Annotated in this window: 50 protein-coding genes and 2 tRNA genes (1 of these 52 running past the window's edge); 42 read left to right on the forward strand and 10 right to left on the reverse strand. The window is 65.3% G+C overall.

The features are described 5' to 3' along the window. The first annotated feature begins 39 nt into the window (after window positions 1–39). A complete protein-coding gene (orn, locus tag J5M67_RS00690; protein WP_207882292.1) occupies window positions 40–582 on the forward strand; it encodes an oligoribonuclease in 543 nt (180 codons plus the stop codon). An 87-nt stretch (window positions 583–669) separates the two neighbouring features. On the opposite strand, the gene queG is transcribed toward orn, so the two are convergent. Beyond that, window positions 670–1731, reverse strand: coding sequence for a tRNA epoxyqueuosine(34) reductase QueG (gene queG, locus J5M67_RS00695; RefSeq protein WP_207882294.1), 1062 nt, complete (start codon window positions 1729–1731; stop codon window positions 670–672). Between the two features lie 103 nt (window positions 1732–1834). On the opposite strand from queG, the gene J5M67_RS00700 reads away from it, so the two are divergent. The 13 genes from J5M67_RS00700 (at window position 1835) to J5M67_RS00760 (ending at window position 17148) form a co-directional block, all read left to right on the forward strand. Continuing rightward, window positions 1835–3334 carry an NAD(P)H-hydrate dehydratase gene (locus J5M67_RS00700; RefSeq protein ID WP_207882296.1) on the forward strand — a complete coding sequence of 500 codons (1500 nt, stop codon included), beginning with the start codon at window positions 1835–1837 and terminating at the stop codon, window positions 3332–3334. Next, window positions 3322–3789 carry a tRNA (adenosine(37)-N6)-threonylcarbamoyltransferase complex ATPase subunit type 1 TsaE gene (gene tsaE / locus J5M67_RS00705; RefSeq protein ID WP_207882298.1) on the forward strand — a complete coding sequence of 156 codons (468 nt, stop codon included), beginning with the start codon at window positions 3322–3324 and terminating at the stop codon, window positions 3787–3789. The genes J5M67_RS00700 and tsaE overlap by 13 nt, the downstream gene beginning before the upstream one ends. An 8-nt stretch (window positions 3790–3797) precedes the next feature. Further along, window positions 3798–5228: an N-acetylmuramoyl-L-alanine amidase AmiB gene (gene amiB / locus J5M67_RS00710; protein ID WP_207882301.1), complete on the forward strand. Its 1431-nt coding sequence runs from the start codon at window positions 3798–3800 to the stop codon at window positions 5226–5228. Then, a complete protein-coding gene (gene mutL / locus J5M67_RS00715) occupies window positions 5225–7126 on the forward strand; it encodes a DNA mismatch repair endonuclease MutL (protein ID WP_207882303.1) in 1902 nt (633 codons plus the stop codon). Before amiB ends, mutL begins: the two co-directional genes overlap by 4 nt. A gap of 78 nt (window positions 7127–7204) precedes the next feature. Next, entirely contained in the window at window positions 7205–8167 is a 963-nt protein-coding gene (gene miaA, locus J5M67_RS00720) for a tRNA (adenosine(37)-N6)-dimethylallyltransferase MiaA (RefSeq protein WP_207882305.1), read from the forward strand. Between the two features lie 104 nt (window positions 8168–8271). Next, a complete protein-coding gene (gene hfq / locus J5M67_RS00725; protein WP_015479145.1) occupies window positions 8272–8520 on the forward strand; it encodes an RNA chaperone Hfq in 249 nt (82 codons plus the stop codon). A gap of 12 nt (window positions 8521–8532) precedes the next feature. Next, the gene (hflX, locus tag J5M67_RS00730) at window positions 8533–9834 is read left to right on the forward strand and encodes a ribosome rescue GTPase HflX (RefSeq protein ID WP_207882307.1); all 1302 of its coding nucleotides are present in this window, start codon (window positions 8533–8535) and stop codon (window positions 9832–9834) included. Window positions 9835–9929: 95 nt separating this feature from the next. Further along, window positions 9930–11102 carry an FtsH protease activity modulator HflK gene (gene hflK / locus J5M67_RS00735; protein ID WP_207882309.1) on the forward strand — a complete coding sequence of 391 codons (1173 nt, stop codon included), beginning with the start codon at window positions 9930–9932 and terminating at the stop codon, window positions 11100–11102. Beyond that, entirely contained in the window at window positions 11102–11971 is an 870-nt protein-coding gene (gene hflC / locus J5M67_RS00740; protein WP_207882311.1) for a protease modulator HflC, read from the forward strand. Before hflK ends, hflC begins: the two co-directional genes overlap by 1 nt. Before the next feature lie 340 nt (window positions 11972–12311). Then, the gene (locus tag J5M67_RS00745) at window positions 12312–12497 is read left to right on the forward strand and encodes a DUF2065 domain-containing protein (RefSeq protein WP_037012084.1); all 186 of its coding nucleotides are present in this window, start codon (window positions 12312–12314) and stop codon (window positions 12495–12497) included. 31 nt (window positions 12498–12528) lie between these two features. Continuing rightward, window positions 12529–13707 carry an ATP phosphoribosyltransferase regulatory subunit gene (locus J5M67_RS00750; RefSeq protein WP_207882313.1) on the forward strand — a complete coding sequence of 393 codons (1179 nt, stop codon included), beginning with the start codon at window positions 12529–12531 and terminating at the stop codon, window positions 13705–13707. A 66-nt stretch (window positions 13708–13773) separates the two neighbouring features. After that, entirely contained in the window at window positions 13774–15069 is a 1296-nt protein-coding gene (locus tag J5M67_RS00755; RefSeq protein WP_207882315.1) for an adenylosuccinate synthase, read from the forward strand. Between the two features lie 144 nt (window positions 15070–15213). Continuing rightward, on the forward strand, window positions 15214–17148 hold the full coding sequence (locus J5M67_RS00760) for a methyl-accepting chemotaxis protein (RefSeq protein ID WP_207882317.1): 1935 nt from the start codon (window positions 15214–15216) through the stop codon (window positions 17146–17148). A gap of 168 nt (window positions 17149–17316) precedes the next feature. On the opposite strand, the gene J5M67_RS00765 is transcribed toward J5M67_RS00760, so the two are convergent. Further along, window positions 17317–17403, reverse strand: a tRNA-Leu gene (locus J5M67_RS00765). A gap of 146 nt (window positions 17404–17549) precedes the next feature. Beyond that, window positions 17550–17636, reverse strand: a tRNA-Leu gene (locus J5M67_RS00770). Window positions 17637–17841: 205 nt separating this feature from the next. Between J5M67_RS00770 and rnr the strand changes: the two genes are divergently transcribed. The 8 genes from rnr to alr all read left to right on the forward strand — a co-directional run bounded on the left by rnr (window position 17842) and on the right by alr (window position 26328). Continuing rightward, window positions 17842–20607: a ribonuclease R gene (gene rnr / locus J5M67_RS00775; RefSeq protein WP_207882319.1), complete on the forward strand. Its 2766-nt coding sequence runs from the start codon at window positions 17842–17844 to the stop codon at window positions 20605–20607. Then, a complete protein-coding gene (rlmB, locus tag J5M67_RS00780) occupies window positions 20604–21356 on the forward strand; it encodes a 23S rRNA (guanosine(2251)-2'-O)-methyltransferase RlmB (protein ID WP_207882321.1) in 753 nt (250 codons plus the stop codon). Before rnr ends, rlmB begins: the two co-directional genes overlap by 4 nt. A gap of 256 nt (window positions 21357–21612) precedes the next feature. Next, the gene (rpsF, locus tag J5M67_RS00785) at window positions 21613–22029 is read left to right on the forward strand and encodes a 30S ribosomal protein S6 (protein WP_054906367.1); all 417 of its coding nucleotides are present in this window, start codon (window positions 21613–21615) and stop codon (window positions 22027–22029) included. A gap of 29 nt (window positions 22030–22058) precedes the next feature. Then, entirely contained in the window at window positions 22059–22289 is a 231-nt protein-coding gene (gene rpsR, locus J5M67_RS00790) for a 30S ribosomal protein S18 (protein ID WP_003095634.1), read from the forward strand. Between the two features lie 34 nt (window positions 22290–22323). Beyond that, the gene (locus J5M67_RS00795; RefSeq protein WP_207882323.1) at window positions 22324–23193 is read left to right on the forward strand and encodes a hypothetical protein; all 870 of its coding nucleotides are present in this window, start codon (window positions 22324–22326) and stop codon (window positions 23191–23193) included. Window positions 23194–23214: 21 nt separating this feature from the next. Then, window positions 23215–23661, forward strand: a complete 447-nt coding sequence (gene rplI, locus J5M67_RS00800) for a 50S ribosomal protein L9 (protein ID WP_015479134.1) — start codon at window positions 23215–23217, stop codon at window positions 23659–23661. 127 nt (window positions 23662–23788) lie between these two features. Continuing rightward, window positions 23789–25183, forward strand: a complete 1395-nt coding sequence (dnaB, locus tag J5M67_RS00805) for a replicative DNA helicase (protein ID WP_207882325.1) — start codon at window positions 23789–23791, stop codon at window positions 25181–25183. 68 nt (window positions 25184–25251) lie between these two features. Continuing rightward, window positions 25252–26328: an alanine racemase gene (gene alr / locus J5M67_RS00810; RefSeq protein ID WP_207882327.1), complete on the forward strand. Its 1077-nt coding sequence runs from the start codon at window positions 25252–25254 to the stop codon at window positions 26326–26328. Here alr and J5M67_RS00815 read toward each other — a convergent pair whose 3' ends face one another. Continuing rightward, window positions 26329–28200 carry a GGDEF domain-containing protein gene (locus J5M67_RS00815; protein WP_207882330.1) on the reverse strand — a complete coding sequence of 624 codons (1872 nt, stop codon included), beginning with the start codon at window positions 28198–28200 and terminating at the stop codon, window positions 26329–26331. Between the two features lie 198 nt (window positions 28201–28398). On the opposite strand from J5M67_RS00815, the gene J5M67_RS00820 reads away from it, so the two are divergent. The 9 genes from J5M67_RS00820 (at window position 28399) to J5M67_RS00860 (ending at window position 40827) form a co-directional block, all read left to right on the forward strand. After that, complete coding sequence (locus J5M67_RS00820) at window positions 28399–30654, forward strand: YgiQ family radical SAM protein (protein WP_207882332.1); 2256 nt, start codon at window positions 28399–28401, stop codon at window positions 30652–30654. Between the two features lie 187 nt (window positions 30655–30841). After that, window positions 30842–32086: a parallel beta-helix domain-containing protein gene (locus tag J5M67_RS00825; protein WP_207882334.1), complete on the forward strand. Its 1245-nt coding sequence runs from the start codon at window positions 30842–30844 to the stop codon at window positions 32084–32086. Continuing rightward, entirely contained in the window at window positions 32083–33207 is a 1125-nt protein-coding gene (locus tag J5M67_RS00830; RefSeq protein WP_207882336.1) for an SO2930 family diheme c-type cytochrome, read from the forward strand. The genes J5M67_RS00825 and J5M67_RS00830 overlap by 4 nt, the downstream gene beginning before the upstream one ends. Window positions 33208–33315: 108 nt before the next feature. Continuing rightward, on the forward strand, window positions 33316–34161 hold the full coding sequence (locus J5M67_RS00835) for a mechanosensitive ion channel family protein (protein ID WP_207882337.1): 846 nt from the start codon (window positions 33316–33318) through the stop codon (window positions 34159–34161). Between the two features lie 250 nt (window positions 34162–34411). Continuing rightward, window positions 34412–34924, forward strand: coding sequence for a type IV pilus modification protein PilV (pilV, locus tag J5M67_RS00840; RefSeq protein WP_207882339.1), 513 nt, complete (start codon window positions 34412–34414; stop codon window positions 34922–34924). 10 nt (window positions 34925–34934) lie between these two features. Further along, on the forward strand, window positions 34935–35735 hold the full coding sequence (locus tag J5M67_RS00845) for a PilW family protein (RefSeq protein ID WP_207882341.1): 801 nt from the start codon (window positions 34935–34937) through the stop codon (window positions 35733–35735). Then, window positions 35732–36265 (forward strand): PilX N-terminal domain-containing pilus assembly protein, encoded by a 534-nt coding sequence (locus J5M67_RS00850; RefSeq protein ID WP_207882343.1) that lies wholly within the window; start codon window positions 35732–35734, stop codon window positions 36263–36265. Before J5M67_RS00845 ends, J5M67_RS00850 begins: the two co-directional genes overlap by 4 nt. Window positions 36266–36280: 15 nt before the next feature. Further along, the gene (locus J5M67_RS00855; protein WP_207882345.1) at window positions 36281–40393 is read left to right on the forward strand and encodes a pilus assembly protein; all 4113 of its coding nucleotides are present in this window, start codon (window positions 36281–36283) and stop codon (window positions 40391–40393) included. Next, window positions 40390–40827 carry a type IV pilin protein gene (locus J5M67_RS00860; RefSeq protein ID WP_207882347.1) on the forward strand — a complete coding sequence of 146 codons (438 nt, stop codon included), beginning with the start codon at window positions 40390–40392 and terminating at the stop codon, window positions 40825–40827. Before J5M67_RS00855 ends, J5M67_RS00860 begins: the two co-directional genes overlap by 4 nt. 7 nt (window positions 40828–40834) lie before the next feature. Here J5M67_RS00860 and J5M67_RS00865 read toward each other — a convergent pair whose 3' ends face one another. After that, window positions 40835–41422 carry a TIGR00730 family Rossman fold protein gene (locus J5M67_RS00865; RefSeq protein ID WP_207882349.1) on the reverse strand — a complete coding sequence of 196 codons (588 nt, stop codon included), beginning with the start codon at window positions 41420–41422 and terminating at the stop codon, window positions 40835–40837. A gap of 368 nt (window positions 41423–41790) precedes the next feature. On the opposite strand from J5M67_RS00865, the gene azu reads away from it, so the two are divergent. Then, window positions 41791–42237 carry an azurin gene (azu, locus tag J5M67_RS00870; RefSeq protein WP_207882351.1) on the forward strand — a complete coding sequence of 149 codons (447 nt, stop codon included), beginning with the start codon at window positions 41791–41793 and terminating at the stop codon, window positions 42235–42237. A gap of 121 nt (window positions 42238–42358) precedes the next feature. Next, window positions 42359–42985, forward strand: a complete 627-nt coding sequence (locus J5M67_RS00875) for a hemolysin III family protein (RefSeq protein ID WP_207882354.1) — start codon at window positions 42359–42361, stop codon at window positions 42983–42985. 52 nt (window positions 42986–43037) lie between these two features. On the opposite strand, the gene nadE is transcribed toward J5M67_RS00875, so the two are convergent. Continuing rightward, a complete protein-coding gene (gene nadE, locus J5M67_RS00880) occupies window positions 43038–43865 on the reverse strand; it encodes an ammonia-dependent NAD(+) synthetase (protein WP_207882356.1) in 828 nt (275 codons plus the stop codon). 98 nt (window positions 43866–43963) lie between these two features. Continuing rightward, on the reverse strand, window positions 43964–44860 hold the full coding sequence (locus J5M67_RS00885) for a LysR family transcriptional regulator (RefSeq protein ID WP_207882358.1): 897 nt from the start codon (window positions 44858–44860) through the stop codon (window positions 43964–43966). A gap of 119 nt (window positions 44861–44979) precedes the next feature. Here J5M67_RS00885 and J5M67_RS00890 point away from each other — a divergent pair, with 119 nt between their 5' ends. The 9 genes from J5M67_RS00890 to J5M67_RS00930 all read left to right on the forward strand — a co-directional run bounded on the left by J5M67_RS00890 (window position 44980) and on the right by J5M67_RS00930 (window position 55822). After that, window positions 44980–46470 (forward strand): aldehyde dehydrogenase family protein, encoded by a 1491-nt coding sequence (locus J5M67_RS00890; protein WP_207882360.1) that lies wholly within the window; start codon window positions 44980–44982, stop codon window positions 46468–46470. 188 nt (window positions 46471–46658) lie between these two features. Then, entirely contained in the window at window positions 46659–47942 is a 1284-nt protein-coding gene (locus tag J5M67_RS00895; protein WP_207882362.1) for an FAD-binding oxidoreductase, read from the forward strand. Between the two features lie 401 nt (window positions 47943–48343). Further along, complete coding sequence (locus tag J5M67_RS00900) at window positions 48344–49477, forward strand: branched-chain amino acid ABC transporter substrate-binding protein (RefSeq protein ID WP_207882364.1); 1134 nt, start codon at window positions 48344–48346, stop codon at window positions 49475–49477. A 225-nt stretch (window positions 49478–49702) separates the two neighbouring features. Further along, a complete protein-coding gene (locus J5M67_RS00905; RefSeq protein ID WP_207882366.1) occupies window positions 49703–50617 on the forward strand; it encodes a branched-chain amino acid ABC transporter permease LivH in 915 nt (304 codons plus the stop codon). A gap of 5 nt (window positions 50618–50622) precedes the next feature. Then, window positions 50623–51924: a high-affinity branched-chain amino acid ABC transporter permease LivM gene (gene livM / locus J5M67_RS00910; RefSeq protein WP_207882367.1), complete on the forward strand. Its 1302-nt coding sequence runs from the start codon at window positions 50623–50625 to the stop codon at window positions 51922–51924. Continuing rightward, complete coding sequence (locus J5M67_RS00915) at window positions 51921–52793, forward strand: ATP-binding cassette domain-containing protein (protein WP_207882369.1); 873 nt, start codon at window positions 51921–51923, stop codon at window positions 52791–52793. The genes livM and J5M67_RS00915 overlap by 4 nt, the downstream gene beginning before the upstream one ends. Then, entirely contained in the window at window positions 52790–53506 is a 717-nt protein-coding gene (locus J5M67_RS00920; protein WP_207882371.1) for an ABC transporter ATP-binding protein, read from the forward strand. Before J5M67_RS00915 ends, J5M67_RS00920 begins: the two co-directional genes overlap by 4 nt. A 116-nt stretch (window positions 53507–53622) precedes the next feature. Continuing rightward, window positions 53623–54546, forward strand: coding sequence for an ornithine cyclodeaminase family protein (locus J5M67_RS00925; RefSeq protein WP_207882373.1), 924 nt, complete (start codon window positions 53623–53625; stop codon window positions 54544–54546). A gap of 514 nt (window positions 54547–55060) precedes the next feature. After that, a complete protein-coding gene (locus J5M67_RS00930; protein ID WP_207882374.1) occupies window positions 55061–55822 on the forward strand; it encodes an SDR family oxidoreductase in 762 nt (253 codons plus the stop codon). Between the two features lie 208 nt (window positions 55823–56030). Here the strand turns inward: J5M67_RS00930 and J5M67_RS00935 are convergent, their stop codons facing one another. The 3 genes in view from J5M67_RS00935 to J5M67_RS00945 are tightly spaced (at most 40 nt apart) and all read right to left on the reverse strand, a layout consistent with a single transcriptional unit that may run on beyond the window. Beyond that, window positions 56031–56603 carry a HupE/UreJ family protein gene (locus J5M67_RS00935; protein ID WP_207882375.1) on the reverse strand — a complete coding sequence of 191 codons (573 nt, stop codon included), beginning with the start codon at window positions 56601–56603 and terminating at the stop codon, window positions 56031–56033. A 40-nt stretch (window positions 56604–56643) separates the two neighbouring features. After that, complete coding sequence (gene ureG, locus J5M67_RS00940; RefSeq protein ID WP_207882376.1) at window positions 56644–57258, reverse strand: urease accessory protein UreG; 615 nt, start codon at window positions 57256–57258, stop codon at window positions 56644–56646. A 10-nt stretch (window positions 57259–57268) separates the two neighbouring features. Continuing rightward, window positions 57269–57310: the final stretch of an urease accessory protein UreF gene (locus J5M67_RS00945; RefSeq protein WP_207882377.1), read on the reverse strand. It continues 627 nt past the right edge of the window; 42 of the gene's 669 nt are visible here — the last part of the coding sequence; its start codon lies off the right edge, out of view; it ends in the stop codon at window positions 57269–57271.

Below are 57310 nucleotides of genomic sequence, written 5' to 3' on the forward strand. Positions count from 1 at the left end.
TTCCCGCTAAACTAGAGGGCTGAGCTGAGGAGCCCCATCATGCAGAACCCACAGAACCTGATCTGGATCGACCTGGAAATGACCGGTCTGGACCCGGACAAGGATGTCATCATCGAGATGGCGACCATCGTCACCGACAGCAACCTCAACATCCTCGAGGAAGGCCCGGTGATCGCCGTACACCAGAGCGAAGAACTGCTCGCCGGCATGGACGAATGGAATACCCGCCAGCACGGCCAGTCCGGCCTGACCCAGCGCGTGCGCGAAAGCACCATCTCCGCCGCCGAGGCCGAAGCCATGACCATCGCCTTCCTGGAGAAGTGGGTGCCCAAGCGCAGTTCGCCGATCTGCGGCAACAGCATCTGCCAGGACCGCCGCTTCCTCTACCGGTACATGCCGAAGCTGGAAGGCTACTTCCACTACCGCAACCTGGACGTCTCCACCCTCAAGGAGCTGGCCGCGCGCTGGGCCCCTTCGGTGCGCGACGGCTTCAAGAAAGGCAACACCCACCTGGCCCTGGACGACATCCGCGAGTCCATCGCCGAGCTGCGCTACTACCGCGAGCATTTCATCAAGGTCTGATCCTGTAGGAGCGAGCTTGCTCGCGAACCAACTCTGCTGCGGGGGCTGTTCGCGAGCAAGCTCGCTCCTACAAATAGCCCCCAAGCTTCAGGCGTTGTGGCGTGCCAGCGCCCACTCCACATGCTCGCGCACCAGTTCCGACGGGAACTCCCGGCGTGCCTTCAGCGCCTCGATCACCGGGATGGTGGAGGGTGCATTGCCCAGGCCCACGGCCAGGTTCCTCAGCCAGCGCTCATAGCCGGCACGCCGCAACGGCGAGCCCTCGGTGCGGCTGAGAAATTCCTCTTCCGTCCACAGGAACAGCTCCGCCAGCGCGGCGTTGTCCAGGCTGTGGCGCGGCTGGAAGTCGCCCTGGTCGGTGGCGCGGGCGAAGCGGTTCCACGGGCAGACCATCTGGCAGTCGTCGCAGCCGAACACGCGGTTGCCGATCAGTGGGCGCAGCTCCTCGGGGATCGGGCCCTTCAGCTCGATGGTCAGGTAGGAAATGCAGCGCCGCGCATCCAGTACGTAAGGCGCGACGAAGGCGGCGGTGGGGCAGATGTCCAGGCAGGCCGAGCAGCGCCCGCAATGTTCGGTGCCGTGGGGCGGGTCGACTGGCAGCGGCAGGTCGGTGAACAGCTCGCCGAGGAAGAAGTAGCTGCCGGCCTTGCGATTGAGCACCAGGGTGTTCTTGCCGATCCAGCCCAGGCCCGACTGTTCGGCGATGGCCTTCTCCAGTACCGGCGCGCTGTCGACGAAGGCGCGGAAGCCGAACGGGCCGATCTGCTGCTGAATACGCTCAGCCAGTTGCTGCAGGCGCTTGCGGATCAGCTTGTGGTAGTCGCGGCCCAGGGCGTAGCGCGATACGTAGGCTTTCTCCGGATTGCCCAGCACCTGTGCCATGCGGGTGTCGCCGGGGAGGTAGTCCATGCGCAGCGAGACCACCCGTAGCGTGCCGGGCACCAGTTCGTCCGGTCGCCAGCGCTTGCTGCCATGGGCGCCCATGTAGTCCATCTCGCCGTGGTAGCCCGCTTCCAGCCAGCGTTGCAGATGTGCGCCGTGCTCCTCGAGGTCCAGCCCGGCGATGCCGACCTGCTGGAAGCCGAGTTCGCGCCCCCAGTCCTTGATGGAGCGGGCGAGATCTTCATAGTCGAGCGTCGAATCGTGCATGGGGGCGGGAAAGCGGAGTTCGGGTAGGTATAATTCTGCCAGACCTTGCCGGCGTCGGCCTGCTCCAACGCCAAGGCGACACTTTTTGCCGCCCGGAACCACCATGACGCATCCCCACGACGATCTTCCCGTACCTCTCTACAGCGCCCAACAGGTACGCGACCTCGACGCACGCCTGATCGCCGCCGGCACCCCCGGCTTCGAACTGATGCGCCGCGCCGCCCATGCCGCCTGGCGCGCTCTGCGCCGGCACTGGCCGGACGCGGGCGAAATCACCGTTCTGGCCGGCCATGGCAACAATGCCGGCGACGGCTACCTGATCGCCGCCCTGGCCCTGCGCGCCAGCTGGCGCGTGCGGGTATTGGCGGTGGGCGACACCTCGCGCCTGACCGGCGATGCCGCGTCCGCCTACGGCGAGGCGCGGGCGGCGGGTGTGGATATCGATCTCTGGAACGACCGGGCGCACTTGCGCGGCGTGCTGGTCGACGCTCTGCTGGGCACTGGCCTCGGCGGCACGGTGCGCGAGCCCTACGCCTCGGCCATTACGGCGATCAACGCCAGAGGCCTGCCCGTGCTGGCGGTGGATATCCCGTCCGGGCTGAGCTCGGATACCGGCCAGGTGCTGGGCGTGGCCGTTCGCGCCGATCTGACCGTGACCTTTATCGGCCTCAAACTGGGGTTGTTCACCGCGAACGGGCCTGACCAGTGCGGCGAACTGGTGTTCGATGGCCTCGACGCCGATCCGGCGCTGATTCCCGATGATTGTGTTGCCCGTCGGCTGGCTCCAGCATCCCTGGCTCGCCTGGCTGCGCGCCCGAAAGCTGCGCACAAGGGCCTGTTCGGCCACGCGCTGGTAATTGGCGGCGACACCGGCATGGGCGGGGCGGTCCTGCTGGCTGCCGAAAGCGCGCTGCGCTGTGGCGCCGGCCTGGTTTCCCTGGCGACCCGCGCGGCCCATGTGCCCGCCGCGCTGGCGCGTCATCCTGAACTGATGGCGCGGGGTGTTTCCTCGTCCGCCGAGCTGCTGCGCCTGGCCGAACGGGCGGATGTGCTGGTGGTGGGACCGGGCGTGGGGCGTGAGGGCTGGGGGCGCGTGCTGGTCAGCGCGGCGGCCAGCCTGGAGCGCGCCCAGGTCTGGGACGCCGACGCGCTCAATCTGCTCGCGGAGGGCCTGGTGTCGCGTCCCTCCGGCGACTGGGTGATGACGCCGCATCCCGCCGAGGCTGCGCGATTGCTCGGTATCTCCACCGCTGAAGTTCAGGCCGACCGGCCGAAGGCGGCCCACGCGCTGGCGCAGCGCTACCAGGCGGTGGTGGTGCTCAAGGGCGTCGGTAGCCTGGTGGCCGCGCCGGACGGCCGATTGGCGCTTTGCAGCCACGGCCATCCGGCCATGGCCGGCGCCGGGCTTGGCGATGTCCTTTCCGGCATTCTCGGCGCCTTGCTGGCGCAGGGAATGTCCTCATTCGATGCGGCTGGCCTGGCCGTCTGGCTCCACGCCCGCGCTGGTGAGTCGCTCGGTCCGCAGGGCCGGGGGCTGGCTGCCAGCGATCTGATCCCTGCCGTTCGTCAGTTGCTCGAGGAGCACAGCCCATGCCTGAACTGAATCTGTTCGCCGAGGGCGAAGAGGCCATGTACGACCTCGGACGGAAGATCGCCACGGCGACCGGCGGGCGCGGCGTCATCTACCTGCACGGCGACCTGGGGGCGGGCAAGACCACGCTGTCGCGCGGCATCCTGCGGGGATTGGGGCATGGCGGGGCGGTAAAAAGTCCGACCTTCACCCTGGTGGAGCCCTACGAGATCGGCACTGTTCGCGCCTTCCACTTCGACCTGTACCGCCTGGCCGACCCGGAGGAGCTGGAGTTCCTCGGCATCCGCGATTACTTCGAAGGCGACACCCTGTGCCTGATCGAATGGGCTGAACGGGGCACAGGCATTTTGCCAAAGGCCGACATGGACATTACCATTAGTCCGCATGCGGGCGGTCGTATGCTGCGCCTGATACCGCAAGGTACGCGGGGCGAAGCCTGGTGTGCCGCCCTGGCCACGGGAGCATGAGAAAAAAGATGGGTTGGGGGTTGCGCCTGCGGGCGCTGTTCACGGGGATGACTGTTTTGCTGGCAATGATTGCCGGCGAGGCTTTTGCCGCCACGCAAATCAAGAGCGTCCGCATCTGGCGGGCTCCAGACAACACCCGGCTGGTGTTCGATCTTTCCGGTCCGGTGCAGCACAGCCTGTTCACGCTGAGCGCGCCCAACCGCATCGTCGTCGATATCAACGGCGCGCAGATGTCCACCGCGCTGGACAAGCTCAAGCTCAACAACACGCCGATCACTTCCGTGCGCGCAGCGCAGCGCTCGCCTACCGATCTGCGCCTGGTACTGGACCTGAAGAACCCGGTCACGCCCAAGAGCTTCGTGCTGGCGCCTAACCAGCAGTACGGCAACCGCCTGGTCGTCGACCTGTACGACCAGGGCGCTGATATCGCGCCGGACGTTCCAGCCACGCCGACGCCGAATGTGCCCGCCGCGCCGGTCAGTCCTGTGCAGTCGGTGACCAAGATTCCCGCGCCCAGCAGTGGCGGCAAGCGTGACATCGTCATTGCCATCGACGCCGGTCACGGCGGTGAAGACCCGGGCGCCCTCGGTCCGAATGGCCTGCACGAGAAGAACATCACACTGGCGATCGCCCGCGAGCTGCAGCGCCAGATCAACCAGATGAAAGGCTTCCGTGCAGAACTGACCCGTACCGGCGACTACTTCATTCCGCTGCGTGGGCGTACCGCCATTGCGCGCAAGAAGGGCGCCGACCTGTTCGTCTCCATCCACGCCGACGCCGCGCCCAGCCGTAGCGCCTTCGGTGCTTCGGTGTTCGCCCTGTCTGACCGTGGCGCGACCTCCGAGACCGCGCGCTGGCTGGCCGACAGCGAAAACCGTTCCGACCTGATCGGGGGGGACGGCGGCGTGAACCTGGACGACAAGGACAAGATGCTCGCCGGCGTGCTGCTCGACCTGTCGATGACCGCCACCATGTCGTCCAGTCTCGACGTCGGCCACAAGGTACTAACCAACGTCGGCCGGGTGACCTCGCTGCACAAGCGGCGCGTGGAACAGGCCGGCTTCATGGTGCTGAAGTCCCCGGACATTCCGTCTATCCTGGTGGAAACCGGCTTCATCTCCAACCCGAACGAATCGCAGAAGCTCTCCAGCAGCTCGCATCAACAGGCGCTGGCGCGTTCCATTGCCGGCGGCGTTCGCCAGTACTTCGTGCAGACGCCGCCGCCGGGTACCTATATCGCCTCGCTGCGCGATGGCGGCCAACTGCCCACCGGCCCGCGCGAGCACATCGTGCGCAGCGGCGACAGCCTGGCGATGATCGCCAGCCGCTATGACGTCAGCACGGCCTCCATCCGCAGTGCCAACTCGCTCAAGAGCGACGAGCTGAAGGTCGGTCAGGTGCTGAAGATTCCCGGCACTTCCCTGGCGTCCCAGCAATGAGCGAGGTGCGCCGCATCCAGCTGCTGACACCGCGGCTGGCCAACCAGATTGCCGCTGGCGAGGTGGTCGAACGCCCCGCCTCGGTCATCAAGGAGCTGCTGGAAAACTGCCTCGACGCCGGCGCCAGGCGCATCGACGTCGAGGTCGAGCAGGGCGGCGTAAAACTCCTGCGGGTGCGCGACGACGGCAGCGGCATTCCCGCCGAGGACCTGCCGCTGGCCCTGGCGCGCCACGCCACCAGCAAGATCCGTGAACTGGAAGACCTGGAACGGGTGATGAGCCTGGGCTTCCGTGGCGAAGCGCTGGCCTCGATCAGCTCCGTCTCGCGCCTGACCCTGACTTCGCGCACCGCCGACGCCGACCAGGCCTGGCAGGTGGAAGTCGAGGGTCGCGACATGGAGTCCACCGTGAAGCCGGCGGCTCACCCGGTGGGCACCAGCATCGAAGTGCGCGACCTGTTCTTCAATACCCCGGCGCGGCGCAAGTTCCTGCGCGCCGAGAAGACCGAATTCGATCACCTGCAGGAAGTCATCAAGCGCCTGGCCCTGGCGCGCTTCGACGTGGCTTTCCACCTGCGCCACAACGGCAAGACCATCCTCTCGCTGCATGAAGCCAAGGACGAGGCCTCCCGCGCCCGTCGCGTCGGCGCCGTGTGCAGCACCGGCTTCCTCGAGCAGGCTCTGCCCATCGAGGTGGAGCGCAACGGCCTGCACCTGTGGGGCTGGGTCGGCCTGCCGACCTTCTCCCGCAGCCAGCCGGACCTGCAGTACTTCTACGTAAATGGCCGTATGGTGCGCGACAAGCTGGTCGCCCATGCGGTACGCCAGGCCTACCGCGACGTGCTTTACAACGGTCGGCACCCGACCTTCGTGCTGTTCTTCGAGGTCGATCCGTCGGTAGTGGACGTCAACGTGCACCCGACCAAGCATGAAGTGCGCTTCCGCGACAGTCGCATGGTCCATGACTTCCTCTACGGCACCCTGCACCGGGCGCTGGCCGAGGTGCGTCCAGACGATCAACTGGCGCCGCCGGGCGCTACCACCCTGACCGTGCCGCGTCCCACTGGTGCAGAAGCCGGCGAGTTTGGCCCGCAGGGCGAGATGCGTCTGTCCGAGACCGTGCTGGAGGCTCCGGCCGCCGCACGCACCTGGCAGCCGAGCCCGTCTTCGGGCGGTTCCGGTGGTGGTGGCTACAGCTATCAACCGACGCGCCCGGAAATCCCGCCGATCCAGGAAGCCCAGGGCGCCTACAAGGCTTACTTCGCTCCGCTGCCCGACCAGGCGCCGCAAGCCCTGCCGGAAAGCAGCCAGGACGTGCCGCCGCTGGGTTACGCCCTGGCGCAGCTCAAGGGTATCTACATCCTCTCGGAGAACGCCCACGGCCTGGTGCTGGTGGATATGCACGCCGCACACGAACGCATCATGTACGAGCGCCTGAAGACCGCCATGGCCAGCGAAGGTCTGCGCGGCCAGCCGCTGCTGGTGCCGGAGTCCATCGCTGTCAGCGAGCGCGAGGCGGATTGCGCCGAGGAGCATGCGAGCTGGTTCTCCAGGCTGGGCTTCGAATTGCAGCGGCTCGGCCCGGAAACCCTGGCGATCCGCCAGATTCCGGCCCTGCTCAAGCAGGCCGAAGCGACCCAGTTGGTGCGCGACGTACTCGCCGACCTGCTGGAATACGGCACCAGCGACCGCATCCAGGCGCACCTCAACGAGCTGCTCGGTACCATGGCCTGCCACGGCGCCGTGCGCGCCAATCGCCGGTTGACGCTGCCGGAGATGAACGGCCTGCTGCGCGACATGGAAATCACCGAGCGCAGCGGCCAGTGCAATCACGGCCGGCCGACCTGGACCCAACTCGGGCTCGACGAACTGGACAAGCTGTTCCTGCGCGGACGTTGATTTTCGTAAGCCTGCGTTCAGGAAAGTGCAGTAAACTGCGCGCCAAACGATTCAGCAGTGCGCAATAACGAGCTCCCGATGTCCCTGCCTCCCGCGATTTTCCTCATGGGCCCCACCGCCGCCGGCAAGACCGACCTGGCGCTGGAGCTGGCGCGCCTGCTGCCGGTGGAGCTGATCAGCGTGGATTCGGCGCTGATCTACCGCGACATGGACATCGGCACCGCCAAGCCGCCCCGCGATGTGCTGGCCGAGTTCCCGCACCGCCTGATCGATATCCGTGACCCCAGCGAAGCCTATTCGGCGGCGGAGTTCCGCGCCGACGCCCTGGCGGCCATGGCCGAGATCACTGCGGCCGGGAAGATCCCGCTGCTGGTTGGCGGCACCATGTTGTATTTCAAGGCATTGCTGGAAGGCCTGGCCGACATGCCCAGCGCCGACCCGGCGGTGCGCGCCGAACTGGAAGCCTGGGCCGAGGCCGAAGGTTGGGGCGCCCTGCATGCGGAGCTGGCGCGGGTTGACCCGGAGTCGGCCGCGCGCATCCATCCGAACGATCCACAACGCCTCACTCGAGCGCTGGAGGTATACCGCGTAAGCGGTATGTCCATGACTGCACATCGCCAGCGCCAGGCGAGTGAAAATGCGGGTTTCAGCGCGCAAGGCGGCGGGCAATTGCCGTATACTGTCGCCCATCTGGCAATTGCGCCTCTGCAGCGCCAGGTACTGCACGCGCGTATCGCGCAACGTTTTGACCAGATGCTGGAACAGGGCTTCATCGCCGAGGTCGAACGGCTTCGCGCAAGAGGTGACTTGCACGCGGGGCTGCCGTCCATACGAGCGGTGGGTTACCGACAGGTATGGGATTACCTCGAGGGCAAACTGTCCTACGCTGAGATGGTGGAGCGCGGCGTCATCGCCACGCGGCAACTGGCCAAGCGCCAGTTCACCTGGCTGCGTAGCTGGAGCCATCTACACTGGTTGGACAGCCAGGCAAGCGACAATTTGCCGCGTGCCTTGAAATACCTTGAGGCGGTCTCCATATAGGCTCGAGACCTTAATTCCGGCCGTCTATCCTTGGGGTTCAGGACGGCGCTAAGCCAAATTCACTACTACTAAATCAGTTTTTACCCTTACAAGGAGTGCGGCATATGTCAAAAGGGCATTCGCTACAAGACCCTTACCTCAATACCCTGCGCAAAGAACGCGTCCCGGTTTCCATCTACCTCGTCAACGGCATCAAGCTGCAGGGCCAGATCGAATCCTTCGACCAGTTCGTGATTCTGCTGAAAAACACTGTCAGCCAGATGGTCTACAAGCACGCCATTTCCACTGTTGTTCCCAGCCGTCCGGTGCGTCTGCCCAGCGGTGACCAGCCGGCCGAGCCGGGCAACGTTTGACGGGAGTCCGCCTTGTTCTTTGAGCGCCCGGGTGGTGGGGAACGGGCCATTCTGGTCCATCTGGAAGGTCAGGACCCCGAGGCGCGCGAAGACCCGCAGGAGTTCCAGGAGCTGGCACGTTCGGCGGGTGCGGAATCGGTTGCCTTCGTCAACATTTCGCGCCACCAGCCTTCAGCCAAGTACCTGATCGGCAGCGGCAAGGTCGAAGAGTTGCACGACCTCGTCCATGCCGAGAAGGTCGAGCTGATCATCTTCAACCACACCCTTACGCCGAGCCAGGAGCGCAACCTCGAGCGAGCGCTCGAATGTCGCGTGCTCGACCGGACGGGGTTGATCCTCGATATCTTCGCCCAACGTGCACGTACCCATGAGGGTAAGTTGCAGGTGGAGCTCGCCCAGCTCGAGCACATGAGCACGCGCCTGGTGCGCGGCTGGACTCACCTTGAGCGCCAGAAGGGCGGTATCGGCCTGCGCGGCCCGGGTGAAACCCAGCTGGAAACCGACCGCCGTTTGCTGCGTGGGCGTATCCGCCAGATCAAGTCGCGCCTGGAAAAGGTCCGCAGCCAGCGCGAGCAGGCCCGTCGCGGCCGTCGTCGCGCGGAGATTCCCGCGGTGTCCCTGGTGGGTTACACCAACGCCGGCAAGTCCACGCTGTTCAACGCATTGACCACCTCCGAGGTCTATGCCGCCAACCAGTTGTTCGCCACCCTCGATCCGACCCTGCGCCGCCTGGAGCTGGATGACGTCGGGCCGATCGTGCTGGCCGACACCGTGGGCTTCATTCGCCACCTGCCGCACAAGCTGGTGGAGGCGTTTCGGGCTACCTTGGAAGAATCCAGCAACTCTGACCTGCTGCTGCATGTGATCGACTCCCACGAGCCCGAACGCGATGCGCAGATCGAGCAGGTGCTGGCGGTGCTGCAGGAAATCGGCGCCAATGAGCTGCCGATGCTCGAGGTATACAACAAGATCGACCTGCTGCCGGACATGCAGCCGATGATTCAGCGCGACGAACTCGGCAAGCCCGTCCGGGTCTGGGTGTCGGCGCGCGATTCGCTCGGACTGGAGCTGGTGGAGCAGGCGATCGCCGAATTGCTGGGGGAGGACATGTTCGTGGGAACGCTCTGCCTTCCGCAGCGCCTGGGGCGGCTTCGTGCTCAGTTCTTCGAACTGGGTGCGGTACAGTCCGAGGGGCATGACGAGCAAGGACGCGCCGTGTTGCAGGTTCGCCTGCCGCGTGTCGAGTTGAACCGCCTGGTCAGCCGTGAAGGCTGGCAGCCGGCGGAGTTCATTGCGCAACACACTTTGCAATAAAGCCTGGAACGCTGCTTTTGGCAGCGGCGGAGGCATTCGGTAGCATGGGTGGGCGCGCCGTAGGCGCGTTTTCGCGTTATCAGATGGAGAGCGCTATGGCTTGGAACGAGCCGGGTGACAACTCGAACAAGAACGATCAGGACCCTTGGGGTGGACGCCGTGGTGGCGGTCGCCAGGGCCCGCCTGATCTGGATGAAGCCTTCCGCAAGCTGCAGGACAGCCTGAACGGAATCTTCGGCAAGCCCAAGCGTGGTAGTGGTACCGGCGGCGGTGGCAACGGCAGGGGCGGCAGCCTGGGGCTGTTCGGCATCGGCCTGGGCATCCTCGCCGTGCTGTGGCTGTACAACGCCATCTACGTGGTGGACGAACAGGAGCAGGCGGTGATCCTGCGCTTCGGCAAGTACCACGAAACCGTGGGCCCCGGCCTGAACATCTACTTCCCGCCGATCGACAAGAAGTTCCAGGAGAACGTCACCCGCGAGCGTGCCTACAGCAAGCAGGGTCAGATGCTCACCGAGGACGAGAACATCGTCGAGGTTCCGTTGACCGTGCAGTACAAGGTCAGCAACCTGCAGGACTTCGTGCTCAACGTCGACCAGCCGGAGGTCAGCCTGCAGCATGCCACCGAGAGCGCCCTGCGCCACGTGGCCGGCTCGACCACCATGGACCAGATCCTCACCGAGGGCCGCGAGCAGATGGCTACCGAGGTGCGTGAGCGTCTGCAGCGCTTCATGGACACCTACAGGACCGGCATCTCCGTGACCCAGGTGAACATCCAGAGCGCGGCGGCGCCGCGTGAGGTGCAGGAAGCGTTCGACGACGTGATCCGTGCCCGCGAAGACGAGCAGCGCGAGAAGAATCAGGCCGAAGCCTATGCCAATGGCGTGGTGCCCGAGGCTCGTGGTCAGGCTCAGCGCATCATCGAGGAGGCCAACGGCTACCGCGATGAGGTGGTCTCCCGCGCCCAGGGTGAGGCGGATCGCTTCACCAAGCTGGCCGGCGAATACCACAAGGCGCCGGAGGTCACTCGCCAGCGTCTGTACCTGGACACCATGCAGGATGTCCTCAGCCAGAGCAGCAAAGTGCTGGTAACCGGCCAGCAGGGTCAGAACAACCTGATCTACCTGCCGCTGGACAAGATGATGGACGGCCGTGGTTCGGCAACCCCGAGCAGCACGCCGAGCACGACCAGCAGCGCGCAAGACATCGGTTCGCGGGTGGCCAACGACCTGCAGCAGCGTGACATGCGTACCAGGGAGAGCCGCTGATGAGTAACAAGTCTCTGATTGCCCTGATCGCTGCCGTCGTTGCCGCGGTTGCGCTGTGGAGCACCGTCTACGTCGTCCAGCAGACCGAGCGCGCCGTGCTGCTGCGCTTCGGTCGCGTGGTCGACGCCGACGTGAAGCCGGGCCTGCACTTCAAGATTCCGTACGTCAACCAGGTGCGTAAGTTCGACGGCCGCCTGCTGACCCTGGATTCGCCGACCCAGCGCTTCCTGACGCTGGAGAAGAAAGCGGTGATGGTCGACGCCTATGCCAAGTGGCGCGTCTCCGATGCCGAGCGCTTCTATACCGCGACGTCCGGCATGAAGCAGATCGCCGACGAGCGTCTGTCCCGCCGTCTGGAAGCCGGCCTGCGTGACCAGTTCGGCAAGCGCACCCTGCATGAGGTGGTCTCCGGTGAGCGCGATGCGCTGATGGGCGACATCACCGCTTCACTGAACCGCATGGCGCAGAAGGAGTTGGGTATCGAGGTCATCGATGTTCGCGTCAAGGCCATCGACCTGCCGAAGGAAGTGAACCGCAGCGTGTTCGAGCGCATGAGCACCGAGCGTGAGCGGGAAGCCCGCGAGCACCGTGCCAAGGGTCGCGAGCTGGCCGAAGGCATTCGTGCCGACGCCGACCGTCAGCGCCGCGTGCTGCTGGCCGAAGCCTATCGTGAAGCGGAAGAAACCCGTGGTGACGGCGATGCCAAGGCGGCGTCGATCTACGCCAAGGCCTACACCGCCGATCCGGAGTTCTATGCCTTCACCCGTAGCCTCAAGGCGTATCGCGAGAGCTTCGCGGACAAGAAGGACGTGCTGGTGCTCGATCCGAGCAACGACTTCTTCCGTTATCTGGAAAAAGCTAAACCGTAAGGGTCCGTCGACGCTTCGTCGTGACCGCGCCGAGCCCCGTGTTGCGAGTTGTCCTGATGCCAAGTTGAGGTCGGGCGCCGCGCAACACGGGGTTCGTCCCTTCGGGTTGCGCGTCAAATCACGCCATGCGTCGTTGCGGGACTAGGCAAGGGGCGGCCATTACCGTCCACCCGCGTCTAGCCTGGCGTGATTTGCCGCGGCAACGCGATTCACGCCGAAACATCAACGGACCCTTGCAACTCTCCGGCGGGCGGCAGCGCCCGCCGGAGAAATCGTGTTATCATGGGTCAGCCGGGAAATCCCGGCTTTTTTGCGTCCGCTAGATTCATGTACGAGAGCCATGTGGCAGGAATTCGGCAAAGCATTCTGTCTATTGCTGGTGCTGGAAGGCATCCTTCCGTTCCTGTATCCGCGTGGTTGGCGCGACGCCGTGAGCGGGCTCGGTCGTTTGGGCGACCGCAGTCTGAGACTCATCGGGCTGGGCAGCATGCTGCTCGGCACCGTCCTTCTTTACTGCATTCATTGAAGTGCCGCCCGGCTGAAAGGGGAGAGGCGACATGGCAACGGTAGACCGCTGGCTGCTGCCAGATGGGATCGAAGAAGTGCTGCCACCGGAGGCGGCGCGCGTTGAAGCAGCCCGCCGTCAGGTGCTGGATCTGTTCCAGCGCTGGGGTTACGAGTTCGTCGTCACCCCGCATATCGAATACCTGGAATCCCTGCTGACCGGTGCCGGCCAGGATCTGGACCTGCGTACCTTCAAGGTCACTGATCCGGCGTCCGGCCGCCTGATGGGCTTCCGCGCGGACATCACCCCGCAGGTCGCCCGCATGGACGCCCACAGTCTGCGTCGCGAAGGCCCGAACCGGCTGTGCTACGCCGGCAGCGTGCTGCATGCCCGCCCGCGTGCACTGGCCACTTCGCGCAGCCCGATCCAGTTGGGTGCGGAGCTTTATGGCGATACCGGTTCCGCCGGTGACGTCGAAGTCATCAGCCTGATGCTCGACATGCTGGAAATGGCCCAGGTGCCGGACGTGCACATGGACCTCGGCCATGTCGGCATCTATCGCGGACTGGCGCAGGCCGCCGGCCTGTCCGGTGAGGTCGAGCAGTTGCTGTTCGACGCCCTGCAACGCAAGGCCGTGGATGAAGTCGCCGCGCTGACCGAGGGTCTGCCGGGCGAGCTTTCCGGCATGCTGCGTGCGCTGGCCGAGCTGTGCGGCAGCCGCGAAGTGCTGGACCAGGCGCGTGCAGTGCTTGCCGGCGCCCCGGCTCCGGTGCAGGCCGCGCTGGCCGACCTGACCGCCATCGCCGATTCGCTGGCGGCGCGCTTCCCGCAGCTGCCGCTGTACTTCGATCTCGGCGAGCTGCGCGGCTATCACTATCACACCGGCGTGGTGTTCGCCGCGTTCGTCCCTGGGGTTGGCGAGTCCATCGCCCAGGGCGGCCGTTACGACCACATCGGCGCCGACTTCGGCCGCGCACGTCCGGCGACCGGTTTCTCCACCGACCTCAAGACCCTGGTCACTCTCGGCCGCGCCCAGCTCGACGAGCCGCGCACCGGAGTCTGGGCGCCGGCCGATGGGGCTGGCTTGTGGCAGGCGGTGCAGCAGCTGCGCCGTCAGGGCGTGCGCGTGGTACAGGCGCTGCCCGGGCAGGATGCGGCTTCGGCTACCGAAGCGGGCTGCGACCAGCAACTGCTGGCTCGCGATGGCAATTGGCAGGTGGTTGCGCTCTGAGGCGCGCCACTTCGAGTTTCCGCCGGCCGAGGCCGGCACCGAACATCCACGATGGGGACAAGTGTTATGGGTAAGAATGTCGTAGTCCTGGGCACCCAGTGGGGTGATGAGGGCAAAGGCAAGATCGTCGACCTGCTGACTGACCAGGCTGCTGCCGTGGTGCGTTACCAGGGCGGCCACAACGCCGGTCACACCCTGGTAGTCGCTGGCGAGAAAACCGTTCTGCACCTGATTCCGTCGGGCATCCTGCGCGAAGGCGTGCAGTGCCTGATCGGCAACGGCGTGGTGCTGGCGCCCGATGCGCTGATGCGCGAAATCGCCAAGCTGGAAGAGAAGGGTGTACCGGTGCGCGAGCGCCTGCGCATCAGCCCGTCCTGCCCGCTGATCCTGTCCTTCCACGTCGCCCTGGACCAGGCTCGCGAGAAGGCCCGTGGCGACGCCAAGATCGGCACCACCGGTCGCGGCATCGGCCCGGCTTACGAAGATAAAGTGGCCCGTCGCGGCCTGCGCGTGGGCGACCTGTTCCACCGTGAGCGTTTCGCTGCCAAGCTGGGCGAGTTGCTGGACTACCACAACTTCGTCCTGCAGAACTATTACAAGGAGCCGGCCGTCGACTTCCAGAAGACCCTGGACGAGTGCATGGCCTACGCCGAGGAGCTGCGTCCGCTGATGGCCGACGTGACCTCGACCCTGCACGACCTGCGTCGCGGCGGCGAGAACATCATGTTCGAAGGCGCCCAGGGCTCGCTGCTGGACATCGACCACGGCACCTACCCGTTCGTCACCAGCTCCAACACCACCGCTGGCGGCACCGCTACCGGTTCGGGCTTCGGTCCGCTGTACCTGGATTACATCCTGGGTATCACCAAGGCCTACACCACCCGCGTGGGTTCCGGCCCGTTCCCGACCGAGCTGTTCGATGACGTCGGCGCGCACCTGGCCAAGGTTGGTCACGAGTTCGGCGCCACCACCGGCCGTGCCCGTCGTTGCGGCTGGTTCGACGCCGTCATCCTGCGTCGTGCCATCGAGATCAACAGCCTGTCCGGCCTGTGCCTGACCAAGCTGGACGTTCTCGACGGCCTGGAAACCGTGCGCATCTGCACCGGCTACAAGAATGCCGCCGGCGAACTGCTGACCGACGCGCCGACCGATGCCGACAGCTACATCGGCCTGCAGCCGATCTACGAGGACCTGCCGGGCTGGAGCGAATCCACCGTGGGTGTTCAGACTCTCGAAGGCCTGCCGGCCAATGCTCGTGCTTACATCAAGCGCGTCGAGGAGCTGGTCGGTGCGCCCATCGACATCATCTCCACCGGCCCGGATCGCGCCGAGACCATCGTCCTGCGCCACCCGTTCGCCTGATCCGCGTTGTGCATCGCAACGGGCCGCTCATGCGGCCCGTTGTCGTTTCAGGGGTTCGACGCTGCGCGGCGGCACGCGCTTTGCTGGTGAATCGGATCGGCGCCTTTCGCGCCAGACATCCGTTACGTCCGGAGGAAGCCCGCCGTGTCCGCCGTCCTGTCTCTGTTGCGCAGCCGCCTGCTGCGCCCCGCTTTCATCGCCCTGGGGATCGCGCTGCTGGTGCAGTTGATGATTGCCCTGTGGCTCACCCGCAGCACCGTCGATGGTCTGGTCAACGACCTTGGTACTCACCTGGGTAACGAATCGCAACGCCTGGCCGGCGAGCTGGAGCAGGCGGGCCGGGAAGTGACCTCCGGGCTGAACGATCTTTCCGCGCGCACTCGCGAGCGCCTGGGTTCGGCGCTCTCCGCGCGGCTGGAGGAGGAGCAGGGCCAGCTGCGTCAAAGTCTGGAGCAGAGCCTGCGCCAGTCCGCCACCGAATTGGCGCAGTTGCTCGCTGCCGTGGCGCCCAGGGCGATGTGGGACAACGACGTGCCGTTGCTCTCCGACTATGCCCGACGCGCCCAGGCCAATCCCAATGTGCTCTTCGTGGTCTATGACGACCCTCAGGGTCAGCACCTGACCCGCTATCTCAATCGCGAAGACGTGCGGATCAATGCGCTGCTGGAAAAGGGCAAGGGCGAGCGTGCGCTGGATAAGGTGCTGGAGGCGGCAAGCCATGATGCCTCGGTGTTCCTCGTCGAGGTGCCGATCAGCCCCAATGGCGTGGTCATTGGTACGGTGCGTCTGGGGGTCTCCACCGATGCCATCGAGAAGCAGATCGCCGCGCTGGATCAGCGCTTCTCCGCCCTGGTCGCCAGTGGTGACCAACTGGTGGGCGATAGCCTGGCCGGCGCCGCGGCCGACAGCACCAAGGCGCTCACGGCGCGCCTGCAATCGGCAAAGCAGGCGGCGGACGGCATGAGCCAGGGCGCGAAGACCTCCATCGAAGAGGCGGCAGGAACATTGCGCTGGCGTATCGGCATGGGGCTTCTGTTGGTTGGCCTCGGCGTCTTGCTGTGCCTCGCGGTGGTGCTGGGGCGGCGTGTGGTGAATCGCCTGCGCCTGCTGATCGATGCGCTGAATGACCTGGCAGCCGGGGAGGGCGATCTGACCCGCCGCGTGCAACTGGATAGCCGTGACGAGTTGGGCGAGATGGCGACGGCGGTGAACCGCTTCGTCGACAAGCTGCAGCCCATCGTCCGTGAGGCCGGACAGGTGGCGCAGCGGACCGGCAGCGAAATCGCCGCGCTGGCCAGTCGCAGCGCCAGTGCCGAAGCGGCGGCGGATCGCCAGCGCAATGAAGTGGCCGGCAGCCTGGAAGCGCTCTCCGGGATGGCGGCGGAAGCGGAAATGGAAAGCCGCTCCATGCAGGCGGCGCTGGCGCGGGTCGGCGAGATCCGCAAGGCGGCGCAGGACAATGCGGCGATTGCCCGTAAGGTGGGCGGCCTGATCGAAACCCTGGAGTCCCGCGTGCAGAACGGCGCCGCTGTGATCGAGCGCCTGGCGCGGCAGAGCGAGCAGATCGAAGTGGTGCTCTCGGTGATCCATGGCATAGCCGAGCAGACCAATCTGCTGGCGCTGAACGCAGCCATCGAGGCGGCGCGGGCGGGCGAGAGCGGGCGTGGATTCGCCGTGGTGGCGGATGAAGTGCGTGCGCTGGCCAGCAAGACCCAGCAATCCACCGGCGATATCCAGTCGCACATCGGTGCACTGCAGGAGGGCGCGCGTGAAGCGGTGTCCGCCATCGGGCAGGCTCGCGAGCAGGCGGTGCAGGGATTGGCGGCGTTGCAGGATAGCGAGCGGCTACAGCGCGAAGTGCAGAGCGCGGTGGAGGAAGTGCACGGCGCCATCGAGGCAGCGACGCATTCGGCGCAACAGCAGGCGGCTGGCGCCGCGGCGGTGCGCGGGCGGGTTGAAGTCATTCATGCCGAGGCGAGCCGCGCAGCGGAAGCTGTGAGTGCGACCGCCAGCAGCGGGCGGGTGCTTGATGGCCTGGCTGGTCAGTTGCGCGCCAGCCTGGGGCAGTTCAAGGCCTGAAGGAGCGCTGGAAATTTTTCGTAGGAGCGGACTCCGTCCGCGATGGCATCCGGCGCGATGCGGATCTATCGCGGACGGAGTCCGCTCCTACGCCAGGTTTGACGTCCCTGGAAAGGTGGAAAGCCGAAAACGAAAAAGCCGAGCAGTGCTCGGCTTTTTCGTTGAAGATGGTGCCCAGGAGAAGACTCGAACTTCCACGGTGTTGCCACCGCTAGGACCTGAACCTAGTGCGTCTACCAATTCCGCCACCTGGGCATGCTTTTCAGCATGGGTGCGATGATCGCTCATCGTCTTGCGGTGATGCAACCCTTGGTTGCATCGGGCGGTCTATCGTTCGGTTATCAGGGTTCCGAACCCGCCGTGATAAAGCCTGTCATCGACTGACTTTACCCTTGAATAAGTGGTGCCCAGGAGAAGACTCGAACTTCCACGGTGTTGCCACCGCTAGGACCTGAACCTAGTGCGTCTACCAATTCCGCCACCTGGGCACTGGATGTGATGATCGCTCATCGCTTCCGTGTTACAACGTCTGTCTGACGCTGTGGGCGCGAACTATACGGAGCCAGGTTTCGCTTGTAAACCCCTGATGCGATAAAAAATTTATTCGTGCCCAAAGCTGACCGACGAGCGGATTTCGCGCTTCAATAAGCAGATGGCGAACCATCCCTATATAGATAAGGTGACCTCACTTTAATGGCCGATTGGCAAAACCTCGATCCCGAGGCCGCCCGCGAGGCGGAAAAATACGACAACCCCATCCCCAGCCGTGAACTCATCCTGGCGCATCTTGCCGAGCGCGGTGCACCCGCGACGCGGTCCCAGTTGATGGACGAACTCGGCCTCTCCGGCGAAGAACCGGAAGAAGCATTGCGCCGCCGACTGCGCGCCATGGAGCGCGACGGCCAGCTTATCTATACCCGCCGTGGCGCCTACGCGCCGGTGGACAAGCTCGACCTGATCCTCGGCCGCATCGCCGGCCACCGCGACGGCTTCGGCTTCCTGATTCCCGATGACGGCAGCGACGACCTGTTCCTCAGCCCGACGCAGATGCGCCTGGTGTTCGACGGCGACCGCGCCCTGGCGCGCGTGTCGGGCTTCGATCGCCGAGGTCGCCGCGAAGGCGCCATAGTAGAAGTGGTCGAACGCGCCCACGAGACCATCGTGGGTCGCTACTTCGACGAGAGCGGTATCGGTACGGTGGTCGCCGACAACCCGAAGATCCAGCAGGAAGTGCTGATCCCGCCGGGCAAGGCTGGCAAAGCCAAGCACAACCAGTTCGTCCAGGTGCGCATCGACGTCTGGCCGAACGTGCATCGCCAGGCCCAGGGTGAGGTGGTGGAAGTGCTCGGTGACTACATGGCGCCGGGTATGGAGATCGAAGTCGCGCTGCGCAGCTACGATATTCCCCACACTTGGCCCGAGGCCGTGGAGAAGGAAGCCGCCAAGCTCAAGCCCGAAGTGCTGGAGAAGGACAAGGAGAAGCGCGTCGACCTGCGCGCGCTTCCTTTCGTCACCATCGATGGCGAGGATGCCCGCGACTTCGATGATGCGGTCTACGCCGAGAAGCGCAAGGGCGGCGGTTGGAAGCTGTTCGTCGCCATCGCCGACGTCTCTCATTATGTGAAGGTCGGTTCGGCCCTCGATGAAGAGGCGGCCAAGCGCGGCAACTCGGTGTACTTCCCCGAGCGCGTCATCCCGATGCTGCCGGAGATCCTCTCCAACGGCCTGTGCTCCCTGAATCCGCTGGTCGATCGCCTGGCCATGGTCTGCGAGATGAATCTCTCCAAGGCCGGCAAGATGACCGACTACCAGTTCTACGAGGCGGTCATCCATTCCCATGCGCGCCTGACCTACACCAAGGTCAGCCAGTACCTGGAAACCCCGGACAGCCCCGAAGGCCAGCGCCTGAAGGAGCAGCTGCCGGCGGTGGTGCCGCACCTGAACACCCTTTATGACCTGTACAAGGTCCTCGTTGGCGCGCGCCACGTACGTGGGGCGATTGATTTCGAGACCCAGGAAACCCGCATCGTCTTCGGCGCGGATCGCAAGATCTCGGAAATTCGCCCGACCCAGCGCAACGATGCGCACAAGCTGATCGAGGAATGCATGCTGGCGGCCAACGTCGCCACCGCCAAGTTCCTCGAGAAGCATGGGATTCCCGCTCTGTACCGCGTCCACGACGGCCCGCCGCAGGAGAAGCTGAACAACCTGCGCCAGTTCCTCGGCGAACTGGGGCTGACGCTGTATCGCGGCAAGGGCGATCCGACCCCGGCGGACTACCAGAAGCTGCTGGAGTCCATCCAGGGTCGTCCGGACCTGCAACTGATCCAGACTGTGATGCTGCGCTCCCTGAGCCAGGCGGTGTACAGCCCGGAGAACGCCGGCCACTTCGGCCTGAACTACGAGGCGTATACCCACTTCACCTCGCCGATCCGTCGCTACCCGGACCTGCTGACCCACCGCGCCATCCGTGGCCTGATCCGCTCCAAGGCGGCCTCCGAGCACGTGCAGCGCGTCGGCGCCGCCAGCATGCCGAAGGCGCGCATCTATCCGTACGACGAAGCCCGCCTGGCCCAGTTGGGCGAGCAGTGCTCGATGACCGAGCGCCGCGCGGATGAAGCGACCCGTGATGTCACCAACTGGCTGAAGTGCGAGTTCATGCGCGAGCGCGTGGGCGAGACCTTCCCCGGCGTGATCACTGCGGTGACCGGCTTCGGCATCTTCGTCGAGCTGACTGACATCTATGTCGAGGGTCTGGTCCATGTCACCGCGCTGCCGGGTGACTACTACCACTTCGACGCCGTGCACCACCGCCTGAGCGGCGAGCGCACCGGCCGCAGCTTCCGTCTCGGCGATACCGTCGAAGTGGTGGTGGCACGTGTCGACCTGGACGAGCGCAAGATCGACTTCGAGCTGTCCGACAACGTGCTCAGCGCGCCCATCGGCCGCAAGAAGCGCGGCGAAAAAGCCGAGCCCGTGAAGGGTAAGGTGGCGGGCGGCAAGGCAGGCAAAGGCAAGGTGGGTCGTGGCGCTCCGGTGCAGGAACGACCGGCCAAGCCCAAGCGCGATTTCGCCGACGATCCGTTCTTCGCGCCCGACGTGGCCGTGGCGCCCTCCAGCCAGCCGCGCAAGCGCAAGGTTGGCGTAGTCCAGGCGTTGCCCTCGGTCGCGCCGGAAATGCTGGCCAAGGCGGATGAGCTGCTCGGTAATACCGATGTGCGCAAGAGCCGCGAGGTGAAGAAGGCGCTGCTCGACGAAGCCAAGGTCGGTGGCAAGAAACCGGTCGCCGGCCAAGGCAAGGGTAACGGCAAAGGGGCACCCGCCGCCGGCAAGCCGCGCAATCCCTCGAAACAGAAAGCCCGGTCTGCCAAGCCGACCAAGCATCGCAAGGGCTCGTCCGCGCCCAAGGCGGGCGGTACTGGCGGCGCTCCGGCCAGCAAGCGTAAGGCGAAGAAATGAGTCAGTGGGAAAAGGTCTACGGGGTTCATGCCGTAGAAGCGTTGCTGCGCCATCACCCCAAGCGGGTCAAGCAGCTGTGGCTGGCTGAAGGCCGGCATGACCCGCGCGTCCAGGCGCTGGTCGAGCTGGCCGGTCAGGTGCGCGTGCCGGTGGGCACGCGCGACCGCAAGGAGCTGGACGAGTGGGCCGAAGGCGTGCACCAGGGCGTGGTCGCCGAGGTCAGCCCGAGCCAGGTGTGGGGCGAGAACATGCTGGAGGAGCTGCTGGAGCGCTCTTCCGGTCCGGCGCTGCTGCTGGCACTGGACGGCGTGACCGACCCGCACAACCTCGGCGCCTGCCTGCGCACCGCCGATGCGGCGGGCGCGCTGGCGGTCATCGTGCCGAAGGACAAGTCCGCCACCCTCAACGCCACCGTGCGCAAGGTTGCCTGTGGCGCCGCCGAGGTGATCCCGCTGGTGGCCGTGACCAACCTCGCGCGCACCCTGGAGAAACTCCAGCAGCGTGGCCTGTGGATCGTCGGCACCGCCGGCGAGGCGACCCAGATGCTCTACGAACTCGACCTCACCGGGCCGACCGTGCTGGTGATGGGCGCTGAGGGCAAGGGCATGCGCCGCCTGACCCGCGAGCATTGCGACTACCTGGCCAAGCTGCCGATGCAGGGTAGCGTCAGCAGCCTGAACGTCTCGGTGGCCACCGGCGTGTGCCTGTTCGAGATCGTCCGCCAGCGCCAGCTCAAGGCCGGTGCGTAACACTTCTCCTGTAGGAGCGAGCTTGCTCGCGAACGGTGCCGGCTCCGAGCCTGCCCGGTTCGCGAGCAAGCTCGCTCCTACAGGCCTGCTGTTCAAATAATCGTCAATTTCCTTGCGCCACCTTTCCCCCTTCTCTAGAATGTCGGCCCTTGTCGTCCGGGCAGGCGTTTGCGCGTCCTTCCGAGCGGCAAGGTAAAAATCATTCACTCCTTGCCTGACCGCTTCGTCGGCAGGCTGCAATCCGTAAGGAGCATTTATGCGTCATTACGAAATCGTGTTCCTGGTTCACCCGGACCAGAGCGAACAAGTCGGTGGCATGGTCGAGCGTTACACCAAGGCCATCGAAGAAGACGGCGGCAAAGTCCACCGTCTGGAAGACTGGGGCCGTCGTCAGCTGGCTTACGCCATCAACAACGTGCACAAGGCTCACTACGTTCTGATGAACGTCGAGTGCACCGCCAAGGCCCTGGCAGAGCTGGAAGACAACTTCCGCTACAACGACGCCGTGATCCGTAACATGGTCATCCGTCGCGACGAAGCCGTTACCGGCCAGTCCGAAATGCTGAAGGCCGAAGAGAGCCGCAACGAGCGCCGCGAGCGCCGTGAGCGTCCCGAATCGAACGAGGGCGAGTCCGCTGACGGCGAAGATAGCCGCGACAGCGCTGACGAGTAATCCCGGACCAGTATTGAGGAGCCACACACATGGCACGTTTCTTCCGTCGTCGTAAGTTCTGCCGTTTCACCGCTGAAGGCGTGAAAGAGATCGATTACAAGGATCTCAACACCCTGAAGGCCTACGTTTCCGAAACCGGCAAGATCGTTCCGAGCCGCATCACCGGCACCAAGGCCAAGTACCAGCGTCAGCTGGCGACCGCTATCAAGCGCGCCCGCTACCTGGCCCTGCTTCCCTACACCGACAGCCACGGCCGTTGATCGGGCAGTCGACTGGGATTGATGGATAGATCGCATGCGCGCATTGGCTGAATTTGTCATGCGAGGCCGCATGCAGGCGACCCTGGTGGTCGTCGCAGCCGCGGTACTGCAGCCGTTGTTCTGGCTCGGTGCCGCAGCAGGCAGTCTGGTGCTGTTGCGCCGTGGCGCCGGCGATGCCTTTGGCATCCTGGGCTGGGCGCTGCTTCCGGCACTGGCCTGGTGGTACCTGGGTGACCCCAGCGTGAGTCTGGTTCTGGTGGGTAGTGCCGTGCTGGCGCAGGTTCTGCGCAGCAAGGTGTCCTGGAACCAGGTGATGCTGGCGAGCGTTGTGCTCGGTGCGGTGTTCGTGCTGCTGCTCAGCACGGTGTCGGCCGGGTTGGTCTCTGCTCTTGCCGAAGCGTTCGGCAAGGCACTGCCGCAGATTCTGGCCGAAGCCAAGCTTTCGCCGGAACAGTTGGCCGCCCTGCAGGCGGAGATGGTTCCGACCATCACCGGCCTGATGGCTGCCTCGCTGCAGACGATCAGCCTGATGTGCCTGATGCTGGCGCGTTATTGGCAAGCAGTGCTGTACAACCCGGAAGGGTTTGGCCGCGAGTTCCGCGCACTGCGCCTGTCGCCGGGCACGGCTATCGCGCTGCTGGTCGGCGTCGTGGCTCTGCCCTTCGCAGGTCCCGCAGCCACCATGCTGGCGCCGCTGTGCATGATCCCGCTGCTGTTCGCCGGGATCGCACTGGGCCACGGGCTGGTTGCGCTGAAGAAGCTTCCGGGCTTCTGGTTGGCACCGCTGTACCTGCTGGTATTCGTACTGGGCAATGTGATCTGTCTTGTCGCCGTAGTCGACAGTCTGTTTGATTTTCGCGGTCGTCTGGCGAAGCGCCAGAAAGCTGCGAACGGTGAAGGTTAAAAGTTAAGAGGTAAGACTCAAATGGAAGTCATCCTGCTGGAAAAGATCGCCAAACTGGGCAACCTGGGCGACAAGCTGAACGTAAAGGGCGGTTACGCCCGTAACTACCTGCTGCCGCAGGGCAAAGCCACCGCTGCCACCGCTGCCAACGTCGCTGCTTTCGAAGAGCGCCGCGCAGAGCTGGAAAAAGCCGCTGCTGAGAAAAAAGCCGCTGCTGAAGCTCGTGCTGCCCAACTGGCCGAACTGATCGTGACCATCGGCGCCCACGCTGGCGACGAAGGCAAACTGTTCGGTTCGATCGGCACCCGCGACATCGCCGACGCCGTTTCGGCTGCCGGCTACCCGCTGGAAAAGAGCGAAGTTCGCCTGCCCGACGGCGCCCTGCGCGCTGTAGGCGAATACAACATCGAAGTGCAACTGCACATGGATGTTGATGCAACCCTGCACGTGGTTGTAGTCGCCGAGTAAGCGATCCGTCGCTAGGACGTTTCGCACGGCTTGCCTGTGCGAAGCTGTCCGCTAACAATGGGCACGGTGCCGATCCTCGGTCCGTGCCCTTTGTTTTTTCCGCCGTTTCACTCAACACGAAGAGCCCATGAACGACATCACCGTCCCCGAGCAATACGACCTGCAAACCGCTTCCCTCAAGGTGCCGCCGCACTCGATCGAAGCCGAACAGGCGGTGCTGGGCGGCCTGATGCTCGACAACAATGCGTGGGAGCGGGTGTCGGACGCCGTGTCCGACGGCGACTTCTACCGCCATGACCATCGCCTGATCTTCCGTGCCGTGTACAAGCTCGCCGAGGGCAACCAGCCGATCGACGTGGTGACCCTCTCCGAGATGCTCGAACGCGAGGGCCAGCTGTCCCAGGTGGGCGGCCTTGCCTACCTCGCCGAACTGGCGAAGAACACTCCTTCGGTGGCCAACATCAAGGCGTACGCGAACATCATCCGCGAGCGCGCCACGCTGCGGCAGCTGATCGGCATCAGCAGCGATATCGCCGACAGCGCCTTCAACCCGGAAGGGCGCAGCGCCAACGAAGTGCTCGACGAAGCCGAGCGCAAGATCTTCGAGATCGCCGAAGCGCGACCCAAGACCGGCGGCCCGGTGGGGATCAGCGACATTCTGGTCAAGACCATCGACCGCATCGACTACCTGTTCAACACCAGCGAGGCGCTGACCGGGATTTCCACCGGCTTCACCGACCTCGATGAAAAGACCAGCGGCCTGCAGCCCGCCGACCTGGTGATCGTCGCCGGCCGTCCGTCCATGGGTAAGACCACCTTCGCCATGAACCTGGTGGAGAACGCCCTGATGCGCACCGACAAGGCGATCCTGGTGTACTCCCTGGAGATGCCCTCCGACTCCATCGTGATGCGTATGCTCGCGTCGCTCGGCCGCATCGACCAGACCAAGGTGCGTGCGGGCAAGCTGGATGACGAGGATTGGCCACGCCTGACCTCGGCGGTGAACCTGCTCAACGACCGCAAGCTGTTCATCGACGATACCGCCGGTATCTCGCCCTCGGAAATGCGTGCGCGGACCCGCCGCCTGGCCCGCGAACACGGCGAGATCGGCCTGATCATGGTCGACTACCTGCAGCTGATGCAGATTCCCGGTTCCGCCGGCGACAACCGTACCAACGAGATTTCCGAGATTTCCCGCTCGCTCAAGGCGCTGGCCAAGGAATTCAACTGCCCGGTGGTGGCGCTCTCCCAGCTCAACCGCTCGCTGGAACAGCGCCCCAACAAACGCCCGGTGAACTCGGACCTGCGTGAATCCGGAGCGATCGAGCAGGACGCCGACGTGATCATGTTCGTCTACCGCGACGAGGTGTATCACCCGGAGACCGAGTTCAAGGGCGTCGCCGAAATCATCATCGGCAAGCAGCGTAACGGCCCCATCGGCACCGTGCGCGTGGCCTTCCTCGGTCGCTACAGCCGCTTCGAGAACCTCGCGCCCGGCATGTACAACTTCGAAGACGAGTGACCTGGCCACATATCGCATGACGGACGGGCGTCTTAAAATGGACGCCCGTTTCTTTTTCAGAGTCCGCCATGCGCCCGCTCGTCGCTACCGTCGATCTTTCCGCCATCCGCCACAACTACGCCGTCGCCAAGCGCTGCGCGCCGGGCCGCCAGGCGTTCGCGGTGGTCAAGGCGAATGCCTACGGGCATGGTGCGCGGGAGGTGGTCAGCAGCCTGCACGACGAGGCCGATGGCTTTGCCGTGGCCTGCCTGGAGGAGGCCGCGGAAGTACGCGCGCTGCACGCTGATGCCCGCATCCTGCTGCTGGAAGGCTGCTTCGAACCGAACGAATACCTGATCGCCGAGCAGCTGCGCCTGGATGTGGCGGTGCAGGGGCCGGAGCAGGCCCTGGCACTGCTCGCCGCGCAACTGCCGAGCGCGTTGAACGTCTGGATGAAGCTGGATTCCGGCATGCACCGCCTGGGCTTCTCGCCGGAGGCACTGCGTGACTGGCACCCGCGTTTGCGCCAGGCGCCGCAAGTGGCCGAGCTGAACCTGATGAGCCACTTCGCCAACGCCGACCTGCGCGGTGACGACCTGACCGAAGACCAGGTGGCCTGCTTCCTCAGTGTGCTCGACCTGGACTTCGACCTGCGCTCCCTGGCCAATTCGGCCGCCGTGCTGACCATTCCTGCCGCCCACATGGACTGGATTCGCCCCGGCATCATGCTGTACGGCGCCACGCCCTTCGCCGACATCGGCGCGGCCGATCTGGGCCTGCGCCCGGCGATGAGCCTGGAAGCACAGTTGATCGCCGTGCGTGAGGTGCAGGTGGGGGAAAGCGTCGGTTATGGCGCGGCCTGGGTGGCGCAGCGCCCGTCGCGCATCGGCACGGTGAGCTGCGGCTACGCCGACGGTTACCCGCGTCATGCGCCGAGCGGAACCCCGGTGCTGGTGCGCGGACAGCGAGTGCCGCTGGCGGGGCGGGTGTCGATGGACATGCTGGCTGTGGACCTCACCGATCTGCCCGATGCCGCAGTCGGCGATCCGGTCGAGCTGTGGGGGGCGAATCTCCCGGTGGACGAGGTGGCGAGCCACGCCGGGACCATCGGCTACGAGCTGCTGACCAAGGTCACCGTTCGCGTACCGCGCCGCTACCGCAGCTGATCAGACGCGGTCCTCCGAGGTCTGGCTGCTGTCCTGCCAGAGTTCGCTGCCTTCGCCGGCACCTTCGTTGGCGATGGCATAGCTCGCCCGGCCATTGCCCTTCACGTCGTACAGCGCCTGGTCGGCGGCCTTGTACAGCTTGCTGAACTGCATCGCGTGGCTGGGATAGATGGCGACGCCGATGCTGGGGGTGATGCGCAGTTCGAGCGTGTCGAACTGCACCGGGCGCGACAGCTCGTTGAGCAGGCGTCGGGCGATTTCGCGGGCGTGGCCTTCGGCGTCCGGGCCGGCAATCAGGGCGGCGAACTCATCACCACCCAGCCGCGCCACGCAATCGCTGGCGCGCACGCATTGGCGCAGGCGGTGCCCGACGCTCTGCAGCATGAAGTCGCCGGCATCGTGGCCGTGGGTGTCGTTGATCGGTTTGAAGTGATCGAGGTCGATCAGCATCAGCGCCAGGGTCTCGCCGTTCTGCTGGGCGCGCTCCAGCGCCTGTTCGGCGTGCTCCACCAGGAAGCGGCGGTTGGGCAGGCTGGTCAGGGGGTCGTAGTGCGCAGCGTGTTGCAGCTGGGCTTCTCGTTCACGCAGCAGCTGGTTGCTCTGGGTCAGTTCGGCGGTGCGTTCGGCGACGGCCTTGGCCAGGTCCTGCTGCGCGCTCTGCATCATGGAGAGGCGCGCGTTCTTTTCCCGGTTGGCCTGTTCCACGGCCTGCGCACGTTCGCGCTTGAGGCTGCGGATGCGCGAGGTGAGGGCGAAGGAGAAGAGCACCGACTCCATGGCGACGGCGATCGGGAAGATGTAGGTGGTCGTCGGTTGCGGTTGCACCACGGCCAGGGCGCGCATCACCGAGATGCTCACGCTGCCGAGCACCAGGCCGAAGCCGAGCAGGTACAGGAAGGCGGGCAAGGAGCCCTGGCGCCAGCGCGTCAGCGCCGCACCCAGGGCAGCCGGTACGCCGATAAGGGTGACCACCACCAGCATCCAGCTGGCGGCGCCGCGCAGCTGCAGTGCGCCGAGGAGGATGGTGAGCAGGTACAAGACACAGTTCAGGTTCAGCAGGTGGTGCGCCCAGCGCACGTGCCGGCGGGTCTGCAGCAGGGTGATGGTGAAGCGGTGCACGCACAGCCCCCAGAGCGAGGGCAGGGTGATGCGGTCCAGCCACCAGGGCACGGCGTGCTCGGGCCAGAGGTACTTGAAACCGTGGCCGGTCATGCCGAGGCTGAACAGCAGCGCCGCGGCGGTGGTCAGTACGTACCAGAGATAGGCACGGTCGTGCAGGGTCAGCAGGATGAACAGGTTGTACAACAGCAGCGCGGTGATCAGGCCGTAGACCACGCCAAGGAACAGGTTGGTGTCGGCGCGGTGGTCCTGCAGGTCGTCCAGTGACCAGACGCGCAGCGGGAAGGAGTTGCCGGCGGGATCATAGGTGCGCAGGTAGAGCCGCAGCGGTCCGGCGCCCTCGGGCAGGTGGAATACCGGACGCCGGTAGCCACGGTCGCGGCCGGCGGAGAAGGGCACCGATTCGCCGGATAGGCGTTCGACGTAGCGCCCCTGTTCGTCGGGCAGGTACAGGCGCAGGTCCTTGAGGTTGACCGCGTCCACTTCCAGCCACCAGCCGCCGGGCGGCGTCTGCCGGCGGTCGAGGTCCAGGCGCAGCCACCAGGCGCTGGAACTCTGGCCGACACTGGTGCGGCCATTGGCCGGAACGAAGTCGCGGCTGCGCTGCACCTCGTCGAACGGCATCCCGCCGCTGCGATCCTCGAGGAGTTCCAGGCTGCCATTGAGCCAGGTGCCACTGGCATGTGAGTCCAGCTCGACTGCGGCGGCCTGGCCGACCAGCAGCGCGAGCACCAGCACGAAAACATGACGCACGGCACGCACTCCCTGTGCCTTGGGGGTATCCCGGCACCTACTGCGGATAGTGGCTGGAGTATAGCCATATGATGGCACTGGCGAGCGAACACCCGCCGGTTAAATCTGAGTTCACTGGTCGGATTTGTACACTTTTTGTGCTATATTTCGCGCCCGCGTTTTTCCGCGATACCTATTCGAGATACCCCGGTGCCCGTGATGCAAGCCGCCAAACCGCTGTTCGACTATCCCAAGTTCTGGGCCGAGTGTTTCGGCCCGGCGCCGTTCCTGCCCATGAGCAAGGAAGAGATGGATCAGCTCGGCTGGGATTCCTGCGACATCATCATCGTCACCGGCGATGCCTATGTTGACCATCCGTCCTTCGGCATGGCCATCATCGGCCGCCTGCTGGAGGCCCAGGGCTTCCGCGTCGGGATCATTTCCCAGCCGGACTGGCAGTCGAAAGACGACTTCATGAAGCTGGGCAAGCCGAACCTGTTCTTCGGCGTCGCCGCCGGCAACATGGACTCGATGATCAACCGCTACACCGCCGACCGGAAGATCCGCTCCGACGACGCCTACACCCCTGGCGGCAACGCCGGCAAGCGCCCGGACCGTGCCAGCATGGTCTACAGCCAGCGCTGCCGCGAGGCGTACAAGGGCGTGCCGATCGTGCTTGGCGGCATCGAGGCCTCGCTGCGCCGCATCGCGCACTACGACTACTGGCAGGACAAGGTCCGCCATTCGATCCTGATGGATGCCAAGGCCGACATCCTGCTGTTCGGCAACGCCGAGCGCGCCGTGGTGGAAGTGGCCCAGCGCCTGGCCGCCGGCGAGTCCATCGAGTCGATCACCGACGTGCGCGGCACCGCCTTCGTCCGTCGCGACACCCCCGAGGGCTGGTTTGAGCTGGACTCCACCCGCATCGACCGTCCGGGCAAGATCGACAAGATCATCAACCCCTACGTGAACACCCAGGACACCGCCGCCTGCGCCATCGAGCAGGAGAAGGGCGAGCAGGACGACCCGAACGAAGCCAAGGTCGTCGAGCTGCTGCCGCACCCGCGCCTGGAGCGCGAGCGAACGGTGATCCGCCTGCCGTCCTTCGAGAAAGTGAAGAGCGACCCGGTGCTCTATGCCCACGCCAACCGCGTGCTGCACCTGGAGACCAACCCGGGCAACGCCCGCGCCATGGTCCAGCGTCACGGCGAGACCGACATCTGGTTCAACCCGCCGCCCATCCCGCTGACCACCGAGGAGATGGACTACGTCTTCGGCCTGCAGTACGCCCGCGTGCCGCACCCCGAGTACGGCGGCGCGAAGATCCCGGCCTACGAGATGATCCGCTTCTCGGTGAACATCATGCGTGGCTGCTTCGGCGGCTGCACCTTCTGCTCCATCACCGAGCACGAAGGCCGCATCATCCAGAGCCGCTCGGAAGACTCGATCATCCGCGAAATCGAGGAAATCCGTGACCGCGTACCGGGCTTCACCGGCGTCATCTCCGACCTCGGCGGGCCGACCGCGAACATGTACCGCATCGCCTGCAAGGACCCGGAGATCGAGCGTCACTGCCGCAAGCCGTCCTGCGTCTGGCCGGGCATCTGCGAGAACCTCAATACCGACCACTCCTCGCTGATCCAGCTGTACCGCCGCGCCCGCGACCTGCCGGGGGTGAAGAAGATCCTCATCGCCTCGGGCCTGCGCTACGACCTGGCCGTGGAGTCCCCGGAATACGTCAAGGAGCTGGTGACGCACCACGTCGGCGGCTACCTGAAGATCGCCCCGGAGCACACCGAAGAAGGCCCGCTGTCGAAGATGATGAAGCCGGGCATCGGTACCTACGACGCCTTCAAGCGCATGTTCGAGAAGTTCTCCAAGGAGGCGGGCAAGGAGCAGTACCTGATCCCGTACTTCATCGCCGCGCACCCGGGCACCAGCGACGAGGACATGATGAACCTCGCCCTGTGGCTCAAGCGCAACGGCTTCCGCGCCGACCAGGTGCAGGCCTTCTACCCGTCGCCCATGGCCACCGCCACGGCCATGTACCACTCGGGCAAGAACCCGCTGCGCAAGGTCACCTACAAGAGCGATGGCGTGGAGATCGTCAAGGGCGAGCGCCGTCGCCGCCTGCACAAAGCCTTCCTGCGCTACCACGACCCGAACAACTGGCCGATGCTGCGCGAGGCGCTGAAGGAAATGGGCCGCGCCGACCTGATCGGCAACGGCAAGCACCAGCTCATCCCGACGCACCAGCCGACCGGCGATGGCGGCTACCAGAGCGCGCGCCGCAAGAACTCTACCCCGGTAGGCAGCAAGAAGACCGGCAAGCCGTTGCTGACCCAGCACACCGGCCTGCCGCCGCGCGCCAGCGATGGTTCCAAGCCGTGGAACAAGGCCGAGGAAGGCAAGGCCACCGGCTATGCCAAAGGGAAGAAGCGCAGCACCAAGCGCCAGCCGAACATTCCGCGCTGATCCTGAGCTTCGCCGCGTGATGCAGACAGGCCCCGCTATTGCGGGGCCTGTCTATTTCGGGGGTGGCCAACCGGTCGCCGCGCTGTAGCCCGCGAATGGCGCGGGTTTTCTGCTTCCGGGGCTACCCACGGAAATTACTTGGCACTATAGTTCCAGAATCATAAGAACAAGACTGGAGTGCCCCGCCATGCGTCTCGCTTGCTTGTCCCTGATTGCCGTCTCCGTCGCCCTGGCCGCCTGCGGTGATGGTGAGAAAACCGCCGCCGTCAGCACTGACTTTCAGAAAGACCTGCAGGCACGCCTGATCAAGGCCAAGGCCGGCGACGTCATCGACATCCCGGCGGGGACCTACCACCTCGACCGCAGCCTGAGCCTGAAAGTGGACGGCGTGACCATTCGCGGCGCCGGCATGGACAAGACCATCCTCAACTTCAAGAACCAGAAGGCTGGCGCCGAAGGCCTGTTCGTCGACGCCTCCGATTTCACCCTCGAAAACCTCGCCATCGAGGACACCAAGGGCGACGGCCTGAAGGTCATCGGCGGCAAGAACATCGTCATCCGCAACATCCGCACCGAATGGACCAACGGCGCCTCCACCGACAACGGCGGCTACGGCATCTACCCGGTACAGACCGAGAACACCCTGCTCGAAGGCAACGTCGCCATCGGCGCCTCCGACTCGGGCATCTACGTCGGCCAGTCGCGCAACGTGGTGGTGCGCAACAACCGCGCCGAGCGCAACGTCGCCGGCATCGAGATCGAGAACACCATCGGCGCCGACGTCTACAACAACGTCGCCACCGACAACACCGGCGGCATCCTCGTGTTCAACATGCCCAACCTGCAGCAGCCGGGGCGCGGCACCCGGGTCTTCAACAACGACGTGCAGGGCAACAACCACGACAACTTCGGTCACAAGGGCACGCCGGTGGCCAGCGTGCCGGCCGGCTCCGGTGTGGTGGTGAACTCCAACGACGACGTGGAGATCTTCGACAACAAGATCGGCAACCACAAAACCGCCAACGTCATCATCAGCAGCTACTTCAGCACCAACTATTCGGACAAGGCGACCCAGCCGAACTTCGACCCCTACCCCGAAGGCATCTACATCCACGGCAACACCTTCGGCCCCGGCGGCGACAGCCCCGACCACATGGAGCTCAAGGCGCTGAAGGTCGCCAAGTTCGGCCTCAACGGCCGCCTGCCGGACATCCTCTGGGACGGCTACTTCAACTCGAAGAAACTGGTCGACGGCAAGCTGCCCGAGGCGCTGTCGATCTGCATCGACAATGGCAACGCCGGCATCGTCAACGTCGATGGTCCCAACGGCTACAAGAACATCAGCACCGACATGAGCGTGCACCAGTGCAAGCTCCAGCCATTGCCGAAGATCGAGCAGGCCGGCCTGGGCGAGAAGGGCGGCAAGGCATGACCAGACACGCTTCGTTCCTGTTGTCGCTCGCCCTGGCCGTTGGGTTGGCCGGGTGCGGGCAGGAGAGCAAGCCGCGTTATCAACCCGAGGGTGACGACTACCCCGCCAAGCTCAGTGGCTGGGGCATGCTGCACCTGGCGGACGGCCACCTGGCGCCGGCCGCCGAAGTGCTGCCCTATGACCTGAATACCCCGCTGTTCACCGACTACGCGCACAAGCTGCGCACCGTCTGGATGCCGGAAGGGCAGTCCGCGCAGTATGCCGAGGATCGCTTCGATTACCCCGTTGGCACCGTACTGACCAAGACCTTCTATTACCCGAAAGACGCCCAGGGCAACCTGCTGCAGAACAGCCAGGACGACCGCGACCCCAAGGCCGGGCTCGACCTCGCCAAGGTTCGCCTGGTGGAGACCCGCGTGCTGGTGCGGCAGAAGGATGGCTGGACCGCGTTGCCCTACGTCTGGGACAAGGACCAGCGCGAGGCGCGTCTGGAGCTGGCCGGCGACACGCAGGCGCTGGAGCTGACCGGGGAGGGCGGCAGGAAGGCCGCCTTCAGTTACATGGTCCCCGATGCCAACCAGTGCTCCGAATGCCATGCCGAGCAGAAGGGCGCGGGCATCGCCCCGCTGGGGCCCAAGGCGCGCCACCTGAACCGGGACTTCGTCTACGCAGGCGGCAACGAAAACCAGCTGCAGCACTGGCAGGCGCGCGGCTTCCTCAAGGGCCTGCCGGCGCTGGCGCAGGTGCCGCAGAACGCGTTGTGGGGTCATCCGCGCGCCGGTGAGGATCTGGAAAAACAGGCGCGCAGCTATCTCGATGCCAACTGCTCGCACTGCCACAACCCCAAAGGCGCGGCGCGAACCTCGGGCCTGTACCTCGACCCGCACACGCCGGTCTCCATCGCCTACGGTGTCTGCAAACCGCCGGTGGCGGCGGGTGGCGGCACCGGTGGGCGGCTGGAAGACATCCATCCCGGCAGCCCGGAGAAGTCGGTGCTCAGCTACCGCGTCGGCAGCGACAAACCCGGCGACATGATGCCCGAGCTGGGCCGTGGCCTCGTGCATCGCGAGGGCCTGGAAATGCTCAATCGCTGGATCAGCTCACTGCCCGGCGACTGCTGAAGGAAGGGGCCGAAGCCCGCCAGGGCTCTGGGCTGCGCGTTGCGGCGAGCAAACGGCTGGGGCCGTGCTAGCTTTCATCTGGTCCCTTTCTCTCGCAGGTGCGCTTCCATGGAAGATACGAACATCATCAATGTGGGTACGGAGAAGATCAACGCGCTGTGGGCGACGGTTTCGCAGTACGCATTCGCCTTCGGTATCAAGATTCTCGCGGCCATCGCCTTCTGGGTGATCGGCCGATGGCTGATCGGCATGGCCGTGAGCATGGTGGAAAAAGCGCTCTCCCGGCAGAGCGTGGACCCGACGGTACTGCGCTACGTCGGCTCCTTCATCACGGTCACCCTGAACATCCTCCTGGTGATCGGCATCCTCGGCTATTTCGGTGTGCAGACCACCAGCATCGCCGCCCTCATCGCAGCGGCCGGCGTCGCCATCGGCATGGCCTGGTCCGGCCTGCTGGCGAACCTCGCAGCGGGTGGCTTCATCATCGTGTTGCGGCCATTCAAGGTGGGCGACTTCATCACCGCCGGCGGCGTTACCGGGACGGTCAAGGAGATCGGCCTGTTCGTCACCGCGATCAACACCCCGGACAACGTGCTGACCCTGGTAGGCAACAACAAGATTTTCGGCGACACCATCCAGAACTACAGCCACAACCCCTTCCGCCGCGTTGAGCTGAAGGCCCAGCTGTCCGGCGCGGCGGACTACCAGGCCGCGATTGCCGTGCTCAAGCAGCGCATCGCGGCAATTCCCAATGTACTGAGCGACCCGCCGGTGGACGTGGAGATCCTCGAATTCAACCTGGTCGGCCCGGTGCTGGCGGTGCGTCCGTATTGCCATAACGACAGCTACTGGCAGGTCTACTTCGACACCAATCGCACCATCAAGGACGCCCTGGGCACCGATTTCCCGGCGCCGATGCCGGCGCAGACGGTGATCGTGCAGCAGACTCAGTAAGCGTTCGATTCAATCCCTTGTGCCGCCCCTATGGGGCGGTTTTTTTATGTCCAGCGCTTCCCCGTTCCAACCACCGACATGGGGAATGCGGACTCGGTCTTCCCGTACCGATCTTTCCGCTCGATGAGATTTGTTTTTCACGCGACACGGACAAATCACCCTCAAACGACATCCTCGTCTGACTGACCCGAGCTGCCTTGCCGTCGCAGGCTACCTGCATCCGGTGATTCACCCTGTGCGAGGGACAGCCATGAAGGACGCGCTCGGTTTCAGCCTGATCGAGGTATTGGTGGCGGTCGTGCTGACCTGCATCGGGATACTGGGGATGGTCGCCCTGCAGGGGCGCGCGCTGCAGTACATCCAGGATTCGGCGCAGCGCAATACGGCGGCCGCGCTGGCCAATGACCTGGTGGAGATGATTCGCCTGGGGAGCGGTGGCCAGGCGGTTCCGTCGGGCTATCTCAAGACGGCCGGTGCGAGCTTCCCCGGTGCACCTACTACCTGCGCGAACACCCCCGATGCCGCTGACCAGCAACTGGCGTGCTGGGCACAGCGGGCGAGTGCGTTGTTGCCGGGCGCCAGGGAATTGCTGGTCGATGAGTTCCATGTCTGTCGATCGGCCGGGGAAAACCGTTGCACCGCTACGGGGGAGCTGCTGGAGATCCAACTGGCCTGGACGGTCAGGCCAGGAGAGTGCCTGGATGCCAAGGCCGACAATCCGGCGGAGCCGATCTGCCGCTATCGATTGCGTACCCGGATCTAGGAGGCGAGCCATGGAAGGCACGCGGTTTCAGGGTGGACTGTCCCTGGTTGAGTTGATGATCGCCCTTGTGTTGAGCAGCTTTCTGGTGCTGGGCATCACTCAGGTCTACCTGGACAACCAGCGCACCTACCTCTTCCAGCAAGGGCAGGTGCAGAACCAGGAGAACCGGCGCTTCGTGTCGCAGTTCCTGCAACAGGAACTGAGCAGGGCCGGTTACCGAAGAAACCCGCTGGGGCAGGACATGGAGGCTGCGTTCAGTGGGACCTCCGGGGGCATCGTCAAGGGCTGCAGCTTTGCGCCGGGGCAGGCCGTGCAGTACGTGGGGCGGTCGGCGCTGTGCATTCGCTATCAGCCACGCGACAGGTCGGAGCGCGACTGCTTGGGCAATCGGGCACCCAACCTTGCGGAGCTTGCCGAGCCCTATGCCAGCACCCACTTCGTCTTCGTCGAAAAGATCTACCTGGGCAGCAGCGGTGATCTGCGTTGCGCCAGTGCCCAGGGGGATGAGGCGCTGGTGGATGGACTGGTCGATCTGGTCTTCCAGGTGGCGGTCGCCAGCGACGCGCGACCTAGGGAGCTGGTCCGGTACATCGGCGGCTCGCCCGACGATGGACAGCCTGTGGTCGGGGTGGGCTACAAGGCTTTGCTGCGCAGCAGCGGCAAGACTCTTCGGGATGCCGTCAGCAAGGCCGCGGCTGTCGCCGACTGGAAGTTGCTGACCGGTGCGGAGCCCTCCGCGGTTTCCGGCGATTCCGGCCAGTTGTACCAGGTCATCCAGGGGGCCGTCATGCTGAGGAATCTCATGCCATGAAGCTGCCGGGCGGACCGATTTCCCAGCGCGGAGCAGCGCTGTTCATTGCGCTGATTCTCCTGCTGATCATGACGATGCTGGCCTTGTCGGGCGTCAGGAACGCCGTGCTCGAATCGCGCATTGCCGGTCACTCGGCCGCGCAGCAGCGCTTGTTCAATGACGCCGAAACGGGACTGCGCGTGGCCGAGGAGCGCTTGGGCGCCTACTCGGCCGCATCGCTCAATGCACGGGCCATGAGTTGCACCCGGCAGATGTGCATGCCCTACCGCGATGCCGCGCACAGCGGCGGCTACAGCGCTCCACGCTTTGCACAAGGCGATGAAGTCGCCACCGAAACCGGCTCAAGGAACCAGCCCGTCAAATGGTACGTGGCGCTGATCGGCGGTGGGGCCGACTGCGTCAGCACGGAGTGCACGGCGGGTGGCAAGGGCGGGACCTTTCTGTACGAGGTCAACAGCTGTGCGGGCGATTGCGCCGGCAAGGGCAGCCAGAAGCTGCGCTCGGTGTATGCCAAGCACCATGATGATTGAGCAGGGAGGCTGCCGATGACCCCGTATCGATACGGACTCGGGCTGCTGGCCGGGCTTTTAGCGGCGGCGGGTTGTGCGGCAGAGGAAACGGTTCCGGCGACCGGAACTGCGCCTGCCCAGACTCCGCTGTTCGTCAGCCCTTCCATGCCGCCACTGAACCTGTTGGTGGTGGGATTGGATCAGAAGCTGTTTCTTCCCGCCTACGATGCCGCAAGCGATGCCAGCGGCTACGATCCGGCAACCGACCATTACGGCTATTTCGACTCCGGGAAGTGCTATCGGTACGCGAGCGGCGAGCAGGTGTTCGTGCCGGTCGCGTTCACCGCTGACAAGGTCTGCAGAAACAGCGCCGGACGCTGGAGCGGGGACTTTCTCAACTACCTGACCACCTCGCGGGCCGATACGTTGCGTAAGGTTCTCTATGGTGGTTATCGCGCTACGGACAGCGAAGACGAGACGGTTCTGGAGCGCTCGTTCGTTCCCGAGGGCGCCCTTGCCTGGGGCAAGGAATACACCGGTACGACGGACGCCGGATTTGACCTCGCGGACTACACCCCCTTCTCTGCGCCGCACGGGGCGAATCGCACGCTGTTCGCCAATAGCCGTGTCCTGGTGAATGGCGCCACCTACCTGAGCGTTCTACCGGACGTGGCCAATCTGCATGTCTGGGATTGGCTCGGGCGCGGGCCAGCCTTGGGGGAGCAGGGGCAGAACATCACCCCGATCGACTTCGCCGTGAGAGTCAGGGTGTGTGTTCCAGGGCTGCTGGAAGGCAACTGCAAGCAGTACCCGAGCAAACATTACAAGCCGACGGGATTGCTGCAGGAGTACGGCGAAGACGACCAGATGTACTTCGGTTTGATGATGGGCTCCGGCACGCGTGATCTGCCGGGCGGCGTGTTGCACAAGGCCATCGGCTCTTTCGCGGGTGAGGTCGATGCGCCGACCGGGATCTTCGGCGTAAAGGGGAAAGACGGGGCTCATACCAAGCAGGCAATCCTCTCCAGTCTCGATGGGTTGCGGACGCTGTGCGGCACGGCGAACTGCTCGGGCAGTGCAAATCCTTTGGGCGGGATCATGCTCGATGGGCTGCGTTACTTCAGCGGTGCTGCAAGTCCCGCATCCGCCGATCATCCTGCGCAGTGGAGCGACCCGTACCGGTCGGAGCTTGCCCACCGCTGCTCGCCGCCCTTGCTCACGCTCGTCAGTGATGCGAGCCCCAGTCATGACTCGCAGCTTCCGGGCAGCCCCTTCGGCTCACTCGGTCAGGCAAGTGGTAGCTTGGCGGCGCTGGATGTCTCGGCGTCGGGAAAGATCCTCTGGGATCACGAGACGGGCGGCGCCACGCAGCGGGTCGCCATCGGAGAGGTCAGCAGCAGCGCCACCGATTCGGCCCCGACCGCCAAGCCGGCGAGCGGCTTCGGCAGCCTGCGCGGATTGCCGGAGGAGCCGGCCCGGGAAGGCACCTACAACGCCGCCAGTGTCGCCTACTACGGCAACCTGCACCCCATCACCACGACCGGCCTGCCGGTCACGACCTTCGCCATTGCTCTCTCTGCACCTTCGCCCGGCCTCCGGATACCGGTGGGCAACAGCACGGTTACCCTGATTCCTTTCGGCAAGGTCGTGGTGCCGGGGGCGTCCTCCGTGCCGGCACTGGTGAGCGCTTTCTTCGCGCAGTCGATGCACAACCTGCCAGGGCAGAAGCAGTCCGCGCAGGTGAATGGCGGCCGTCCGGAAGTGGCGTTCCGTGTGGCCTTCGAGGATGACGCCGTCGTGCTGTACAACGCCAGGGTCAATGCGGACAACACGCTGAGCGTCACCCTGAACGTGGAGCGTGGCAGCACGGGGCGGGCCTTGCACCTGGGATACACGCTGGCCGGAACCTCGCAGGACGGCATCTATCTCGACGTATCGGCTGGCGATGTGCTCAGCGATCCTCTGGACACGCCCTCCGGGCGCTGGGCTGGCGAGTGCAGGCCGCTCGGTAGTTCCTGCCCGGCACTGCAAGCCAGCGGCCCGACCCGGACGTTCATTCCGGACAGGCAAAAGCAGGTCACCCCGCTGCAGAACCCACTGTGGTACGCAGCCAAGTGGGGTGGCTTCGATGCCAGTCGATCGTCCCTGCCGGTCGACGGCGAGTGGGATTCGCACAAGCCCGGCACTCCGGACAGCTACTTCCAGGCGGCCGATGCCGCCCAGCTCAAGGCGCAAATGTCCCTAGCGCTCAGCCCGATCCTGCACGGCCATGCTGCCATCACTGCACCCATAGTTTCGCAGCAGGAGCGGGGCGAGGGTGGATTCGAGTTGTACAGCACGCAACTGGATGTCGGCACCTGGGGCGGTGACCTGCTCAAGCGAGTCGTACCCGGGGCCGGCAGTTCCGGGACTCCGAGACTGGAGTGGAAAGCCAGCGAGCGACTGCCCCGGTGGAGCGAGCGAAGAATCCTGATGGCGACTGCCTCGGGTAACGGCTTGCAGGATTTCACCTTCGAGCATCTGGCCGGCCGCCGCTTTGCCGGGGCAGGTTTGCAGGACCAGCTGGATACCTCACGCGTGAATTTCCTCAAGGGTGATGTCCGCCACGAGGAGCTGTACCGTCAACGCACCAGCCTGATTGGCGACATCGTCAATTCGGCCCCCGTCCTGGGCAGCAAGGCGGCGTTGCTGGTGGGCGTTGCCGAGGCCCTGGACGGTGGCAGCGGAGATTACCGGGCGTTCGCCTCGGCACAAGCGGGGCGGGATGACCAGGTCTATGTCGGTGCCAACGACGGCATGCTGCACGCCTTCAATACGAAGTCCGGGGTGGAAACCTTCGCCTACGTCCCGACCCCGGTCATCCCCAACCTTCATATGCTCACCGATCGCCGCTACGCCAGCGAGCCTGGGCATCACCGCTATTACGTGGACGGCTCGCCGGCCGTGTCCGACGTGTATTTCGGCGGCGCCTGGCACCGGGTGCTGGTCGGTACGCTGGGGGCTGGCGGACGCGGAGTCTTTGCCCTGGACATTACCGATCCCGACGCCGTCTCGTTGCTGTGGGAGTTCACCGCGCAGGATGATCCCGAGCTGGGCTACACGCTCTCCGCGCCGGTGATCGCCCGCCTGCACAGCGGCCAGTGGGCAGTGCTGCTGGGGAATGGCTACGGCGGGCGTGATGGGAAGGCCAGCCTGCTCCTGCTCGATGTCGCCACGGGGCACTTGCTGGCCAGGCTCACGACATCGGAAAGCGGGGCCAATGGCCTTTCGGCGGTCAGTGCGGCGGATGTGAACGGCGATGGCATCGCCGACTATGCCTACGCAGGCGATCTGCGCGGCAATCTGTGGCGGTTTGACCTGATCGACGCGGGGGCCGGCGATACGCTGAGCGCTACGTCGGTGGTGAGCGCTGCCCGCTTCGCCGTCTCCTTCGACAACACGCCGCTGTATCGCGCAACCGTCAGTGCGTCGGACCCGACTGCCCAGGCGATCACCGCGGCACCGGCGTTCATGAAGCATCCGTCCGGCAAGGGGCTGATGGTCTACTTCGGCACCGGCCGTTATTTCACCGCCGGTGACAAGGTCTCCAGCACGCTGCAATCGGTTTACGGCATTTGGGACCAGCAGACGGATGGCGGTGCCGCGAAGACGACCCGGCCTCTCACCCGCACCGACCTGCTCACGCAAACCCTCGATACCAGGAGCCCGGTAGGGAGCCGCAGGGCGAGTCAGAAGCCCATCGACTGGACGCGGGACTCCGGCTGGGTGTTGGACCTTCAGGTGGGTAATCGCCTGTTGGGCGAGCGGGTCATCACCGCGCCCAAGGTGCGGGGAAACCTGCTTCAGGTCGTCACCGTGACGCCCAATGCCGATCCCTGTTCACCCGGCCTGGAGGGTAATCTGCTGGCGCTTGGCGCGAATACGGGAGGCGCGACGTTGTTCCCGGTGTTCGACCTGAATGGCGACGGCAAGGTGGATGACCAGGACCTGGTAGGCGGAAAGGTTCCCAGCAGCATTCCGATTGCCGCGGGAGGCGTGACCTTCAGCGGCGACTCGTTGTTCGACGCCAGTGGCAAGCAGCACAAGCTCGCTCTCGGTGAACTGAGCGGTCGCCAGACCTGGACGCAGATGCCGGAGTCCGTGAAATGAGAAGGTCCCGGGAAGCGGGCGTCACCCTTGTCGAGCTCATGCTGGCGGTTGCCATCGCCGCGATTCTGGCGGCAATCGCCTACCCCAATTACCGGCAGCATGTCCTGCGCGCCAACCGCACCGAGGGGCAGGCGCTGTTGCTCGATGCGGCGGTGCGGCAGGAGCGTTACTTCGCCCAGAACAACAGCTATATCGTGGCGACCGCCGACCTGGCCAGACTGGGGCTGCCACGCGTGACGGTAAAGGGGGCTGAATCCACCGGAGGCAAGTACCTCCTCACCGTCGAGCGAGGTGCGGAGGAGGAGGGCGGCTATCGGCTCACTGCCGCGCCGCAAGGCACGCAGGCGCAGGACCTGCGCTGCGGCGCGCTGAGCCTGAATGCCCAGGGGGTACAGCATTCGGCGGCAGGCGATGCCGCCGAATGCTGGCGCTGAGGCTGGCTCAGGTCGGGGTGCGGTCCACCCACTTGGGCGCCGCCGAAGGTGTCCAGGCCTGCAGGGCGTCGACCAGTTCGGCCGGGGTGCCGGCGCGCTGGAGCATCTCGCGGTGCTGCGGTCGGACGAAACGCTCCTGCACCAGGTGGTCGAGGAAGGTCAGCAGCGGCTCATAGAAGCCGTTCACTTCCAGCAGTCCCAGCGGTTTGCCGTGGTAGCCGAGCTGGCCCCAGGTCCAGACTTCGAACAGCTCTTCCAGCGTGCCCAGGCCGCCCGGCAGCGCGATGAAGGCATCGCTCAGCTCGGCCATGCGTGCCTTGCGGGCGTGCATGCCGTCCACCACTTCCAGGCGCGTCAGGCCCTTGTGGCCGATTTCCGCCTCTTTCAGGCTCTGCGGAATGATGCCGATGACTTCTCCGCCCGCCGCCAGCGCGGCGTCGGCCACCATCCCCATCAGGCCGACCGCGCCGCCGCCGTAAATCAGGCGGATGCCACGCTCGGCCAGATGACGGCCGAGGGCTTCGGCGGCTTCCTGGTAGATCGGAGTGGCGCCGGGGCTGGCGCCGCAGAATACGCAGATGGAACGCAAGGACATGGAGAGCTCCCACATGATCAAGGCCGTCAGGGTAGCGGCTGGCGCGGGAGCGACCAAGTCTTGCGCAACGGATTTAGTCGGCCTGACCGCCGCCGCCGGAGGCTGCGAGCGCGTAGCTGACGAGCAGGGTTTGCAGCAGGGAGGAAGGTTTCACGGCGTGGACTCCTGTGGTGCCGGGGTGTGGGGTCTATGCTAGACGGGGTGCGCTGATCTGCCTCGTTGATGATCCGGATGGGGCCGATAGATATTTTGAGACTTGCGTCGTGGTCAACCGCCTGTGCGTCGTTGACCTGGATCAGGGGAACTCGACCGCTCATCGGGCAGTCTTCCCTTCAGGTTTCTCCGCCCAACCTGCCTAGGAGGCTTGTATGTTCCGTAAACTCGCTGCTGTATCCCTGCTCGGCCTGTTCAGTGCTCCGCTGCTGGCCGCCGAATGCTCCGTGGACATCCAGGGCAACGACCAGATGCAGTTCAGCACCAACGCCATCACCGTCGACAAGAGCTGCAAGACCTTTACCGTCAACCTGTCCCACCCCGGCAGCCTGCCGAAGAACGTCATGGGCCATAACTGGGTGCTGACCACCGCCGCCGACATGCAGGGCGTAGTGACCGACGGCATGGCCGCCGGCCTGGACAAGAACTACATCAAGGACGGCGACACCCGCGTGATCGCCCACACCAAGATCATCGGTTCCGGCGAGAAGGACTCGGTGACCTTCGATGTGTCCAAGCTCAAGGCTGGCGATGCGTACTCCTTCTTCTGCTCCTTCCCGGGCCACTCGGCCATGATGAAGGGCACTCTGACCCTCAAGTAATCCCGGCCTCGTCCTGGTACGAAAATCCGGCGATACGAAAAGCCCGACTCAAGGTCGGGCTTTTTCTTTCATGCAACAAAGCTAGGGTGTTTCTGGTCGAATCCGCAGTTGGGGGGATGCCATGTATCACGGTGAACGCTTCAATGCCTGGACCCATCTGATCGGCGCCGTCGCCGCGCTGGTCGGCGGCATCTGGCTGCTGGTCGCCACCAGCCTGCTCGGCGAGCCGCTGCGCATCGTCAGCGTGGCGGTATACGGCACCACGCTGACCCTGCTCTACAGCATCTCCACGCTCTACCACAGCGTGCGCGGACGGGCGAAGGTCATCCTGCGCAAGCTCGATCACCTGTCCATCTACCTGCTGATCGCCGGCAGCTATACGCCGTTCTGCTTGGTGACGCTCAAGGGCGCCTGGGGCTGGACCCTGTTCGGTATCGTCTGGAGCATGGCGGTGATCGGCATGCTGCAGGAGATCAAGCCGCGTTCCGAGGCACGGGTGCTGTCGATCATCATCTACGCGGTGATGGGCTGGATCGTGCTGATCGCCGTCGGCCCGTTGTACCGGGCGCTGGGCGGTGCAGGGTTCGCCTGGCTGGTGGGCGGCGGCGCCTGCTACACCATCGGCATCATCTTCTTCGCCTACGACAGCCGCTTCCGCCACTGGCATGGCATCTGGCACCTGTTCGTGATCGCCGGCAGCCTGCTGCATTTCATCGCCATCTGGCGCTACGTCATTCCGGCGCGCTGAGCTGGCGCCGGGAAATGGCTGGCGCGGGAGGGCTCCCGCGCCATGACTGAGATTACGGCGTGGTGGGCAGCGCGCGCTTGTGGCGGGTCTTCTCGAAGGTGCGGACGATGATGTCGAAGGCTTCCTGACTGACGTCCTCACCGTGCAGGAAGGCGTCGATTTCCTTGTAGGTCACGCCGTGGGAGTGCTCGTCCGGCTTGCCGGGGGCGAGGTCTTCGAGGTCGGCGGTGGGCACTTTCTCCACCAGGTTTTCCGGCGCGCCGAGGGTGCGGGCGATGGTGCGCACCTGGTTCTTCACCAGGCCGGTGAGCGGGGCGAGGTCGCAGGCGCCGTCGCCGAACTTGGTGAAGAAGCCCATCACCGCTTCGGCGGCATGATCGGTGCCGACGACGAGGCCTTGGCGGGCGTTGGCGATGGTGTACTGGGCGACCATGCGTACGCGCGCCTTGGTGTTGCCCAGGGCGAAGTCACGGGTGCCTGCGGGCAGGCCCTCCAGCGCCAGGGTCTGGGCGGCCAGCGCCTGGACCGACGGGCCGATGTTCACGGTGTGGCGCTCGTCCGGGGCGATAACGTCCACCGATTCCTGAGCGTCATGCTCGTCGCCCTGCACGTTGTAGGGCAGGCGCACAGCGATGAAGCGATAGCTCTGGTCGCCGGTCTCGGCGCGCAGGCCTTCCGCCGCGCGCTGGCAGAGCATGCCGGCGGTGAGCGAGTCGACGCCGCCGCTGATGCCCAGCACCAGGGTCTTCATGCCCGAGCCTTTCAGGCAATCCTGGATGAAGCGCACGCGGCGCTGGATTTCCGCCTGGACGTCGTCCGGGCCCTTGAACGGCGGCTGGACATTCAGCTCGGTCGCGATGGCTTGCTGGGTGGCTTTCATGGATGTACCTCGATCCGGACAGTGACAGGCCGATGCCTGTTGGAATGCAGGAAAAATACCAGCGTCGGCGGCGCTGGGTCGATGGTCAATTGCGTCAATCAGGGCGCTGTCAGGCGTGCCTGGATCCACTCCACGAAGGCCTGTACCTTGGGCACCGCCGCGGCATGCTCGGGGTACGCCAGGTAATACCCGCTGCGACTGGCCAGGCCGTGCTCCCAGGCGATGACCAGCTTGCCTTCGTCCAGCTCTTCCCTGACCAGGAAGCGCGGCAGCAGCGCTACGCCGCAGCCGGCCTGGGCGGCGCGGATGCACATGTAGAAGGTGTCGAAGCGCGGGCCGTGGTAGCTGTGTTCGCTGTGCTTGCCCAGGCTCAGGAACCACTCGTGCCAGGCCTCCGGGCGGGTGGCGTTCTGCAGCAGGACCAGTTCGGCCAGTTGGGTGGGGTCGTTCAGGGGCTTCTCCGGCAGGATGGCTGGCGAGCACACCGGCACCATTTCCTCGCCGAAAAGGTGCATGCACTCCGCCCCGGGCAAGGTTCCGGCGCCGAAGAAGAACGCGATGTCACAGCGTGATTGCAGCAGGTCGCTGGGTTCCAGCTCCTGGCGCAGGTCGAGATGGATGTTCGGGTGGCGGTGGCGCCAGCCGTTCAGCCGCGGGATCAGCCAGCGTGCGCCAAAGGTGGGCGGCGTCGCCACGCGCAGCACCTGGGTTTCGCCGCCGTAGGACAGCAGGTAGTGGGTCGACATCTCCACCTGGGTGAGGATCTTGCGCACTTCCACCAGGTACAGGTCGCCCGCCGGCGTCAGTTGCAGGCGGCGGCGCACGCGGCGGAACAGCAGGTGCTGGAGCATTTCCTCCAGCTGCGCCACCTGTTTGCTGACGGCGCTCTGGGTCAGGTTCAGCTCTTCGGAGGCACGGGTGAAGCTCAGGTGCCGCGCCACCGCTTCGAAGCATTGCAGGGCGGTCATGGACGGCAGGTGGCGTTTGCTCAGCATGGCGGGCAGTTCATGAATTTACGGAATGATGTGCATAGGAAACGTCGTTTGTTGTGCCCAGGCAAGCCGTTTATTACTGCTGGCATTCCAACTGGTTCTGAACCCAATCAGGAGTCCGCATGATTTCCGCACTGCTCGAATCCCTCGGCGTCGACGCCCGCCTGGTCACTGGTGGCGATCAGGTCATCCATTCTCCCATCGACGGCAGTCGCCTGGGCGCGGTGCGCCTGGAAAGCGCCGCCGAGGTGGAGCAGAAGATCGGCCGCGCCGCCCACGCCTTCGACGCCTGGCGCAAGGTGCCGGCGCCGCGTCGTGGCGAGCTGGTGCGCCTGTTCGGCGAGGAACTGCGGGCGAGCAAGGCGGCCCTGGGCGAGCTGGTGTCCTGGGAAGCCGGCAAGATCACCCAGGAAGGCCTGGGTGAAGTGCAGGAGATGATCGACATCTGCGACTTCGCCGTCGGCCTGTCGCGCCAGCTCTATGGTCTGACCATCGCCTCCGAGCGCCCCGGTCACCACATGCGCGAATCCTGGCATCCGCTGGGTGTGGTCGGTGTGATCAGCGCGTTCAACTTCCCGGTTGCCGTGTGGTCGTGGAATACCGCGCTGGCGCTGGTCTGCGGCAACTCGGTGGTGTGGAAGCCGTCGGAGAAGACTCCGCTCACCGCGCTGGCCTGCCAGGCGCTGTTCGAGCGTGCGCTGAGCAAGTTCGGTGACGCCCCGGCCCATCTCAGCCAGGTGGTGATCGGCGATCGCAGCGCTGGCGAAGCACTGGTGGACGACGTCCGTGTCGCCCTGGTCAGCGCCACCGGCAGCACCCGCATGGGCCGCGAAGTGGGCCCGCGCGTAGCGGCCCGATTCGGCCGCAGCATTCTCGAACTGGGCGGCAACAACGCGATGATTCTGGCGCCCAGTGCTGACCTCGACATGGCCGTGCGCGCCGTACTGTTCAGCGCCGTCGGCACCGCCGGGCAGCGCTGCACCACCCTGCGCCGGCTGATCGCCCACGAGTCGGTGAAGGACGAATTCGTCAGCCGCCTGAAGACCGCCTACGCCAAGGTGCGCATCGGCCATCCGCTGGAAGGCAACCTGGTCGGCCCGCTGATCGACGAGCGCAGCTTCCTGGCCATGCAGGGTGCGCTGGAGCAGGCGCGCGGGGAGGGCGGCGTGGTGTTCGGCGGCGAGCGTCAACTGGCTGATAAATTCCCCAACGCCTATTACGTGTCGCCGGCCATCGTCGAGATGCCCGAGCAGAGCGACGTGGTGCGCAGCGAAACCTTCGCGCCGATCCTCTACGTGGTGCCGTACAAGAACTTCGACGACGCCGTGGCGCTGAACAACGACGTGCCGCAAGGCTTGTCGTCGTGCATCTTCACCACCGACATCCGCGAGGCGGAAGCCTTCATCTCGGCGGTGGGCAGCGACTGTGGCATCGCCAACGTCAACATTGGCCCGAGCGGCGCGGAGATCGGCGGCGCCTTCGGCGGCGAGAAGGAAACCGGCGGCGGCCGCGAGTCCGGCTCCGACGCCTGGAAGGCCTACATGCGCCGGCAGACCAACACCGTGAACTACTCGCGGGAATTGCCGCTGGCCCAGGGCATAGTGTTCGATTGATGTTGTTTTCTGGGGGATGCCCCTTCGGGCCAGCGCAAGCGCTGTTCGCGATGGAGCCGCGTCCCGCGTTCGCGGGAATGACGTCGGGAGGCGAGTGTCACGCCCCGTCATCCCCGCGAACGCGGGGACCCAAAGAACAAGCCGCAGTACCGAGTCATTCACAAAGGTTCGCGTAGAAGGATCGCTGGATGTCGCTTCGCCAAGAGTGTCTGTGGGAATACCTGACCCCCGAACGTCCGGAAGCGCCGACGTTGCGTGGGGATCGCAAGGTCGATGTGTGTGTCATCGGCGCCGGGATCACCGGCCTGTCCGCCGCGCTGCATCTGCTGGAGAAGGATCAGACGGTCTGCGTGCTGGAGGCCCATGCCACCGGGCATGGCGGTTCCGGGCGCAACGTCGGGCTGGTCAATGCCGGCTTGTGGATTCCGCCGGACGAGATCGAAGCGGGCCTCGGTGCGGAGGTCGGCGAGCGGGTCAACCGTATGCTCGGCAACGCACCGTCGCTGGTGTTCTCCCTGATCGACAAATACGCCATCAACTGCCAGGCGCGCCGCGAAGGCACCCTGCACATGGCGCACAACGCCCGTGGCCTGGCGGACCTGCGCAGCCGCTGCGAGCAATGGGGCCGTCGCGGGGCGCCCGTCGAGCTGCTGACCGGCACGGCATGCGAAGAAGCCTGCGGCACCAGCAGGATCGCCGGTGCGCTGCTCGACCGCCGCGCCGGTACCCTCAACCCGATGGCCTACGTCAGCGGGCTGGCCCGTGCGGTGGTCGGCCTCGGCGGTGAGCTCTACCACCACTCCCCGGTGGTCGGGCTGGTGCGCGTGGGCAACGCCTGGAACGTCATCACCCAGGGCGGCGTGGTCACTGCCGAACAGGTGGTGATCGCCTCCAGCGCCTACACCGAAGGCGAGTGGACAGAGCTGCGCCGCACCTTCTTCCCCGGTTACTACTATCAGGTCGCCTCGCGTCCGCTGGAGGGCGCGGAAGCGGCGCGCATCCTGCCGGGCGGGCAGGGCTCCTGGGACACCCGCCAGGTACTCAGCAGCATTCGCCGCGACGCCGATGGCCGCCTGCTGCTCGGCAGCCTCGGCAAGGGCACCGGCAAGCCGGAGTGGTTCCTGAAAAGCTGGGCCGACCGCATCCAGCAGCACTACTTCCCCAAGCTGGGCAAGGTGGAATGGGAGTTCACCTGGACCGGCTGCATCGACTTCACCCCCGACCACCTCATGCGCCTGTTCGAGTCGGCGCCGGGGCTGGTCGCCATGAGCGGCTACAACGGCCGTGGCGTCACCACCGGCACGGTGGTGGGCAAGGCTTTCGCCGATTTCCTGTTGGGCGGTGATGCCAGCGTCCTGCCGATGCCGCTACGGCCGATGGAGGAAATTTCCGCCGCTGGCCTGCGTAGTCGTCTGTACGAAGCGGGCTTCTCGCTCTACCACGCCGGGCAGTGCCTGCGGGTGGTGATCTGAACCCGGCGATGCGTGGGCGGGGGCCTCCCGCCGCGTCTGCCCCAACGTTCTCTGCACTTTGGTCTAGCCTCTTATGGTGCGTTACCCCGACGGGTCTGCACCGGGGATGTGCAGTTCGGTGACAGCGAAGGTTACGGATGGGGTTGCGCCTGTGGTGGCTGGATGTGTCAGCTCACGGGAAGGATGGTTGCGCCTTTTCGATAATGTGGTTGCACCTTCGGTTTTGGGCGGGTTGCACGTGTCTAGCACTGATGCCTGCCAGCTCTGGCTGTTTTTGCTGTAGGACTTGGTTAATAACAAAAACGAATGGCACGCGGCTTGCTGTCGATAGCTCGCGTAATCAGAAAAATCGCCAACATTAGTTCGTGCGCCATTACAAAAACCCTCAGGAGCAAAACTCCATGTCGCAGAAGATTTTCAGAAAAGGCTTTCTGGCCCTGGCGGTAACCACCGCGCTTGGCATGTCTTCCTTTGTAGAGGCTGATGTCGTAATCGGGGTCGCAGGACCGCATACCGGGGCGAACGCCTCGTTCGGCGAACAGTATTGGCGGGGAGCCAATGCCGCCGCCGACGCAATCAACGCCGCCGGCGGTGTGAACGGGGAGAAGATCAAGCTGGTGAAGGCGGACGACGCCTGCGAGCCGAAGCAGGCCGTAGCGGTCGCCAACCGTCTGGTCGACCAGGACAAGGCCATCGCCGTGGTCGGCCACTTCTGCTCGTCCAACACCATTCCCGCCTCCGAGGTGTATGACGAGGCCGGCATCATCACCATCACCCCCGGCTCGACCAACCCGAAGGTGACCGAGCGCGGCCTTGCCGGCATGTTCCGCATGTGCGGTCGTGACGACCAGCAGGGCATCGTCGCCGGCAACTACATCGTCAACGTCCTGAAGGCCAAGAAAGTCGCGGTGATCCACGACAAGGACACCTACGGCCAGGGTCTGGCGGATGCAACCAAGGCGCAGCTGAACAAGCTGGGCGTCAAGGAAGTCCTCTACGAAGGCCTGACCCGCGGTGAGAAGGACTTCAACGCCCTGGTCACCAAGATCCGTGCCTCGGGCGCGGAAGTGGTGTTCTTCGGCGGCCTGCACCCGGAAGCCGGCCCGCTGGTACGGCAGATGCGCGAGCAGGGCCTGACCACCGTGTTCTTCTCCGACGACGGCATCGTCACCGACGAACTGGTCACCACCGCCGGCGGCCCGCAGTACACCAAGGGCGTGCTGATGACCTTCGGCGCCGACCCGCGCCTGATCCCGGACGGCAAGGCCGTGGTGGACAAGTTCCGCGCCGGCGGCTTCGAGCCCGAAGGCTACACCCTGTACGCCTACGCCTCGGTACAGGCGCTCGCCGCCGCCTTCAACGGCGCCGGCAAGAACGATCCCCAGGCGGCCAGCAAATGGCTGCACACCAACCCGGTGCAAACCGTGATGGGCAAGAAGGAGTGGGACGAGAAGGGCGACCTGAAGGTCTCCGACTACGTCGTCTACCAGTGGGACGACAAGGGCAAATACCACCAGTTGGAAAAACAGAAGTAAGCGTCCGGACGCTGTCCTCGGTTCGCAACACCCCGGCCTGCACCTGCACGGGCTGGCCGGGGACATGCGCATCCGGACAGCTGCCGAACACCCGCTCCGACCTGCCGGCGCCGCCACGAGCGGTGCCGGCATCCCCGCAGGTCGGCGCTCGCCCGGCGACGGTCACGAGCCGTTCAGCCCGCTTGCCGCCCGCCTTCCCTGCCCTGTCTGTGTGAGTACCCAATCGTGGACGGTATCTTTCTCCAGCAAATGATCAACGGGCTGACCCTCGGGTCGGTCTACGGTCTGATCGCCATCGGCTATACGATGGTTTACGGCATCATCGGCATGATCAACTTCGCCCACGGCGAGGTGTACATGATCTCCGCCTACCTCTCGGCGGTCGCCCTGGCGCTGCTGACCTTCTTCGGCCTCGAATCCTTCCCGCTGCTGATCCTCGGCACGCTGGTCTTCACCATCTGCGTCACCGGCCTGTACGGCTGGGTGATCGAGCGCATCGCCTACAAGCCTCTGCGCAACTCCACCCGCCTGGCGCCGCTGATCTCTGCCATCGGCATGTCGCTGATCCTGCAGAACTACGTGCAGCTGTCCCAGGGCCCGCGCCAGCAAGGCGTGCCGACCCTGCTCGACGGCGCGCTGAAGTTCCACGTCGGTGAAGGCTTCGTGCAGCTGACCTACACCAAGGTGTTCATCCTCATCGCCGCCTTCGTCGGCATGGCCGTGCTGACCTACGTGATCCAGTACACCAAGCTCGGGCGCATGTGCCGCGCCACCCAGCAGGATCGCAAGATGGCCTCGATCCTGGGGATCAACACCGACCGCGTGATCTCCTACGTATTCGTCATCGGCGCCGCCATGGCCGCGCTGGCCGGCGTGCTGATCACCATGAACTACGGCACCTTCGACTTCTACGCGGGCTTCATCATCGGCATCAAGGCGTTCACCGCCGCGGTCCTCGGCGGCATCGGCTCGCTGCCCGGCGCCATGCTCGGCGGGCTGATCCTCGGCGTGGCCGAGGCGCAGTTCTCCGGGATGATCAACACCGACTTCAAGGATGTGTTCGCCTTCGGCCTGCTGGTGACCATCCTGATCTTCCGACCGCAAGGGCTCCTGGGGCGTCCCCAGGTATCGAAGGTGTGAGCATGATGGCCGCTTCCCAGACCACCGCCGCGCCGAAGACCGCGCGCATCGATATCAAGAAGAGCCTCGTCGACACCGTACTCGCCGGCCTGATCGCCCTGGTGGTGTTCGGCCCCATCGTCGGCGTGGTGCTCGATGGCTACAGCTTCAACCTCGAACCGGTTCGCCTGGCCTGGATGGTCGGCGCCGTGATGATCGGTCGCCTGCTGCTCAGCCTGTACCTGCAGACCCCGGCCGGTGCACGCGTGATGGAGCGCTTCGAAAGCTCCGACTCGGGCATCACCGTGCTGCAGCCGGGCTACAAGACGCGCCTGCGCTGGATCGTCCCGCTGCTGATCGTCGCCGCGGTGATCTTCCCGTTCTTCGCCAGCAAGTACCTGCTCACCGTGATCATCCTCGGGCTGATCTACGTGCTGCTGGGCCTGGGGCTGAACATCGTGGTCGGCCTCGCCGGGCTGCTCGACCTCGGCTACGTGGCCTTCTACGCCATCGGCGCCTACGGCCTCGCGCTGGGCTACCACTACCTCGGCCTGGGCTTCTGGACGGTCCTGCCGCTGGCGGCCCTCACCGCTGCGATGGCGGGGGCGCTGCTGGGCTTCCCGGTGCTGCGGATGCACGGTGACTACCTGGCCATCGTGACCCTCGGCTTTGGCGAGATCATCCGCCTGATCCTCAACAACTGGCTGTCCTTCACCGGTGGCCCGAACGGCATGCCGGTGCCCTCGCCGACCATCTTCGGCCTGGAGTTCGGCCGCCGGGCGAAGGAGGGCGGCACGCCGATCCACGAGTTCCTCGGCATCGACTACAACCAGAACCTCAAGTTCGTGTTCATCTACGCCGTGCTCTTCGTGGTGGTGCTGCTGGTGCTGTACATCAAGCACCGGCTGACCCGCATGCCGGTGGGCCGCGCCTGGGAAGCGCTGCGCGAGGACGAGATCGCCTGCCGCGCCATGGGCCTGAACCACGTGCTGGTGAAGCTCTCGGCGTTCATGCTCGGTGCGTCCACCGCGGGTCTGGCCGGGGTGTTCTTCGCCAGCTACCAGGGCTTCGTCAACCCGTCGTCCTTCACCTTCTTCGAGTCGGCGCTGATCCTCGCCATCGTGGTGCTCGGCGGCATGGGCTCCACCGTGGGCGTGGTGATCGCCGCCTTCGTCCTCACCGTGGCGCCGGAACTGCTGCGCAGCTTCGCCGACTACCGGGTGCTGCTGTTCGGCATCCTCATGGTGCTGATGATGATCTGGCGACCGCGCGGGCTGATCCGCATCAGCCGAACCGGCTTCGCCGTACGCAAGGGGGTGGCGCCATGAGCGATAAGATCCTCAGCGTCGAGCATCTGATGATGCACTTCGGCGGCATCAAGGCGCTCAACGACGTCAACCTCGACGTGGAGCGCGGTTCCATCACCGCGCTGATCGGCCCCAACGGCGCCGGCAAGACTACGGTGTTCAACTGCCTGACCGGTTTCTACAAGGCTACCGGCGGCAACATCCTGCTCAACACCCAGGGCAGCACCACGGACGTGATCAAGGTGCTCGGCCAGCCGTTCCAGGGCAGCGACTTCGTCAACCCGGCGCAGTTCGGCAACCGTCTCTACTACAAGATGTTCGGTGGCACCCACCTGGTGAACCGCGCGGGGCTGGCGCGCACCTTCCAGAACATCCGGCTGTTCCGCGAGATGTCGGTGGTGGAGAACCTGCTGGTGGCCCAGCACATGTTCGTCAACCGCAACCTCATCGCCGGCGTGCTCAACACCCCCGGCTACCGCCGCGCGGAAAGCGAAGCGCTGGACCACGCCTTCTACTGGCTGGAAGTGGTGGACCTGGTGGATTGCGCCAACCGCCTGGCCGGCGAGATGTCCTACGGGCAGCAGCGCCGCCTGGAGATTGCCCGCGCCATGTGCACCCGGCCCGAGCTGATCTGCCTGGATGAACCCGCCGCCGGCCTCAACCCGGCCGAGACCCAGGCACTGGCGCGCATCGTGCGTTACCTGCGCGACCACCACGGCATCACCGTGCTGCTGATCGAGCACGACATGGGCATGGTGATGAACATCTCCGACCACATCATCGTGCTCGACCACGGCGTGGTCATCGCCCGTGGTGCGCCGGCTGAGATTCGCCACAACGACAAGGTAATCGCCGCCTATCTCGGCGCGGACGAAGAGGAGCTGGCATGACGGCGCCGATGTTGGAATTCCGTGATGTGGATGTGTTCTACGGGCCGATCCAGGCGCTGAAGAAAGTCTCGCTGACCGTCAACGAAGGGGAAACCGTGGCGCTGATCGGCGCCAACGGTGCGGGCAAGTCCACGCTGCTGATGTCGATCTTCGGCCAGCCGCGCGCGGCCGGTGGCGCGATCCTCTACAAGGGCCAGGACATCCGCCACAAGTCCGCGCACTACGTGGCCTCCAACGGCATCGCGCAGTCGCCGGAGGGGCGCCGGGTATTCCCCGACATGACGGTGGAGGAGAACCTGCTGATGGGCACCATTCCCGTCGGCATGGACCATGCCCAGGAAGACATGGAGCGCATGTTCGACCTGTTCCCGCGCCTGAAGGAGCGGCGCAACCAGCGGGCCATGACCATGTCCGGCGGCGAGCAGCAGATGCTCGCCATCGCCCGCGCGCTGATGAGCCGGCCCAAGCTGCTGCTGCTCGACGAGCCTTCGCTGGGCCTGGCGCCCATCGTGGTCAAGCAGATCTTCCAGACCCTGCGCGAGCTGGCGCAGAGCGGGATGACGCTGTTCCTCGTGGAGCAGAACGCCAACCATGCGCTGAAGCTGTCGGACCGTGGCTACGTGATGGTCAACGGCGAAATCCGCCTGACCGGCACCGGGGCGGAGCTGCTGGGCAACCAGGAGGTTCGCAACGCCTATCTCGGCGGGCACTGACGCCATCACCTTTCGTAGGAGCGGACTCCGTCCGCGATGTTCTCAGGCGCGCCGGAAAGCATCGCGGACGGAGTCCGCTCCTACGGTTATCCATCGCTTTCCTGCAGAGGGTTTCCATGCAAGACCTCCGCTTCCTTACCAACGCCGACGTCGCCGCACGCCTGGCTTATCCACAACTGATCGAAGCGCTGCGCCAGGGCCTGGCCGGCGAGTGCGAGGCGCCCGTGCGCGGCTGCCATGCGCTGCCGGAAAACGCCTCGTTGCTGACCATGCCCGTCTGGCGGCCGGGGCAGGACATCGGCGTCAAGCTGGTCACCGTGTTCCCCGGCAACGGCGCGAAGAACCTGCCGGCGGTGGCCGCCTTGTTCTGCCTGTTCGATGGCGAGACCGGCCGCCCGCTGGCCATGCTCGAAGCCTCCGAGCTGACCGCCCGGCGCACCGCCTGTACCTCGGCGCTGGCCGCCGATTACCTGGTGCGCCGCGATGCGCGCCGGCTGCTGATCGTCGGCAGCGGTACCCTCGCTCCGCACATGGTCCGCGCTCACTGCGCGGTGCGCGAGTACGAGGACATCGCCATCTGGGGCCGTCACGACGACAAGGTGAATGCCCTGGTGAAATGCCTGCAGGACGAAGGCTATCCGGCCCATGCCTGCACCGATCTGCGCGGCGCTGTCGCGGCGGCGGACTGCATCAGCTGCGTGACTACCTCCCGTGAGCCCATCGTGCACGGCGAATGGCTGCGCTCGGGTTGCCATCTCGACCTGGTCGGCGCCTTCCTGCCGTCCATGCGCGAGACGGACAGCGAAGCCGTACGCCGCGCCCGCATCGTCGTCGATACCCGCGAAGGTGCGCTGGAAGAGGCGGGCGACCTGCTGATCCCGATGGGCGAGGGCGTGATCGACGAAAGCGCCATCCACAGCCAGCTTGCCGACCTGCTGCAGGGACGGGGTGCGCGCAAGGACGACAACGAGATCACCCTGTTCAAATCGGTAGGTTATGCACTGGAAGACCTGATTGCGGCACGCTTGCTCGTGACCTGAGGTTGTCCAGAAAATCTGTGGGCCGGCCTGTGGATAAGGTCTGGGCGGATCATCGTAAGCCCCGTGTTCAGGGGCTCCGCGAAGGCCGGCTGATTTCTGCTCTATCACCCTGAAAGCCTGTATGGATGGACAGTTGAGATCCTCCGGAAAAGTTCCCGGCGGCATTCGGTTGTCCACGCCAGCCGTTGAAAGACTTGTGGATAACCTTGGGAAGAACTTCTCCGGCGCAGGACTGGCGTGGCTTGCGGCGCGGCGCTCGAAATTCGTCCAGCGAAAACGCACCGTCATGCTTGCTCACAGAAACCGTAGAGAAGCCTGTGGACAAGGTGGGTGCAACCGCGAGCGGCCCCGCAGTGGCGCGGCTTTCGGTCAGCTGTGCGGGTTTTATCCAGCGTCGCTGTAGCGCAACGCGGTGTGGCCGGACTGTTATCCTGCGAAAGACCGACAAGTACGCGCCCGCCATGACACGCCGGCAACGACCGGCGGAACGAGGGCCAACCATGAGGAACACGCGATGACTTCCACCCTGTTCATTACCGGCGCCACTTCCGGCTTTGGCGAGGCCTGTGCGCGCCGCTTCGCCCGCGATGGCTGGTCGCTGGTGATCACCGGCCGTCGCGAGGAGCGCCTGAAGGCGCTGGCTCAAGAGCTTTCGGCGCAGACCGAGGTGCTGCCGCTGGTGCTCGACGTGCGCGACCGCGCGGCAATGACCGCCGCCGTGGACGGCCTGCCGGAGAAGTTCGCCAAGCTTCGCGGACTGATCAACAACGCCGGCCTGGCACTGGGCGCCGACCCGGCGCAGAACTGCGAGCTGGATGACTGGGACACCATGGTGGATACCAACATCAAGGGCCTGATGTACGCCACTCGGCTGCTGCTCCCGCGCCTGATCGCCTATGGCCGCGGCGCAAGCATCCTCAACCTCGGTTCGGTGGCCGGCCACTGGCCCTATCCGGGCGGCCACGTCTATGGCGCGACCAAGGCCTTCGTCGAGCAGTTTTCCCTGAACCTGCGCTGCGACTTGCAGGGCACTGGCGTGCGCGTCACCAATCTCGAGCCGGGCATGTGCGAGAGCGAGTTCTCCCTGGTGCGCTTCGGCGGCGACCAGGCGAAGTACGACAAGACCTATGCCGGCGCCGAGCCGATCCAGTCCGAAGACATCGCCGAGACCATCCACTGGATCATGAACCAGCCGCCGCACATCAATATCAACACCCTGGAGCTGATGCCGGTGAGCCAGGCGTGGGCGGGGTTTGCGGTGCATCGCAAGGGCTGATGCACGGTCGGGTAACCGTCGCACTCTGGGGTGTCCGTGCCGGGATTTCGCCCTCACCCCAGCCCTCTCCCAGAGGGAGAGGGAGCCGTCCGTACCGGCTGACACCGAGGTTTCAACTTGCGCCGAACGGTCCCCTCTCCCGCTTGAGGAGCGGGGCGCGCAGCCAGGGTTAGGGTGAGGGGCTGTTGATCTTGTAGAAGCGAGCAGGTCAGCCGGCGAGCAACCAGGCACCGGCACCCGCCGAAGCCAGCCCGGCGAAACGCACCAGCGGCGCCGCGGCCTGCGGCAGCAGACGAACGATGCCGTAACCCGCCGCATGCAGCGCGGCAGTCGCGCCGACGAAGCCGGTGGCATACAGCCACGGGCTGCTCAGTTCCGGCAGCTCCAGCCCGTGGGCCACGCCATGGGCGAGGGCAAACAGTGCAGTCGCGCCCATCGCCAAAAGCAGCGGCGGACGCACCGCCAGCGCTACGCACAGGCCCAGCGCCAGCACGGAGGCGGCAATGCCGGTCTCCATGAACGGCATCTGCACTCCCTCGAAGCCCAGCAGCCCGCCGGCCAGCATCGCCGCGACGAAGGTGCAGGGTAGCGCCAGCCGTGCCGTGCCCTGCTGCTGCGCCGCCCAGAGACCGACGGCGAACATTGCCAGCAGATGGTCGAGGCCGGTGATGGGATGGGCGAGGCCGGCGATCAGGCCGTGGTCGCCGTGGCCGGGATGGGCGAAGGCTACTGCCGGGGTGAGGAACAGCGCGATGCTGTAGAGGGCTTTGCGCAGGTTCATGGTGTCGCTCCTTGGTCTTGTAGTCGGTCGTAGGGGGCGATCAGGCCGCGATCAGCAGCCCCTGGCGCTCGATGAAGGTGATGATCTCGGCCAGGCCCTGGCCGGTCTTCTGGTTGCTGAACACGAACGGCTTGTCGCCGCGCATGCGTGTGGCGTCCTGGTCCATCACTTCCAGCGAGGCGCCCACCAGCGGGGCCAGGTCGATCTTGTTGATCACCAGCAGATCGGACTTGCAGATGCCGGGACCACCCTTGCGCGGGATCTTGTCGCCGGCGGACACGTCGATCACGTAGAGGGTCAGGTCCGACAGCTCGGGGCTGAAAGTGGCCGAGAGGTTGTCGCCGCCGGATTCCACCAGGATCAGGTCAAGGCCCGGGAAGCGACGGTTGAGCTGGTCCACGGCTTCGAGGTTGATCGAGGCGTCCTCGCGGATCGCCGTGTGCGGGCAGCCGCCGGTTTCCACGCCGATGATCCGCTCCGGCTCCAGCGCCTCGTTGCGCACCAGGAACTGCGCGTCCTCCTGGGTGTAGATGTCGTTGGTGACCACAGCGATGTTGTAGCGCTGGCGCAGGGCGCGGCACAGCGCCAGGGTCAGGGCGGTCTTGCCGGAGCCCACCGGGCCGCCGATGCCGACGCGAAGAGGTTGAGAGTTCATGGCAGTTCTCCTAGGAGCGGAACAGACGGCTGTATTGGGTTTCGTGGTTCAT

It is taken from the genome of Pseudomonas sp. 30_B (genome assembly GCF_017491605.1).
Lineage (GTDB): Bacteria > Pseudomonadota > Gammaproteobacteria > Pseudomonadales > Pseudomonadaceae > Pseudomonas.

What these genes read in the sequence shown, in the direction of transcription:
- orn (WP_207882292.1), top strand. Translation starts at nt 40, where the DNA reads ATGCAGAACCCACAGAACCTGATCTGGATCGACCTGGAAATGACCGGT.
- queG (WP_207882294.1), bottom strand. Translation starts at nt 1,731, where the DNA reads ATGCACGATTCGACGCTCGACTATGAAGATCTCGCCCGCTCCATCAAG.
- J5M67_RS00700 (WP_207882296.1), top strand. Translation starts at nt 1,835, where the DNA reads ATGACGCATCCCCACGACGATCTTCCCGTACCTCTCTACAGCGCCCAA.
- tsaE (WP_207882298.1), top strand. Translation starts at nt 3,322, where the DNA reads ATGCCTGAACTGAATCTGTTCGCCGAGGGCGAAGAGGCCATGTACGAC.
- amiB (WP_207882301.1), top strand. Translation starts at nt 3,798, where the DNA reads ATGGGTTGGGGGTTGCGCCTGCGGGCGCTGTTCACGGGGATGACTGTT.
- mutL (WP_207882303.1), top strand. Translation starts at nt 5,225, where the DNA reads ATGAGCGAGGTGCGCCGCATCCAGCTGCTGACACCGCGGCTGGCCAAC.
- miaA (WP_207882305.1), top strand. Translation starts at nt 7,205, where the DNA reads ATGTCCCTGCCTCCCGCGATTTTCCTCATGGGCCCCACCGCCGCCGGC.
- hfq (WP_015479145.1), top strand. Translation starts at nt 8,272, where the DNA reads ATGTCAAAAGGGCATTCGCTACAAGACCCTTACCTCAATACCCTGCGC.
- hflK (WP_207882309.1), top strand. Translation starts at nt 9,930, where the DNA reads ATGGCTTGGAACGAGCCGGGTGACAACTCGAACAAGAACGATCAGGAC.
- hflC (WP_207882311.1), top strand. Translation starts at nt 11,102, where the DNA reads ATGAGTAACAAGTCTCTGATTGCCCTGATCGCTGCCGTCGTTGCCGCG.
- J5M67_RS00745 (WP_037012084.1), top strand. Translation starts at nt 12,312, where the DNA reads ATGTGGCAGGAATTCGGCAAAGCATTCTGTCTATTGCTGGTGCTGGAA.
- J5M67_RS00750 (WP_207882313.1), top strand. Translation starts at nt 12,529, where the DNA reads ATGGCAACGGTAGACCGCTGGCTGCTGCCAGATGGGATCGAAGAAGTG.
- J5M67_RS00755 (WP_207882315.1), top strand. Translation starts at nt 13,774, where the DNA reads ATGGGTAAGAATGTCGTAGTCCTGGGCACCCAGTGGGGTGATGAGGGC.
- rnr (WP_207882319.1), top strand. Translation starts at nt 17,842, where the DNA reads ATGGCCGATTGGCAAAACCTCGATCCCGAGGCCGCCCGCGAGGCGGAA.
- rlmB (WP_207882321.1), top strand. Translation starts at nt 20,604, where the DNA reads ATGAGTCAGTGGGAAAAGGTCTACGGGGTTCATGCCGTAGAAGCGTTG.
- rpsF (WP_054906367.1), top strand. Translation starts at nt 21,613, where the DNA reads ATGCGTCATTACGAAATCGTGTTCCTGGTTCACCCGGACCAGAGCGAA.
- rpsR (WP_003095634.1), top strand. Translation starts at nt 22,059, where the DNA reads ATGGCACGTTTCTTCCGTCGTCGTAAGTTCTGCCGTTTCACCGCTGAA.
- J5M67_RS00795 (WP_207882323.1), top strand. Translation starts at nt 22,324, where the DNA reads ATGCGCGCATTGGCTGAATTTGTCATGCGAGGCCGCATGCAGGCGACC.
- rplI (WP_015479134.1), top strand. Translation starts at nt 23,215, where the DNA reads ATGGAAGTCATCCTGCTGGAAAAGATCGCCAAACTGGGCAACCTGGGC.
- dnaB (WP_207882325.1), top strand. Translation starts at nt 23,789, where the DNA reads ATGAACGACATCACCGTCCCCGAGCAATACGACCTGCAAACCGCTTCC.
- alr (WP_207882327.1), top strand. Translation starts at nt 25,252, where the DNA reads ATGCGCCCGCTCGTCGCTACCGTCGATCTTTCCGCCATCCGCCACAAC.
- J5M67_RS00820 (WP_207882332.1), top strand. Translation starts at nt 28,399, where the DNA reads ATGCAAGCCGCCAAACCGCTGTTCGACTATCCCAAGTTCTGGGCCGAG.
- J5M67_RS00825 (WP_207882334.1), top strand. Translation starts at nt 30,842, where the DNA reads ATGCGTCTCGCTTGCTTGTCCCTGATTGCCGTCTCCGTCGCCCTGGCC.
- J5M67_RS00830 (WP_207882336.1), top strand. Translation starts at nt 32,083, where the DNA reads ATGACCAGACACGCTTCGTTCCTGTTGTCGCTCGCCCTGGCCGTTGGG.
- J5M67_RS00835 (WP_207882337.1), top strand. Translation starts at nt 33,316, where the DNA reads ATGGAAGATACGAACATCATCAATGTGGGTACGGAGAAGATCAACGCG.
- pilV (WP_207882339.1), top strand. Translation starts at nt 34,412, where the DNA reads ATGAAGGACGCGCTCGGTTTCAGCCTGATCGAGGTATTGGTGGCGGTC.
- J5M67_RS00845 (WP_207882341.1), top strand. Translation starts at nt 34,935, where the DNA reads ATGGAAGGCACGCGGTTTCAGGGTGGACTGTCCCTGGTTGAGTTGATG.
- J5M67_RS00850 (WP_207882343.1), top strand. Translation starts at nt 35,732, where the DNA reads ATGAAGCTGCCGGGCGGACCGATTTCCCAGCGCGGAGCAGCGCTGTTC.
- J5M67_RS00855 (WP_207882345.1), top strand. Translation starts at nt 36,281, where the DNA reads ATGACCCCGTATCGATACGGACTCGGGCTGCTGGCCGGGCTTTTAGCG.
- J5M67_RS00860 (WP_207882347.1), top strand. Translation starts at nt 40,390, where the DNA reads ATGAGAAGGTCCCGGGAAGCGGGCGTCACCCTTGTCGAGCTCATGCTG.
- J5M67_RS00865 (WP_207882349.1), bottom strand. Translation starts at nt 41,422, where the DNA reads ATGTCCTTGCGTTCCATCTGCGTATTCTGCGGCGCCAGCCCCGGCGCC.
- azu (WP_207882351.1), top strand. Translation starts at nt 41,791, where the DNA reads ATGTTCCGTAAACTCGCTGCTGTATCCCTGCTCGGCCTGTTCAGTGCT.
- J5M67_RS00875 (WP_207882354.1), top strand. Translation starts at nt 42,359, where the DNA reads ATGTATCACGGTGAACGCTTCAATGCCTGGACCCATCTGATCGGCGCC.
- nadE (WP_207882356.1), bottom strand. Translation starts at nt 43,865, where the DNA reads ATGAAAGCCACCCAGCAAGCCATCGCGACCGAGCTGAATGTCCAGCCG.
- J5M67_RS00885 (WP_207882358.1), bottom strand. Translation starts at nt 44,860, where the DNA reads ATGCTGAGCAAACGCCACCTGCCGTCCATGACCGCCCTGCAATGCTTC.
- J5M67_RS00890 (WP_207882360.1), top strand. Translation starts at nt 44,980, where the DNA reads ATGATTTCCGCACTGCTCGAATCCCTCGGCGTCGACGCCCGCCTGGTC.
- J5M67_RS00895 (WP_207882362.1), top strand. Translation starts at nt 46,659, where the DNA reads ATGTCGCTTCGCCAAGAGTGTCTGTGGGAATACCTGACCCCCGAACGT.
- J5M67_RS00900 (WP_207882364.1), top strand. Translation starts at nt 48,344, where the DNA reads ATGTCGCAGAAGATTTTCAGAAAAGGCTTTCTGGCCCTGGCGGTAACC.
- livM (WP_207882367.1), top strand. Translation starts at nt 50,623, where the DNA reads ATGGCCGCTTCCCAGACCACCGCCGCGCCGAAGACCGCGCGCATCGAT.
- J5M67_RS00915 (WP_207882369.1), top strand. Translation starts at nt 51,921, where the DNA reads ATGAGCGATAAGATCCTCAGCGTCGAGCATCTGATGATGCACTTCGGC.
- J5M67_RS00920 (WP_207882371.1), top strand. Translation starts at nt 52,790, where the DNA reads ATGACGGCGCCGATGTTGGAATTCCGTGATGTGGATGTGTTCTACGGG.
- J5M67_RS00925 (WP_207882373.1), top strand. Translation starts at nt 53,623, where the DNA reads ATGCAAGACCTCCGCTTCCTTACCAACGCCGACGTCGCCGCACGCCTG.
- J5M67_RS00930 (WP_207882374.1), top strand. Translation starts at nt 55,061, where the DNA reads ATGACTTCCACCCTGTTCATTACCGGCGCCACTTCCGGCTTTGGCGAG.
- J5M67_RS00935 (WP_207882375.1), bottom strand. Translation starts at nt 56,603, where the DNA reads ATGAACCTGCGCAAAGCCCTCTACAGCATCGCGCTGTTCCTCACCCCG.
- ureG (WP_207882376.1), bottom strand. Translation starts at nt 57,258, where the DNA reads ATGAACTCTCAACCTCTTCGCGTCGGCATCGGCGGCCCGGTGGGCTCC.